This is a genomic window from Kitasatospora sp. NPDC043949, assembly GCF_056435365.1.
The window spans coordinates 8,580-50,864 of the sequence record NZ_JBWKEQ010000005.1 but is presented as its reverse complement, the minus strand read 5'-3'; the positions used below and the strand labels follow the sequence as shown (position 1 = coordinate 50,864).

The following is a 42,285-nucleotide window of genomic DNA, read 5'->3' as shown; positions in this document are numbered from 1 at the left end:
CTTTCCCCCTCCCCCCCCCCCCCCCCCCCCCCCCCCCACCCCCCCCACCCCCCCCCCCCCCCCCCCCCCCCCCCCCCCCCCGCGCCCGTTCGTCGAACGGCCCTGTCAGGCCAGGCTGGTGAGCACCGCCGGGTCGTACGGGACGGTCCGGGAGAGGTCGCCGCGCAGCGCCCTGGCGGCCCAGTCCGGATTGGCGAGCAGGGTGCGGCCGACGGCGACGAGGTCGAACTCGTCGCGCTTGAGGCGGGCCAGCAGTTCGTCGATGCCGGTCACGCCGACCCGGCTGGTGTAGCCCTGGGCGAACTCGCCCTCGCCGTACTGCTGGTCCAGGCCGACCGAGCCGACCGTCACGGCGGCCTTGCCGGTGAGCTTGCGCGCCCAGCCGGCCAGGTTGAGGTCGCTGCCGTCGAACTCGGGCTGCCAGTAGCGCCGGGTGGAGCCGTGGAACGCGTCGACCCCGGCGTCGGCCAGCGGGGTCAGCAGCTGCTCCAGCTCGGCCGGGCTCTGCGCGATGCGGGCCCCGTAGTTGCCGACCTTCCACTGGGAGAACCGGAAGAAGACCGGGAAGCCCGGGCTGACGACCGCGCGGACGGCCTGCACGATCTCGGCGCCGAAGCGGGCGCGGGAGGCCGGGTCGCCGCCGTAGCGGTCGGTGCGCCGGTTGGTGCCGCTCCACAGGAAGTCGTCGATCAGGTAGCCGTGCGCGCCGTGCAGTTCGACGCCGTCGAACCCGAGCCGCTCGGCGGTCGCCGCGGCCTCGGCGAAGGCGGCCACCGTGTCGTCGACGTCCCGCTGGGTCATGGCCCGCCCGGCCGGGGCGCCGTTCAGGCCGATCCCGGACGGGCCTTCGGCGGGTGGCTCCGTCCCGGTGCGCACGACCCCGGTGTGCCACAGCTGCGGGATGATCCGGCCGCCGGCCTCGTGCACCCGCCGCACCACGCGGGCCCAGCCGGCCAGCGCCTGTTCGCCGTGGAAGTGGGGCACGTGGTCGTACGCGCGGGCGGCGGCGCGGTCGACGTAGGTGCCCTCGGTGATGATCAGTCCGACCTGGTGGGCCGCCCGGCGGGCGTAGTACTCGGCGACCTCCTCGCCCGGCACGCCGCCGGGGGACTGCATCCTGGTCATCGGGGCCATCACGATGCGGTTGGGGACCGTCAGATCACCCACGACGAACGGCTCGTCCAAGCTGGACATGCTTTCTCCCGAGTTCTCGGCACTCATGGTGTGAACATTCCGTGTGCGCCTTCTCCGCCGCTCCGGCGAATCACCGCCGGGCCGTGCGGAAAATGGTGTGGTCGGCCGCACATAGGTAACACACGATTATCGGCCCTGTTGATCGCGGCGTCCAGCGGGTGCTCTTGTCCGTGCTGCATTGCCTCAGGCGATCCACGGCATCGACACAATCATGTTGACCGTGTCCGGGAGATCACGGATAGTGGTGCAGGTGGTTCCGCGTCGCCTTCTGGGTCGCAACTGGAGAATTGATTCCCTTGCCGACCAGTGCCGCGGAAAGGAATTTCCCAGGAACGAAAGGTGGCGGAACCCAGGGTGAGCGAGAGTCGCCTTACCGCGCAGATTTCCCACGACTTGGACGGCAAACGGGCCGTGGTCACCGGCGGCAGCCGGGGCATCGGCGCCGCGATCGTGCAGCACCTGCTCGACGCCGGCGCCACCGTCGTCACCTCCGCCCGCAACCCCACCGAACACACCCCGTCCGCGGCCAAGTTCATCCAGGCCGACCTCAGCTCGCCGGCCGGGGTGCGGGCGTTCGCCGACGCCGCGCTGGACTCCCTCGGCGGGGTGGACATCGTGGTCAACAACGCGGGCGGCTGCCGGGCCTTCCAGACCGCGCTGGAAATCGAGAAAGACTGGCAGTACACGGTCGACATCAATTTCCTGGCCGCCGTCCGGCTCAATGCCGCACTCGTGCCGGCCATGCGCGCGGCCGGCGGCGGGGTGATCGTGCACCTCTCCTCCATCGCGACCATTTCCTCCTACCCGATGATCCTGCACTACGCCGCCGCGAAATCCGCGCTGGAGGTGTACAGCAAGGGCCTCGCGGTCGAGTTGGCGCCGGACGGAATCCGGGTCGTCGCGATCTCCCCGGGAAACGTGATGACTCCCGGGGCGGATGAGGCGCGCGAGAAGATCGTCGACTATCTCGGCATGGAATCGGAGGGGGACTGGGCCGACGAGGTCCCGCTCGGGCGGATCGGCCAGACCGAGGACATCGCCGAGGCGGTCGGCTTCCTGGTCTCCCGGCGCGCCTCGTGGATCACCGGCAGCAACCTCGTCATCGACGGCGGCAAGAGCGCGTCCCTGTGACCGCCCGCCAGGACTGGAAGGACTGACACGATGACCGCGACAGAAGAAGGGCCGCGGGCCTATCCGTTCGGTCCGGCCGAGCAGCTCGACGTGGACCCGAAGCTGGCCGAGGCCTGCGGCGAGCAGCCGGTGCTGCGGGTGAGCCTGCCCTACGGCGGCGACGCCTGGCTGGTCACCCGCCACGCCGACGTCAGGACGGTGCTGGCCGACCCCCGGTTCAGCCGGGCCGCCGCCGCGGGCGAGGACGTGCCCCGCATCGTCTCGGCCGGCCTGCCCCGCACCTCGATGCTGAGCATGGACCCGCCGGAGCACAGCCGGCTGCGGCGCAGGGTCGCCAACCCCTTCACCGTGCGCCGGGTCGAGGCGATGCGCCCGCGCGCCCAGCAGATCGTCGACGGCCTGCTCGACACCATGATCGCCACGGGCTCGCCCGCCGACCTGACCCAGATGCTCACCTGGCCGCTGCCGATCACGATGATCTGCGAACTGCTCGGCGTGCCCGTCGAGGACCGCGACCGGTTCAACGCCTGGGTGGACGGCCTGCTGATGCTCTCCGACCCGGCCCGCTCCGCACGGGACCGCGGGCACCTCAACGAGTACCTCGCCGGCCTGGTCGCCGAGCGCCGCGTCGAGCCCACCAGCGACCTGCTCGGCGAACTGGTCGCCGTGGAGGACGAGGAGAACCGGCTCACCGAGGAGGAGTTGGTCAGCCTCGGGGTCAGCCTGCTGTCCGCCGGCCAGGAGGCCACCGCCAACCAGATCGGCAACTTCGTCTACACGCTGCTGACCAGGCCCGAGCTGTGGCACGAGCTCGTCGCCGATCCCGGCCTGATCCCCGACGCGGTCGAGGAACTCTCCCGGATCATCCCGATCAGCGCCACCGCCGGCTTCACCCGGATCGCCACCGAGGACGTCGAACTGGGCGGGCAGACCGTCCGGGCCGGCGACGCGGTGGTCACCGAGTTCTCCCTGGCCAACCGGGACCCGGAGGTGTTCGACCGCCCCGAGGAGATCGACTTCCGCCGGAAGAACATCCCGCACGTCACCTTCGGACACGGCATCCACCACTGCCTCGGCGCGGCCCTGGCCAGGATGGAACTGCGCGTCGTGCTGGACACCCTGGTGCGCCGCCTGCCCGGCCTGCACCTCGCCGTGCCGGCCGACCAGGTGACCTGGCGGACGGAACGGCTCATCCGCGGAGCGGACGCGCTGCCGGTCGCCTGGTGAGACGCCGCCGTCCGGAGCGACCGCCTGACGTCAGGGAGTCGGCGGTCGCTCCGGCCGGGCCCCAGCCCGCACTTCGACATCACCCGGACACTACGGGAGGACTCAGCATGGCCGAACCACCGGAGGCGATCACCGCGGCCGTGCGTGATCCGGGCAAGGGACTCGCCGAGGTCATGGCGGCCATCATGGAGGGCTACGCCGACCGGCCCGCCCTCGGCGAACGCGCGCGGGAGCCCGTGACCGGGCGCTTGCTGCCCGGCTTCGAGACCGTCAGCTACCGCGAACTGTGGGCCCGGGTACGCGCCGTCGCCACCGAGTGGCACCACCACCCGGACCACCCGCTGAGCGCCGGCGACCGGCTCTGCATCCTGGGCTTCACCAGCACCGACTACGCCACGCTCGATCTCGCCTGCCTCCACGCGGGCGTGGTGGTCGTGCCGTTGCAGTCCAGCGCGCCGCTGTCCCAGCTGGCGCCGATCGTCGCGGAGACCGAGCCGCGCGCCCTCGCGGCGAGCATCGAGCGGCTGGACACCGCCGTCGAAGCCGTCCTCGGGGCGCCCTCGATCCGGCGCGTGATCGTGTTCGACTACCGCCCCGACATCGCCGAGCAGCGCGACGCCTTCGAATCCGCCCGGCGGCGCCTGGCCGGGGCCGGCCGCCCGGTGGCCGTCGACCCGCTGGCCGCCGTGGTCGAGGCCGGAGCCGGACTGCCGCCCGCGCCCCTGTTCGTCGCAGACCCGGGTGACGACCCGTTGGCGCTGCTCATCTACACCTCCGGCAGCACCGGCACCCCGAAGGGGGCCGTCTACCCCCAGCGGCTGGTCCGCACCGCGTGGAACGGCTTCAGCTACGGCGCGGAGGACGCACCCCCGGTCAGCGTCCACTACATGCCGCAGAGTCACCTCGCCGGCCACTGGGCGCTGATGGGCTCGCTCTCCCGGGGCGGCGTCGGCCACTTCACCGCCAGGAGCGACCTGTCCACCCTGCTCGACGACATCGCGCTGGTCCGCCCCACCGAGCTGACCATGGTCCCGCGCATCTGCGACCTGCTCTTCCAGCGGTACCGCAGCGAACTGGACCGGCGCTCCGGCGAACCCGGCGACGTCGACACGGCGGTCAAGACCGACCTGCGGGAGAACGTCCTGGGCGGGCGCGTCACCAAGGCCTTCTGCGGCACCGCCCCGCTCTCCGCCGAGGTGGCGGCCTTCGTCGAGTCCTGCCTGGGCTTCCACCTGTACACCGGCTACGGCTCCACCGAGGCCGGCGGGGTGCTGCTCGACTCGGTGGTGCAGCGCCCGCCGGTCATCGACTACAAGCTGGTCGACGTCCCGGAACTCGGCTACTTCCGGACCGACTCGCCGCACCCGCGCGGGGAACTGCTGCTCAAGACCGCCACCGCCATCCCCGGCTACTACAAGCGGCCCGAACTCACCGCCGAGATCTTCGACGCGGACGGCTACTACCGGACCGGCGACATCATGGCCGAGATCGGGCCGGACCGGCTCGTCTACGTCGACCGCACCAAGGACGTCCTGAAGCTCTCCCAGGGCGAGTTCGTGGCCGTCTCCCGCCTGGAGACCGCCTTCGTCGCCAGCCCGCTGATCCGGCAGATCTTCGTGTACGGCAACAGCGAGCGCGCCTACCCGCTCGCCGTGGTCGTCCCCGCCCCGGACGCGCTGGCCAGGGCCGACGGGGACGCCGAGTCGCTCAAACCGCTGCTCATCGAGTCGCTCCAGCGGATCGCCAAGGAGGCCGAGCTCAACTCCTACGAGATCCCGCGCGACGTCCTGATCGAGACCGAACCCTTCAGCGCCGCGAACGGCCTGCTCGCCGACAGCCACAAACCGCTGCGCCCCCGGCTCCGGGAGCGCTACGGCGAGGCACTGGAACGGCTCTACGCCGAACTCGCCGACGGGCAGGAGCGCCGGCTGCGCGACCTGCGCCGGGCCGGGCCGGACCGGCCGGTGCTGGAGACGGTCGGCCGGGCCGCCCAGGCGCTGCTGGGCTGCGCGGGCGCCGAGCTGAGCGCCGACGCGCACTTCACCGACCTGGGCGGGGACTCGCTGTCCGCGCTGTCCTTCGCCGCCCTCATGACGGAGATCTTCCGGGTCGAGGTCCCGGTCGGGGTGGTGATCAGCCCGGCCAACGACCTTGCGCGGGTGGCGGGTTACATCGAGGAGCGGCGCCGCACCGGCGCCGCTCGGCCCACCGTCGCCTCCGTCCACGGCGAGCACGCCGTCGAGGCCCGCGCCGGCGACCTCACCCTGGACAGGTTCCTCGACGCGGCGACGCTCGCCGCCGCCCCGACGCTGCCTCGCCCCGACGGCGCCGTCCGCACCGTGCTGCTCACCGGGGCCACCGGCTTCCTCGGCCGCTTCCTGTGCCTGGAGTGGCTGGAACGGCTGGCGCCCGCGGGCGGCAGGCTGGTCTGCGTGGTCCGTGGCGCCGACGCGGCCGTCGCGGCGAAGCGGCTGGAGGCCGCCTTCGACAGCGGTGACGCCGAACTGCTCCGGCGGTACCGGGAGTTGGCCGACGGGACGTTGGAGGTGCTGACGGGCGACATCGGCGAGCAGCGGCTGGGCCTGGCCGAGGACACCTGGCAGCGGCTGGCCGACACCGTGGACCTGATCGTCCACCCGGCCGCCCTGGTCAACCACGTGCTGCCCTACGACCAGCTGTTCGGGCCCAACGTCGTCGGCACGGCCGAACTGATCCGGCTGGCGCTCACCACCCGGCTCAAGCCCGTCACCTACGTGTCCACCGTCGCCGTGGTGGCCGGCGCCGCGGCCCTCGACGAGGACGGGGACATCCGCGTCACCAGCCCGGTGCGCCACCTCGGCCGGGGCTCCGGCGGCGGCGCCGCGCACGGATCCGAGCACGAGTACGGGCACGACGACGCGTACGGGTACGACGGGTACGCGCACGGGTACGCGACCAGCAAATGGGCCGGCGAGGTGCTGCTCCGCGAGGCCCACGACCTGTGCGGACTGCCGGTCGTCACCCTGCGCTCGGACATGATCCTCGCGCACGGCAGGTACCGGGGGCAGCTGAACGTGCCCGACGTGTTCACCCGCCTGCTGCTCAGCCTGCTCGCCACCGGCATCGCTCCGGGCTCCTTCTACCGGGGCGGCGGGCGCGCCCACTACGACGGCCTGCCGGTCGACTTCACCGCCGAGGCCGTCACCGCGCTGGGCGCGCGGGCCACCGAGGGCTACCGGACCTTCAACGCGCTGAACCCGCACGACGACGGCGTCTGCCTGGACACCTTCGTCGACTGGCTCATCGAGGCCGGCCACCCGATCCGGCGGATCGACGACTACGACGACTGGCTCGCCCGGATCACCACCGCGCTGCGTGCCCTCCCGGAGAAGCAGCGCCAGCACTCGCTGCTGCCCCTGCTGCGCGCCTTCGCGCGGCCCGGGGAAGGCGTCCCCGGGTCGGCGATCCCCGCCGCCGGGTTCCGGTCCGCCGTGCGGGCCGCCAAGGTCGGCGCCGACCAGGACATCCCGCACCTGTCGGCGGCCCTCGTCCGCAAGTACGTCACCGACCTGCGCCACCTCGGCCTGCTTCCCCACTGACCGCAGCACCGCACCACCATCCCCGCATTCGACCCGACGGACACAGGAGTTCGGCATGGCACAGAGCATCGGCGAGACGGTCATCTCGGGTCTGCGGCTGCTGGAGGCGAACGACTTCGCCGGCTTCCGGGCGCTGTGCACCGAGAAGGCCACCGTGTGGCAGAACGACGGCAAGGACGAGCAGGCGATCGACGAGCGGCTCGTGCACTTCAAGGCCTTCGCCGCCGGTGTCGAGTCGCTGCGGTTCGAGGTCCTCCGCCAGTTCGAGAAGCCGGACGAGGTGCTCCAGCAGCACGTCATCCACCTGCTGTCGGCCGAGGGGGTCGTCCAGGAGGTCCCGACCGTCGTCTACTTCCGGTTCGAGGGCGGCCTGATCGACCGGATCGAGGAGTGCCTCTACACCGTGCCGAAGGCCGGCACGGCCTGACCGCCCGCCTTCCTGAACCCGAACCGTCAGGCGGGCGCTGCGGCGCGGGAGTCCCGGAGGCTGCGGCGGGCGGCGGCGGTGACGAGCAGGACCCAGAGCAGGCTGAGGGCGCCCAGGGCGTAGACGCCGCCGTGCAGGAAGGCGAGGTCCAGGTCGGTGCCGGCCGGCGGGGCCCAGCCGTCGGGGTCGACGAGGACGGTGGTGGTGGTGCCGGCGGAGGACGACCCGGAGCAGCCCGAGCCCTGGAACTCGGGGTGCGGCAGCGGCTTCCCGTCCGCGCGGCGGATCGCGCAGGACCAGCTGGTCCGGCCGCTGCGGTCCTTCGAGCTGTGGGCCTCGGTGACGACGACCTCGGTCCGCTCCCCGCGGTGCGCGAGCACCTCCGCCCGGATGGTGGTGGGTGGCAGGGCCAGCAGCAGGACCCCCAGCAGGACGCCGGGCCAGAGCACCCAGCCGGCGGCCCGGACCACCATCAGCCCGCCCAGCGAGGTGATGAGCACCAGCACGGCGAGGATCGTGAACAGGGCGGAGTAGTCCGGGTCCACGGCGAGCGCCATCAGGCCGACGAGCAGCAGCGGGGCGAGCACCGCGACCAGGCCCGCCGCCCGGCGGATGGTGCGGGGCGCGAGCGGGTTGTCCTTCCGGGGTCTCCGCTTGGCGGTCTTCGGCCGCTGGGCGGCGGCCGCCGCGCTCAGTGGTCTCTTCTGCTTCTTCCTGCCCTGTGCCATGTGGCCCCCGTTCGGTGCTGCGTCGGACTGCTCGCGACAGTCTGACCTGCGGTGCGGAGGTGCGGAAGACCGGGGCCGCAAGCCGTCACGGCCGGCCGGGTCGGGCCGGTCAGACCCGCCCGAGTCCGGCCTGCTCCAGGTCGAGGTCGCGCTGGAGGCGGCGCAGGGTGGTGTCGCTGATGAGGTGTTCCGCGTAGAGGCGGTGCAGCCGGGCGTTCTGCACGGTGATGACCTCGTGCCGGAGTTGACGGTAGGCGGCGTCGGCGGTGGTGCCGTCGGGGGTCTCGGGGGTGCGGTCGAGGCGGGCGGCGAGGCCGCGCCGGACCCGGTCGATCGCGGTGTCGGGCATGACCTCCAGCGCCGCGAGGTGGTCGACGTGGTCGAGGGCGGCGCGGTTGAGGGCGTCGCGGGCGTCGTCCTCCTCGCGGGCGGTGTGCTCGGGCTCCAGGGCGAGCCCGGAACGGTGGACCACGGCGGCGAGGGTCAGGCCCTGCACGACCAGGGTGAGGACGACCACCGCCGTGGTCAGCACCAGGACGAGCGGGCGCCCGGGTATCCGGTCGCCGTCCGCGGTGAGCAGCGGGATGGACAGGGCCGCCGCCAGCGGCATGACGCCCCGGGTGCCGGCCCAGGTGACGACCCCGGCGACCCGCCAGGACAGCCGGCCGCGGGCGGGCTTGACCCCGCGGGTCAGCGGCAGCGTCCACAGCACCCGGACGGCGATCAGCACGGCCGCCAGCGCGAGCGCCTGGAGCGGCCACCAGCCGGTTCCGGCCGGCAGGTCGCGGACCAGGGCGGGCAGTTGCAGGCCGACGATGCTGAACACGACGCTCTCCAGCAGGAACACCACCACCGCGGAGACGGCGTGCAGCTGGAGCCGGATGCGGGCGTCGGTGAGGCGGTGGCCGGAGCGGCCGAGCAGGACGCCGGCGACCACGACCGAGGTCACCCCGGAGGTGTGCGCGGACTCCGCGAGCACGTACGCCGCGTACGGGGTGACCAGGGCTATCACGGTCTCCAGGACGGGGTCGGCGGTGCGGCGCCGGATCAGCCACACCAGGCCGGCCACGGCGGCGCCGACCAGGCTGCCGCCCCCGCCGAGCAGCAGGAGCTCGCCGCCCGCCGCAGGCAGGTCCACCGTGCCGCCCACGGCCACGGCGACGCCGACGGCGACCTTGAACAGCACCAGCGAGGTGGCGTCGTTGAACAGGCTCTCGGCCTGCACCAGCACCTGGACGCGCCCCGGCAGCGCCAGCCGGCGGCCGAGCGCGGTGACGGCCACCGGGTCGGTGCTGGACAGGACGGCCCCCAGCATGAACGCCATCGCGGGCGGGAGCCCGGCGACGGCGACGGCGACGAAGCCCACGGCGGCGGCGGAGGCGAAGACCAGGCCGAAGGAGAGGATCGTCACCGGGCGCCACACCGTGCGCAGATCGCGCAACGACAGCTCCTCGGCGGAGGAGTAGAGCAGGGGTGGGAGCACCACCAGGGCGATGGCCTGCGGCGGTACGTGCAGCGCGGGCACACCCGGGACCATCGCGACCGCGAGGCCGACCAGGACCAGCAGGGAGGGCGCGGGCACCCGCAACCGCCGGGCGAAGGTGGCCACGCTCGTGGCCAGAACCACCAGAACCAGAACGATCCCCACGGCGTGCATCTGCGGAAACGACCCATCACGACGATCGGGGTCGCCGCCGCCCGAGCGCTGCGGTCGTCCCCCGAGCCGACCAGACTTCCCGGCACACCGTCAATCATCTTATCGGGTCGTTTGCGCGGGACGGCAGGGTGCCCGGCAGGTCGTGCCCCTCAGCGGCGCCCGAGCAGCCTCGCCAGGAAGCCGCCGCTCTTGCGCTTCGTCCGGTCGCAGGCGCAGCGGCCGGACTCGGGCACCCCGGCGAGTACCTGGTCGACGTGCATGCCGCACCCCGCGTAGCTTGCCTTGCCGCACGTCCGGCAGGTGGTTCGTCGACACATCGCGCTGCTCCTCACGTCGCACCCCCGGATGGGGTGTCTGTCCTGGCCTGTCCTGGCCCGTCCTCCAAATATACCCCACTGGGTATTTTGAAGAGTGTGAGGACAGGCCGGTGCCACGGACCTGCCGTGCCCGGCCGGACAGCCCCGGCCGGGCACGGCAGGCATTCCTGGTGGTGCGCCGTACGGTCAGACGGCCTGCAGATAGAACAGGTCCGGTCGGCTGTCCTGGACGATCTGGTAGCCCAGGCCGTCGCTGTGGTTCTGGGCGGCGACCCATTTGCCGGAGTTCAGGTTCTGGAGGGCGAAGCGGTTGCCGCCCGGAACCTTCGCCATCCAGAACGCCTGGTTCTCGGGGACGATGTCGCCGCAGCCGACCGTGATGATCCAGTTGCCGTCGTCCTTTCCCCAGCGGTCGACGACCATGCACCAGCCGCGCCAGCTGTCGCGGAAGTACACCAGCTCGCGGCCGTCGGAGGCGTGCTTGCGGCAGACCTGCCACTTCTGGTTCGACTCGTCACCCCAGAAGTACTGGATGACCGAGCCGTGGTTCCCGGGGGAGAGCGCGACGGTCAGCGGCCGGTCGGCCCCGGCGGTGTTGATGCGGTAGAGGCCGGGGTCGCAGGGGTAGTCGCTCTCCGGGTCCGCAGCGAGTGCGGTGGCCGACGCGGGGGCGGCCAGGGCGGCGGGGGAGGCGGTGAACAGCAGGGCGCCGACGGCGGCCGCCGTGCCGAGGACGTTCAGCGGGCGGCGGGCGCGGTAGCGCGGACGGTGCGGGTGGGGCATCGTGGACTCGCTTTCGCAGCAGGTGGGTCGGGCCGTTTCCGTGATCCTGGGCATCAGCAGACGAGTCGCGCCCGGGCGGCCGCGCGCAGGGTGCCGGCCGGCTCCGGGTAGGCACAGGAGACGGTCCCCTGCTCCGGGACGTCGAAGGTGGTGAAGGTGCCGGGGCCGTTCGGGCTGGTGTTGATCCAGTAGCCCGTGTTCCCGCTGCGGGCGCAGATGTAGCGGACCCACTCGCCGGTGACCTTCCGGGTGCCGCGGTAGAGGCCGTAGTAGCCGGGGCTGTTGAAGTTCACGGTGTCGGTGACGGTGGTGGTGCGGGTGGTCGCCTTGGTGCTGGCCACCGAGAATCCGACCTTGACGCTCACCTTGGCGAAGATCGCCTTGAATTCGGCGCTCACCTCGGTGCTGGTGTTGATCGTGGTGCTCACCGAGTCGACCTCGCTGAGGGTCTTGGTGTAACTGCCGGTGGTGCCGGGGGTGATGGCGACCGCGAGGAAGTCGGTGACGGTCGGTTCGACCCGGGCCGAGGCGATGTCCTCCCACAGGTAGTCGCGGGCGGGGTCGCAGGTGGCGGTCGGCGGTGTGGTGTCGGCGTGTGCGGGCGCGGCGCCGAGGCCGAGTCCGGTCACCGCGACCAGTGCGGCGACTCCTGAGGTGAAGGCGGTGCGCCTGGTGCGCGAGCTCATGAGGGTGCTCCTCCGCTGGACGATGAAGGCACTGCGATGCACGTCACGTCATGTGCATGACGTGAATCCCCCGTGGGGAAATCTTCACGTTCGCGGCGGGGCCCCGGCCATCCCAGATTCCTGGGGGCGTGCGGCGGGCGCGCGCCAGGGGCGCGGGGCCACGGGTCAGCAGCGCCCCCCGCCGAGCATGATCCGCGCGATCAGTTCCTGTCGGCTGCCCACCCCGGTCTTGGTGAACACCGACTTCAGGTGGTCCTGCACCGTGTACGGCGTCATCGCGAGCAGCCGGGCCACGTCCCGGGTGTCGCTGCCGCGCACCAGCAGCAGCGCCACCTCCTGTTCGCGGGCGGTCAGCCCGTACGCGGCCAGGTAGAGCGGCATCACCTCGGCCGGCGAGGCGGGCGTGGCCACCACCGTCACCTCGTCCGCCGCCGCGTCGCCGCGCAGCGCCGATCCGTGCAGCAGGTACCAGCGATCGTCCCGGGAGCGGACCCGTACCGGCGTCTGCGGCGCGGCCAGCCCGTGCGCCGCCCGGCGGGCGTGCTCGGCGGCCATCGCCACGGAGGTCGGGATGCTGAGCGAGGTGGGGGTGGGGTCGGCCAGCCGGTCGAGCAGGTCCTCGGCCGGGCCGGACATCGCCCGCAGCCGGTTGCGCCGGTCGAGCAGCAGGACCGCAGGCCCCGCGTCCTCCTGGTCCGGCGCGCCGGCCGGAACGTGGCACGCCCGCAGCGCGTTGCCCAGGTGGCGGGCGGCGGCGCCGGCGAGCTCGCGCTGGCGTCCCAGGTAGGGGCCGCGGTCCGGGGCCCGCATGAACGCCGCGCACCCCCACATCCCGCCCGTCGCGTCGAACACCGCCCGCAGTTCGTCCCCGAACCCGGCCGGTGCTATCTGCTCCCGGAACCGCACGCTCTCCTGCGGGCGCCCCTTGGTCGCCCGGCTCAGCGTCTCCGCCTGCGCCCCGCTGTGCCGGATCTTCGGGAAGGTCGCCAGGTCGTCCTCCCAGACCTCCAGCCTGACGGCGTGCTCGTACGCCGTCAGGCTGAGGTCCTCGCTCTGCACCGAGTTCACCAGCCCGGTCGCCGGATCCGCCGTGTGCCAGCACACCGCGTCGAACTCCAGGACCGGGCGCAGCAGTTCGTCCGCCCGCCGGAACACGTCCGGCGCCGTCAACCCCTCCCCGGCGAGCTCCCGCATCCCCTCGATCGCCGACCGCGCCGCCACCCCACGAGCCCCACGTAATCCCATGGCGGGAAGCTAACACGCTGTTCGTACCCCCACCCACGCGCCGATCGGCGGGGTCCGCCTCCTCCTCGCGGTGGGCCGACGGCCCCCGGCGTCATCCTGACGTCCCGTCATGCCGACCGGGGGCGGCGTGCGTCGGGGGCTCAGCCGGGCAGCGAGTCCATGAAGGAGCTGACCGAGAAGACGGCCTTGCCGGGGCCGGCCGGGCCGTAGCCGGGCGGGGAGGAGAGGCCGAACTCCTCGAGGGTGGCGCGGTAGGCCCGGAGCAGGCGGATGTGGTACTCCAGCGGGGCGCCCTGGGGGTTGGCCTTGCCGAGCGGAGTGGTGGGTTCGGGGCACCAGGTGGTGAAGCGGGGCACCACGCCGTGGGACATGAAGAAGCGCAGGCCCTCCCGGGTGGAGGCGATGGCCTCGTCGACGGTGGTGAAGCCGAAGGGCTGCGCCATCTCGACCCCGGCGACGAAGTTGGGGATCACGTTCTCCGGGCCGAACACCTCGGTGGAGTCGAGGATGCGCCGGTGCCACTCGTCGCGGCCGACGTAGCGCTCCTTGCCGGGGCAGTACAGCTCGAACAGGCGCTTGTCCCAGACCTCGAAGTTGGGGTGGTAGATCCGCACGCCGTAGTCGTGGAAGCGCTGGACGTCCTCGCGCGGCAGGGCCTGGGCGACGACCTTGCCGATCCAGCGCCCGGGGAAGCGCTCCTCGATGGCCTTGGCGTACTGGCCGTAGAAGTCGGCCTCGTCCCGGCCGCCGACCTGCGAGGTGATGGCGCCGCCGGTGAGGGTGTACGCCTGGGAGGCGCGGGCGGTGTCGTGGCGGTCGATGAGCTCCAGTGCCTCCAGCACCTCCTCGACCGGCTTGACCCCGGTGTAGGGGCGGCCGGCGGCCTTGTGCTGGCGCCAGTTGTGGTTGATGTCGCAGTACTGGCACTCCTCCTTGGCGCCGAAGTACTGGCAGACCCGGAAGACCGTCAGGTAGATCAGGTAGCCCCACTGGATGGTCGGGGCGACCTCCATCACCGACTTCCCGTTGGCCAGGGTGTGTCGGTAGTAGTCGGGCATCGGAGGCAGGCCCACGTCGGCGATCCGCGCGCCGTCGAGGTACAGGCCGAGCGTGCCGTCCTCCCCGGCGCCGACCCGGTACGGCGAGTCCGGGTTGACCCGCACCGACACCACGGTGCGGCGCAGCCCGTACGGGCCGCCGGTGAGCACGACCTCCTCCGGCGGGCGGTTGAGCGCGGCCGCGCCGAGTTCGGGCAGGGTGCGGTGGTCGAAGGAGAAGATGAAGTACGACTTCGGCTTGACCTCGCCGCTCCCGTCGGCGCCGGTGCTGCCGCTGAGGGCGGACTCGTCGAAGGCCATGCCGCCGCGCAGCAGGTCCTCCTTGATCACGGCCTCCCGGGGCACGTCGGGGAAACGCTCCATGAGGTCCTCGACCAGTGCGGTGCGGCTGCGGCCCTGGGTCTCCATGTGCTGGTACGTCCTTCCTGGCCCCGTTCCGTCACGGGGTCGTGGCCATTCTTCTCCCCCTTACGCCGGCGGGCGCGGCGGACCGATGCATGAGGAGGTGGCGTTTCAAACGCCATACGGGCCCACGTTCACCTGATCGGGTGTAGAAGATCGTTCGGAGCGTTTCCGAACCGGTCCCCGCGCCTACGGTTGTGAACCGAGCGAGACGGGGGGCGCGTTCGAAGACCGCCCGCGCCGTCGGCCAGGTGACGAAGCGTCATGTCTCGCGATCCTTCATCAGAGTCAGAGGAGGCTCCATGCCCCTGTGCACCAGAGCGGGGACACCCTTCGAGCGCACTGCCGCCGCGGCGGTGGGGTCGTGAGCTCCTCGGCGATGGAGCGGATCCTGCGCGGGCCGAGCGGCCTGGGCACCGCGGGCCTGAACCTGGCGCAGAGTCCCCCCGCCCCGAGCGCGCCCGCACCCAACACCTCCGTGCCCGGCGTCCCCACGTCCGACAGCCCCTCGCCGGGCGGTTCCAAGCCGGGTGGTTCCAAGCCGCAGCCCGGCGACGCCATCCCGGGCCTCTACCACCACCCGGTGGCCGAGCCCGACCCGGTGCGGGTGGAGGAGCTGAGCCTCAGGATCAAGGCCTGGGCGCTGGACGAGGTCGAGCTGTACCCGCCGGACTGGGAGAAGCAGTTCGACGGCTTCTCGACCGGCCGCTACATGGTGGCCTGCCACCCGGACGCGCCCGGCGTCGACCACCTGATGCTCGCCGCCCGCCTGATGGTCGCCGAGAACGCGGTCGACGACTACTACTGCGAGGAGCACGGCGGCTCGCCGGTCGGCCTCGGCGGGCGCCTGCTGCTGGCGCACACCGCGCTCGACCCGCTGCACACCACCCCGGAGTACCACCCGGAGTGGGAGGCCTCGCTGCACGAGGACGCGCCCCGCCGGGCGTACCGCTCCGCGATGGAGTACTTCACCCGGGCCTCCACGCCCTCCCAGGCGGACCGGTTCCGGCACGACATGGCCCGGCTGCACCTCGGGTACCTCGCCGAGGCGTCGTGGGCCGAGACCGAGCACGTCCCGCAGGTGTGGGAGTACCTGGCGATGCGCCAGTTCAACAACTTCCGCCCCTGCCCGACGATCACGGACACCGTCGGCGGCTACGAGCTGCCGGCCGAACTGCACGCGCTACCCGCCATGCAGCGCGTGATCGCTCTGGCCGGCAACGCGACCACCATCGTCAACGACCTGTACTCGTACACCAAGGAGCTGTCCATCCCCGGACTGCACCTGAACCTGCCCGTGGTGATCGCCGAACGCGAGGACTGCTCGCACCGGGACGGCTACCTCAAGGCGGTCGAGGTCCACAACGACCTGATGCACGCCTTCGAGGCCGAGGCGGCCGCGCTGGCCGCGGCCTGCCCCGTCCCGACCCTCGTACGGTTCCTGCGCGGTGTGTCCGCGTGGGTCGACGGCAACCACTTCTGGCACCAGACCAACTCCTTCCGCTACACCCTGCCCGACTTCTGGTAACCACCGTTTCCGGCAGCCGTCCCCCTTCCGTTGATCACCCGCTAGGAGCTGACGCATGTCCCTGACCGACGACATCACCACCCCCGCCGACAACGCCGCCATCCCCGGGCCGGCGACCCCCTACCAGGGCGACATCGCACGTTACTGGGACCACGAGGCACGGCCGGTCAACCTTCGCCTCGGCGACGTGGACGGCCTCTACCACCACCACTACGGCATCGGCGACGTCGACCAGGCCGCCATCGGCGACCCGGCCGACAGCGAGCGCGAGAAGAAGGTGATCACCGAGCTGCACCGCCTGGAGTCCGCGCAGGCCGAGCTGCTCCTCGACCACCTGGGCGCGGTTCCGGCCGACGCCACCCTGGTGGACGCCGGCTGCGGCCGCGGCGGCTCGATGGTGATGGCCCACCAGCGCTTCGGCTGCCGGGTCCAGGGCGTCACGCTCTCCGCCAAGCAGGCCGAGTTCGGCAACAACCGGGCCCACGAGCTGGGCATCGGCGACTTCGTCCGCTCGCAGGTCTGCAACATGCTCGACATGCCGTTCGAGACCGGCCAGGTGGCGGGCTCGTGGAACAACGAGTCCAGCATGTACGTCGACCTGCACGACCTGTTCGCCGAGCACTCCCGGATCCTCGCCGTCGGCGGCCGGTACGTGACCGTCACCGGCTGCTGGAACCCCGCCTACGGGCAGCCGTCCAAGTGGGTCTCGCAGATCAACGCGCACTTCGAGTGCAACATCCACTCCCGCCGGGAGTACCTGCGGGCCATGGTTGACAACCGGCTGGTGCCGCAGGCCGTCATCGACCTGACCCCCGCCACCCTGCCCTACTGGGAGCTGCGCGCCACCTCCTCGCTGGTCACCGGCATCGAGGAGGCGTTCATCAACTCCTACAAGGACGGCTCCTTCCAGTACGTCCTGATCGCGGCCGACCGGGTCTGACCGGGTCCGACAGGTCCGACGGTCCGAGTGTGACGGTGGCCTCCCCGCGGGTGCGGGGAGGCCACCGTCTTTTCGGCTACCGGCCGGTCACCGCCGGGTGAAGGTGAGGTGGGTGACGCCGCTCGGGCTGGTCACCGCCTCGGTGCGGAAGCGCTGTTCCAGGCCTTCGAGCCCGTCCCAGAGCCGCTCGCCGCGGCCGAGGACGATCGGCACCACCACCACGTGCAGGTGGTCGATCAGGTCCGCCTCCAGGAAGGCCCGGACGGTGCTCGGGCCGCCGCCGATCCGGACGTCCTTCCCGTCGGCCGCCGCCTTGGCTTGGCGCAGTGCCTCCTCGGGCGTGGCGTCGAGGAAGTGGAAGGTCGTCCCGCCCGCCATCTCCAGCGTGGGGCGCGGGTGGTGGGTGAGGACGAAGACCGGGGTGTGGAACACCGGGTCCGGCCCCCACCAGCCCTTCCACTCGTGGTCCTGCCACGGGCCGCGCTGCGGGCCGAACTTGTTGCGCCCCATGATCTCCGCACCGATGCCGTCGCTCCAGGTGCGGGCCATCGCGTCGTCGACGCCGGTGTCGCCGCCGGTGTCGCCCTCCCGGCCGTGCATCCGCCGGAAGGTCCGGGTCTGGAAGAACCAGCCGTGCAGCCGGTCGCCGGCGTGGCCGAACGGCGAGTCGAGGCTCTGCCCCTCGCCCGTTCCGTAGCCGTCGAGCGAGATCGAGAAGTTGTGGACGCGGACCAGGGACACGGGAGTTCCTCCGGTGCTCGGTGCTCAGGCGCGGACCGGGCCGCGCCTGCTGGACGGCCCACGCTAACCCGGGCGGGAGCGGTACAGCCGTCACGCTATTGTCGTGTCTTCTTCACCCGGAGCTCGCCCTGGTGGGCGATGCTTCGTCCGACCGTCCGGGAGGGGCGGCCGGAGGCACATCCGCACTTGGGGGGACAGTACCTGTGACCGTACGCCGCACCGCCGCCGCCATCCTGGCGGCCGGCCTGCTCGCCGCCGCCGCGGCCCTGATTCCGACGACCGCCGACGCGGCGCAGGACGCGGCCGCGAGCGGCCCGGCGGACCTGCCGTTCGGCTCGGCCACCACCGTCGGCCTGCACAACACCTACGACCCGGCCGCCTACCCGTACCTCGCCCAGGGGCTCGACACCGGCACCGGGATGATCGAGCTGGACATCTGGACGGACATCGTCACCAAGGAGTGGAAGGTCAGCCACTCCAACCCGCTCGGCAACTCCAACAACTGCACCGCCGCCAGCACCCCGGCGCAGCTCTACAGCGGCGGCGCCAACAAGAACCTGGAGAACTGCCTCGACGACGTCCGGGTCTGGCTCGGCGCCCACCCGGGCGCCGGCCCGCTGGTGGTCAAGCTGGAGCTCAAGGCGGGCTTCTCGGCCAACCTCGGCATGGGGCCGACGGAACTGGACGCGCTGATCGCCGCCCACCTGGGCCCGGCCGTGCTGCGCCCGGCCGACCTGCTCGCCAAGCCGGGCGGCGGCTCGTACGCCAGTGTCGACGAGGCGGTGCGGGCCGGCAACTGGCCGAGCCGCGCGGCGCTGGCCGGAAAGGTCCTGCTGTACGCGATCCCGGGGACGGTCGAGGAGAGCAACCCCTTCGACACCCTGCACACCGACGTCGAGTACGGCCGCCACCTGCGCGACCTCGCCGCCGCCGGCCGGATCGGCGACGCCCAGCTGTTCCCCGCCGTGCACGGCGCCAAGACCGGCGACCCGCGCGCCGCGTACACGGGCGCGGACGCCGGGATCCGGCCCTGGTTCGTGGTCTTCGACGGCGACGCCGCCAGCTACCTCAACGGCGTCGACACCGCGTGGTACGACCGCTCGCACTACCTGCTGGTCATGACGGACGCGCACAACGTGGCGCCCGCCATCAGCGCCACCGACCCGATGCCGGACCAGGCCCGCGCCCGCACCGAGCAGCTGGCCCGGGCGCACGCCAGCATCGTCTCCAGCGACTGGCGCAAGCTGCCGGCCGTCCAGTCCCTGGCCCTGCCCCGGGGCTGACGCCGAGACGCCGGACGCGCCACCGGGGCGGTGAACGCCCCGGTGGCGCAGGCGTGTCCGGCCTCGGCTCGGCTCGGCTTCGCGCAGGGCGGGCCCGGAGCGGCTGCTGTCCATGCCAAGTCCGCTGTGGGTACGTCGAGTTGACCCGAGATGAAGAGTTGGATCAGGGCTTTCGGCGGGCCGGGGCGGTCGCCATGCTGGTTGTCATGACCCGAACTCTACGCGCGTGGAAGTCCCGCGCCGCCGCCGTCACCGCCGTTGCCCTGATGACCCTCGCGCCCGTCGCGGTCGCCACCGAGGCACACGCCGCGGTGAGCGGCTCGGTGTGCCTGTCCGCCCTGCCGTCGCAGGCGCGCACCACGCTCAACCTGATCGCCTCCGGCGGGCCGTTCCCGTACAGCCAGGACGGCGTGGTGTTCCAGAACAAGGAGCGCGTGCTGCCGAGCCAGTCCTCCGGCTACTACCACGAGTACACCGTGGTGACGCCCGGCTCGCCGACCCGCGGCACCCGCCGGATCGTCACCGGCCAGCGCACCCGCGAGGACTACTACACCGGCGACCACTACGTGACCTTCCGCCTGATCAACTTCGGCTGCTGACCCGCTGTTCACGTTCTCGGGCTCCCGGGTCACCGCCGCAACCGGGGGCCCGGGAGTGCCGCGCCACCGCCGCGCCGCACCCCGGTGAGCGCCCTGCCCGAGGGCCGCGCGGCCGCGCGCGGTAGCGTCGCCGAACTGTCCGAGGAGCCCTGCGCGGGCTCCGTCTCCTGGGAGGTTTCCGTGCCGCAGATCCTGGTCGACCACTCCGCCGGCCTCGACCTCGACCAGGCGGGCTTCGCCGAGGAGGTCCACCGGCTGATCGCCGAGGTGATCGACACCACCGTGGCGGACTGCAAGACGCTGTTCCGCCCGGCCGGGCGCCATGTGGTCGGCGACGGGAGGGGCGGGCGCGCGGTGGTGCTGGTGGAGGTCAAGATCCTGGCCGGCCGCAGCACCGCGCAGCGTGCCGAGCTGACGGCCCGGGTGCTCGCCGCGCTGGAGGCCCGCCTCGACGTGCCCGCCGCGATCGGCGTGGAGGTCACCGAACTGGACCGCGAGACCTACCGCTTCGTCCGCCACCCCGGCCGGTAACACCACCCCGGCCGGTAGCGCCGGGCCGCCGGGGGCGGCGGACCTCGCCGCGTCCGATACCGCGCCACCTCGATCGGTGCCATGCTGAGGCCATGACAGATCGGACCGGAACCACCCCGCCGCGCGAGGAGCCGCAAGCCGGCCGGCGGCGACGGGAGTTGGCCGCCGCCACGGTGGGCTCGGTGGTCGAGTCCTTCGACTGGAACATCTACGCCGTCCTCGCCCCGTACTTCGCGGCGGACCTCTTCGGGCACGGCAAGGGCGGGGTCAGTGGCCTGCTCGGGGCGTACGCGACCTTCGCGGTCGGGTTCGTCGCCCGGCCGGTCGGCTCGTACCTGATCGGGCGGCTCAGCGACACCCGGGGGCGGCGCTTCGCCCTGACCCTCGGCATGTCCGTGATCGCCGCCGCCAGCCTCGGCATCGCCGTGCTGCCGGACCAGCGGACGATCGGCGCCTGGGCGGCGGTCCTGGCCGTCGCCGCGCGGGTGGTGCAGGGGCTGGCCTTCGGCGGGGAGGCGCCCAGCGTCGCCGCGTACGTGACCGAGACGGCCCCGCCCCGGCACCGCTTCGCGTTCAGCTCGGTCTCCTACGGCGGGATCATCGTCGGCTCGCTGCTCTCCTACGGGGTGCTCGCGCTGCTGCTGCACACCCTCGGCAAGTCCGGTGTGACCGACGGCGGTTGGCGCTGGGCCTTCGTGGTTGCGGCGCTGCTCGGGCTGGCCGCCGTCTGGGTGCGCCGGGCGGCCCCGGAGAGCGCGGAGTTCCGCCGAGCCCGGGCGGAGTCGACGGGCGCCCGCCCGCCGTTCCTGCGGGTGCTGCGCGAGCACCGCTGGGCCGTGCTCACCGTCTTCCTCAACACCCTGGGCGGGACGGTCGGTTACTACTTCGCCCTGGTCTACCTGCCGCAGTACGCCGCCGCCTACGGGGTGGTCGACCGGGAGGAGGCGACCTCCTTCATGACCGTGGTGCTCGCGGTGGTGCTGGCCACCATGCTGCTCAGCGGCGCCGCCGCCGACCGTTTCGGCCTGCTGCCGGTGGCCCGGACCGGGTTCGCGCTGCCGGTGCTGCTGGTCCCGGTGCTGCTGATCGGGCTGCGGCAGGGCTGGCTGCCGTTCCAGGTCGTCGCCGTGCTGCTGGGGATGCTGGTGGCGACGGTGCTCGGGACGCTCAACGTCTTCACCGGCCTGCTGTTCCCGACGGAGGTCCGCGCCCTCGGCCTGGGCGTGGTCAACGCGGCCACCATCGCCGTGTTCGGCGGCTCCTTCCCGCTGCTCGCCGAGTGGCTGCACGACCACCACCGCCTCGGCCTGATCCCCGGCTACGTCACCCTCTGCACGCTGGGCCCGGCGCTCGGCCTCGTCACCGCCCTGCGGGTGCCGTCCTTCGCCGCCGCCGTGGGGGCTCCGGCCATCAAGGCGCGCGGCGGGCGGGTGCCGTCCCGAAGTGGCTGACGTTCGATCATGTCCTGTGGTTGAGTGGGACGGGAACGAACGTGCGGAAGGGCAAGACATGGAGAACAGCGGTCCGGACGGCTGGCTGACCGGGGTCCGGTTCGAGGAGGCGCCGCAGGTGGACCTGCGCACCGACCGCGCGCACCCGGCCCGGGTCTACGACTACCTGCTCGGCGGCAAGACCAACTTCCCGGTGGACCGCGAGGTCGGCGACCGCATCCTCGGGGAGTGGCCCGGCTCGCGCACCGCCACCGTCGCGGCCCGCGCGGTGATGCACCGGATGGTCCGCCGGCTGGTCGAGGTGCACGGCGTCCGCCAGTTCCTGGACGTCGGCACCGGCATCCCCACCACGCCCAACCTGCACGAGGTCGTCCAGGCCGTCGACCCGTCCTGCCGGGTGGTGTACGTCGACAACGACCCGATCGTGCTCGCCCACTCGCGCGCGCTGCTCACCAGCACCCCCGAGGGCCGCACCGCCTACGTCGAGGGCGACCTGCGCGAGCCGGGGAGGTTCCTGGCCGATCCCGCGGTGGCCGCCACCCTGGACCTCGACCGGCCGATCGCGCTGACGCTGATCAACATCGTGCACTTCCTCTCCGACGAGGCCGCGTACCCGCCGGTCCGCAAGCTGGTCGACGCCCTGCCCTCCGGCAGCTTCCTCGCGCTGACCGCCGGCACCGCCGACTCGATTCCCGACCTGGTCGCGATCGGCTCCCGCCGCTACTCGGAGGCCGGCATCGAGAACCACCTGCGCCCCCGCGCGGGCGTCGAGCGCTTCTTCACCGGGCTGGAACTGGACGACCCGGGCGTGGTGCTGATCAACCGCTGGCACCCGGAGCTGGGCGAGGGCCCGGTGCTCGGCGACCACGAGGTGGCGGCCTACGCGGGGCTGGGCCGCAGGCCGTAACGGTTTCTCCGCTCTACGGCGCCAGGGCGAGTTCCGCCGCGCCCGCGTCCCGGCCGAGCACCACCGAGCGGATGTGCTCCAGGGCGCGGGCGTAGTCGGCGCGGCCGGGGTCGCGGCGGACGGCCTCGCGCAGGTTGAGCACCCGGTAGGGCGGCCCGAGGTCGGTGATCTGCGGGACGAACTCGGCCCGGCCCACCGTCCGGCGCAGCCTCGGCCCGGCGGGCGGGGTGACGGTGAAGCGGGTGAGGGAGCTCCAGTTGCCGCGCGGGTCCTCGGCGCCGTCGTAGGTGACCATGTGCCCGGCGAGCTGGTCGCCGAGGCCGTAGACCGTCCAGGTGTCGCCGATCTTCTCGTAGGCCTGCGGGATGTGGGCGCGGGTGCCGAGGATCAGGTCGATGTCGGGCTGTCCGGGAGCCGGTTCGACGGCCGGCTCGCGGGCGAGGGTGAGCTGCTGCTCGTCGCCCGCAGGTCACCCGGGAGGCGCGTCACCCCCTGTACGCGGACACCCCGGGTGTGGTGACATAGTCATGTCAATTTCGGGGCCGCGCTCGAAGTGCCAAGGCGCTCGGACCGCCAACGCGCTCGGAACGTCACCGCGCTAGGAGCGCCAACGCGCCGGCCCCGGCTCCGTGGACGATCGAAGGGGAAGCCCATGCTGCTCCGTGTACTGGCCACGACCGGAATCGCCGCAACCCTGTTCGCCTCGCCGACCCTCGGCTCCGGCGCGCTCCCGACGCCGCCGGATCGGATCGTCATCGACGTCGCGACCGTCAACGGCTCCGGCTGCCCGGCGGGGACGGCCGCCGTGGCCGTCTCCCCGGACAACACCGCCTTCACCGTGACCTACAGCAGCTACCTCGCCCAGGTGGGGGTCGGCTCGAAGCCGACCGACTTCCGGAAGAACTGTCAGCTCAACCTGCGGGTGCACGTCCCCCAGGGCTTCACCTACGCGATCGCCTCCGCCGACTACCGCGGCTTCGCCCACCTGGAGAAGGGCGCGACCGGCACCCAGCAGGCCGGCTACTACTTCCAGGGCGACCCCGTGACCGTCCAGCTGAGCCACCACTTCAGCGGCCCCAAGGACGACAACTGGCAGGCGACCGACACCGTCGACGTCGCCGCCCTGGTCTTCGCCCCCTGCGGCGAGGAGCGCAACTTCAACATCAACACCGAACTGCGGGTCGGCGCCGGCAGCTCGGACCCGAACAGCACCACCAGCTTCATGACCATGGACTCGACGGACGGCAGCATCAACACCGTCTACCACCTCGCCTGGAAGCAGTGCCCCTGATCCCCGGCGCTTGACCCCGGGCCCTGCGCCCGACACCCTGCGCCCGACACCCTGCGCCCGACACCCTGCGCCCGACTCCCTGCGCCCGGCCCCGGCGGAGCCCCCGACCCCCGCCGGGGCCGACGCATGCCCTCCGTCGTACCGGTGGTGACCGTCCGTCATATCGATCGTTTCCGCATGCACATGTCTGTACAGTGCTCCGGGTCGACACCCCCACTCGGCAGGCGGAGCTCCATGACGATCGCACGCAGGTCCATCCTCAAGGGCACATCCGCGGCCGGCGCCGCGCTGGTCGCGGGCGGTGCGGCCGCCCAGCCGGCCGCGGCGGCGGACCCGGAGGCAAGCCCGGACGCGGGCCGGGAGGCGGGGCCCGCCGCGAGCCCGCTGCTGCGGTCCACCCCGCACCGGACCGGGGCGCCCAGCGTGAGCGGGCTGCACCTGCAGTTCGGCACGGACCCGTCCGCCGACATGACGGTCTCCTGGATCACCCCGCAGTCCGTGCGCCGCCCGCAGGTCCGGCTCGGCTCGCCGGACGGCGGCCTCGGCCGTGTCGTCGAGGCGCAGACCCGCACCTACCGGGACGCCCTCGGCAAGGAGGAGGTGTACGTCCACCACGCCCGCCTCACCGGCCTGCGCCCCGCCACCACCTACCTCTACACCGCCGGCCACGACGGCGCGAGCCCCGAGCCGGGCTCCTTCACCACCGCCCCGCGCGGCCGGGCGCCCTTCACCTTCACCAGCTTCGGGGACCAGGCCACCCCCAACCTCCGCCGCCAGGTGGTCTTCCCCGACGGCATGCCGTCACCGCTCGGCAAGTACCCGGTGTTCACCAGCAGCCAGGTCGGCACCCCGCACTCCGCCGACATCGTCGCCGCCGTCGAACGCGTCGGCCCGCTGTTCAACCTGGTCAACGGCGACCTCTGCTACGCCTCCTACAGCGGCCGGCACGGCCAGAGCCGCACGCTGACCTGGGCCGACTGGTTCATCAACAACAGCCGCTCGGCCCGGCTGCGCCCCTGGATGCCCTGCGCCGGCAACGGCGAGAACGAGGCCGGCAACGGCCCGATCGGCGCCCTCGGCTACCAGACCTACTTCGAACTGCCCGACTCCGCGGCCGCCGACGACGCGGAGACCCGGGGCATGTGGTACGCCTTCACGGTCGGCTCGGTGCGCTTCATCAGCCTGGCCAACGACGACGTGGCCATCCAGGACAGCGGCGACCACTATCTGCGCGGCTACTCCGGCGGGGCCCAGCAGCGCTGGCTGGAGCGCGAGTTGCGCTCGGCGCGGAGCAGCCGGGCGATCGACTGGATCGTGGTCTGCATGCACCACCCGATGATCTCCAGCTCGCAGCACGGCGCCGGCAGCGACCTCGGTATCCGCGAGGCCTGGGGCCCGCTGTTCGACGCCTACGGGGTCGACCTGGTGGTCAGCGGCCACGAGCACTACTACGAGCGCTCCCACCCCGTCCGCGGGACCCTCCCCAACGACACCCGCACCCCGGTGCCGTCCGACACCGACCTCCACACGGTCGACACCGGCCGCGGCACCGTCCACATGGTCATCGGCGCCGGTGGCAACGCCGCCACCACCCAGGACGACCTGTTCGGGGAGCCCAAGGGCCGGGTGGTCGTCGCCCTGGAGGACGCGCCGCGCCCGCCGGCCCCGTACCGGCAGTCCGTGTGGCTGACCGAGGACGCCCCGTGGGCCGCCGTCCAGGACCGGCAGCACACCCACGGCTTCGCGGCCTTCGACGTCGACCCCGGCGACCGGCGCGGCGGTCTGACCAGGATGCGGGTGACGTACTACACCTTCGACGGCCCGCACGGGGACCTCACCCCGGTCGACACCTTCACCCTGCAGCGGCCCCGCAGCGACCGTCGTTAGGGACGGGCCGTCAGCGCCGGAACAGGCCGGTCAACGCCCGCCACCAGCCGCGGCGCTGCGCCGGGATCCGTACGGCGGCCGGTGCCTCCGCCTCCTCCACCGCCTCCTCCACCGCCGGCGACTCCGCCGGCGCGGGTTCGGGTGCGGCGACGGCCGCCGGCTCCGGGGCGTCGACCGGCTTGGAGTCGGGGTGCGGCTCGATCTCGCGCGGGGTGAACTCCACCGGCAGCTCCACCAGGTGCCGGGAGATCCAGGCGGAGGTCCAGGTCAGCTCCTCCTCCGGCACGGCGAGCCGAAGGTCCGGCAGGAGGGTCAGCAGGATGTCGATCCCGGCCTCGGCGACGGAGCGCCCGATGTCCTGGCCGGGGCACTCGTGCGGGCCGGCGCCGAAGGAGAGGTGGGAGCGGTTGCCGTACAGCGGGGTGGCCAGGTCGGGCCGGACGACCGGGTCGACGTTGCCGGCCGCGAGTCCGAGCAGCAGCAGGTCACCGGCCCTGATCTGCTGCCCGCCCAGCTCGGTGTCGACGGTCGCCCAGCGGCCGGCCACCAGCGACATCGGCGGGGAGTCCCACAGCACCTGGTCCAGCGCCTCGCCCAGGGTCATCTGACCGCCGGACAGGTGGGCGCGGAACCGGGGGTCGGTGAGCACCATCTTCAGGGTGTCCGCGATCAGGTTGACGGTGGTCTCGTTCGCGGCGAGCAGCACCACCCGCAGGTGCTCCATCACCTCGTCGTAGGTCAGCCCGGCCGGGTGCTCCATCAGCCAGGTGACCAGGTCACCGCCCGGGTCCTCGCGCTTGGCGGCCATCGTCCGGCGCAGGCTCGCCACCACGTACTCGTTGCTGGCGATGGCCGTCTCGGTGCCCTTCATGAGGTCCCGGGCGGCGTTCACCAGCTGTGGTCCGTACTCGTCGGGCATGCCGAGCAGCTGGGTCATGACGAGCATCGGCAGGTGCTCGGCGAACTGGGTGACCAGCTCGGCCCGGCCGGTCTGCCCGACCACCTGGACCAGCTCGGTGGTGAACCGCCGGACGTGGCGGCGCACGCCGCGCCGGTCGAAGCGGTTCAGGCCGTCCAGCACGGCGCCGCGCAGCCGCCGGTGCTCCTCGCCGTCCGCGAACACGCACAGCGGCTGCCAGGCGATCACCGGCATCAGCGGCGAGTCCATCGGGACGTCACCGTCGCGGAACGCCGACCAGAGGCGGGAGTCGCGGGAGAACAGGGACGGCGAGCGCATCGCGGTGATGTTCGCGCCGTGGCCGAGGATCAGCCAGGCCGGGAGGTCCCCGTGCAGCAGGACCGGGGCCACCTCGCCGTGTTCGGCGCGCAGCTTCTCGTACAGGCCCGCCGGGTCGGCCTCGGCCTCCGGCCCGTACAGGCGCCGGACGCCGCCGGGGCCGAACGGTTCGAGGGCGCGCCCGTGGGCCGGGCAGCCGGGCGGCGGGGTGGGGGCGGCGTCATCGGGGAACGGGGTGCTCACGGGCTCTCCGGGGTCGGGTGGGGTCGGCGGGGCGGACGGGGGGTTCGGCTGGCGGGGTGCGCGGGCGGCCCCGGGCGGGCGGTCGTCAGCGGGTGGGCGGGACCGCGAGCTCGTACAGGTACCGCATCAGGGTCATCAGGGTGTCCCGGCTGGACTCGCGGCTGCGCGCGTCGCAGGCCACGATCGGCACCTCGGGCGGCAGGTCGAGGGCGGCCCGCAGCTCGTCGACCGGGTGCGCCGGCGCCTCCGGGAAGTCGTTGACGGCCACCACGAAGGGCACGCCGCGGTCCTCCAGCCGCCCGATCACCTCGAAGCTGACCTCCAGCCGGCGGGTGTCCACCAGCACCACCGCGCCCAGGGCACCCTCGAACAGGCCGTTCCAGAGGAACCAGAACCGCTCCTGCCCGGGGGTGCCGAACACGTACAGCACGAGCTGGTCGCTGATGCTGATCCGGCCGAAGTCCATCGCCACCGTGGTGGAGGTCTTGCGTTCGACCCCGGTGGGATCGTCCACGCCGACCCCGGCCTGGGTCATGGTCTCCTCGGTGGTCAGCGGGCGGATCTCGCTGACCGAGCCGACCAGCGTCGTCTTGCCGACGCCGAAGCCGCCCACGATCACCACCTTGACCGCCATCGCGACGGAGTCCGGCAGCAGGTCCGAGGCGGCCGGCCCGACCACCGTGTCAGAGCCTTTGAAGTCCATGGATCACCGCCTCCAACAGGGCACGGTCGGGAAGTTCCGCCTTGGGGACGGCGGCGCGGGCCTCGATCCGCCCGTCGTCGAGCAGGTCCGCCAGCAGCACGGTGACGACGCTGGTGGGCAGTTCGAGGTAGGCGGAGACCTCCGCCACCGAGAGCGGCGAGCGGCACAGCCGCAGGATGGCCGCGTGCTCGGGCTGCATGGTGGGCGTCGGCTCCGCGCGGGAGACGATCAGGGTGACCAGGTCGAAGACGCCCGGTCCGGCCGGGCCGCTGCGGCCGCGGGTGATCACGTACAGGCGGGCGGGGTCGGGACCGTCCCACCCGTCCTGGTCGGCCGTCGTCATGTGCCCGCCTCGCTGTGCTCGTTCATGTGCCCACTCCGCGGTGCCGGGTCAGGCGGTCGCGGTCGCGGTCCCTGTCGCGGTCGGGACCGGGACGGCGCACCGGCCGCCGCTGCGTCCGACGCTCCGGCCGGTTCACGCGACCACCTCGGGGTTGCGCGGGGGAGTGGCCAGGTGCTCGCCGATCCGGGCGACCAGGTCGCGCATCTGCTGGCCCACCAGCCCGGCGTCGACCCCCTCGTCGGCGAGTACCGCGAGGTACGCGCGGGAGGCGGCCGCCATCAGGTAGAAGAAGCCGCCGTCCACCTCGATCACCACCAGCCGCATCGAGCCGTCGCCGTGCGGGAACTCCTGCCCCACCGCCGCGGCCAGGCTCTGCAGCCCGGCACAGGCGGCGGCGAGCCGGTCGGCGGTGTCCGGATCGGTGCCGTGCTGGGCGATCCGGAGGCCGTCGCCGGAGAGCACGACGATGTGGCGGATGTACGGCACGCTGTCTGCGAGGTCCTTGAGGATCCAGTCCATGTTGCTGCGGTGCGGAATCACTGCTCGCCTTTCCCTGCCGTCTCTTCATTGGTCTGACCGGCCGAACTCGCGGCCGGCCCATGGCCGTTGATCCCCTCGGTGAACGCCTCCAGCCAGAGGCCGGGCTGTACCGGCTCCTTGGCGTGACGCCCTCCCGTCCCCGGGGCGGGGCCCGCGGCGGGCCCCGAGGCCGGGTTGCCGTACTGTCCGGCGGTCCGGGCCGATCCGGGGTAGCCCGCCCGGGGGGTGGGCGGGCGCCGCCGCCGTTGCGGCAGGCCGTTCGCGGTGCGCTCGGTCACCACCACCTCGTCGTCCCCCGGGCCCGGCCCGCTCGGCGCCCACGGGCCAGGCGCCCCGAAGGACGGCCCGATGGACGGTCCGACGGACGGCCCCGTCACGCCGGTCGCCGCCGCCCGCGCCCCCCACGGGGCCGCCGACTTGGGCGGGTTCGCCGGGAGCGGCCGGGGGCCGGAGAACGCGCCGATCCCGTGCGCCCGCCCGGTCGGGGGCGCGGTGGTGACCAACTCCTGCGGCACCACCAGCACGACCCGGACGCCGCCGTAGGCGGAGCGGCGCAGCGAGATCTGGAAGCCGTACGCCTGGCACAGTCGGCCGACCACCGCGAAGCCCAGCCGGGGCGACTCGGTGAGGTCGTCCAGGTCCTTGGAGACCTGGGCCTCGCGCAGGCTGCGCTCGGCGCGGATCCGGGCCTCGTCGGTCAGGCCGAGGCCGCCGTCCTCGATCTCGATCGCTATGCCGCTCTGCACCTCGGCGGCGCTCAGGTGCACGTGGGTGTGCGGCGGCGAGTAGCGGGTGGCGTTGTCGAGCAGTTCGGAGACGGCGTGGATCAGCGGCTCGACGGCCGGTCCGATCACCGACACCTGGGCCACCGGGTGCAGGTCCACCCGCTGGTACTCCAGGATGCGCGACATGCCGCCGCGCAGCACGCTGTAGAGCGCCACCGGCCTGGTCCACTGACGGCCGGGGCGGGCGCCGGACAGGACGGCGATGCTGTCGGCGAGGCGGCCGGTCAGCGCGTTGCCGTGGTCCAGGCGCAGCAGGTCGTCGAAGACCGCCGGATCGTTGCCGTGCCGGTCCTCCATCTCGCGCAGGTCCTTGGCCTGCCGGTGGATGATCGCCTGCACCCGGCGGGCGATGTTGACGAAGGCCCGCTCGGCGGAGTCGCGCCGGTTCACCTCGTCGTCGACGGCGACGATGATCCCGCGCACCACCGACTCCAGCGCGCCCCGGAACTTCGGCGCGGCCAGCGGATCGCGCACCTGGTACGACCGGGCCAGGCTGTCCATCGACGCGCCGTACCGGGCCCGGGCCACCAGCCTCGGCAGCTCCTCCTTCGCGAGCCGCACGGCCTCGGCCTCCTGGCCGGCCAGCCGCCGCTGCAACTCGCCCACCTGCCGGGCGTGCTGCTCCCGCAACGCGGCCAGCGCACGCCCCCGGCGGGCCGACTCGGCGGCCACCACGGCCACCAGCACCGTGCCCGTCGCCCCGCACCAGAGCACCTCCGCACGGACCCCGGCGGACACCACCGCCGCGGCGGCCGCCACGGCCGCCGCCATCACGGCGGTGGGCAGCAGCCACCCGAGCAGGGGCGCGGACGGCCGTCTGGCGGGTGATGATCCAGCTCGAAGCATTCTCGGCATCCTCAAACGATCGGAACAGTACGGGGACGGGCGACGGCCGGCGCCGGAGGCATGGTGATGCAGCATAGCCAAGTTCAGGACAATCCTGACGGAAGTTCAAGAATCCAGCTGTACAGCCGACTTGTCCTGCCGTGCCGGACATTCCGGACATCTCGCACACCAGTCTCAGCCCCGGCCGGCCGCCGTCCCGCCACCAGGCTTCTCGCCCCGCCCCGCCCGCACCGCCAACCCGCCCCGGATTCGCTCATGCGAAGGGTTTCTTCGCCAATGCCGCACCCCGAAAGACGAGTTCGTGCTACAGCGGCGCCTCCTGCGCCGGCCCCGACCGGACCACCCCCCTCCCGGGGACCGCCACCACCGGGGCGCCCAAGGGAAATTCCGGCGGGAGACCGCATCCGTCTGCGCACCCGCCGTGGCGCCTCCTAAGGTCAGCGCATGAACGATCACGGCCGAACGGCGGACCCCCTGGGTCAGGCCCTGCGCCGACTCATGGGCGAAGCGAGCTGGAACAGCATGCTGGCGGAGGCCTTCGAGCGCCGGCATCCGATCGGCGCCACCCTGCTGCGCCAGGCGGAGCCCGGAACGCACGTGCTCGCCCTGCTGAGCGGGGTGGCGAAGGTGACCCGGCGGGAGCGCACCGGAGACGTCAGACTGCTGGCGTTCCGCGGCCCCGGTGAACTGCTCGGCGAGGTGGCCGTGCTGGACGACGGGGTCCGTTCGGCGAGCGTCCAGGCGATCTCGGACTGTACGGTCGCGGTCCTCGCCAAGGCCGCGTTCCTGCGGTTCGTCACGGACCGGGACCTGTTCCCGGTGATGGTCCGCTACGCCATCGGCAGGCTGCGGGAGTCGGACCTCGCCCGCAGCGGCGGCGACATCGTGGCCCGGCTGGCGGGCGCCCTGGCCACCCTGGCCGATGTCTCCGCGGACCCGGCGGGGCTGCCGGGGCGGCGCACGGAACTCGCCCTGACCCGCGACGAACTGGCCCAGCACCTCGGGGTGTCCCGGAACACCGTCACCGCGGGCCTGGCCGAACTCGGCTCCCACCAGGTCCACGCCGGACGGAAGTCCATCGTCATCGGCGACCTGTCCGCGCTCCGGCGGGTGGCCCACGGGGCGCGTGACTGACGCGGCGCCGGTCCGTTCGGAAGGTCCGCCGCACGACTGATGCCACGTCAGTTCGTGTGACGGGCGTCACCAGGTTTCCGCACTGAGCGAGCACACCGCACGGCGCGCGCTCGCGAAGCTTGGGGCACACGGTCCGCACCGGAACCACAAGGAGCACAGATGTCGCAGTCCGACCAGCCGATGCCCGAGGCCAGCGCCCTGCCCTACAGCCGGAGCCGCCAGCTGCCGCCGTACCGGGGCATCGTGGCCGTCGACGCCAAGGACTTCACCGGCTACCCGGCCATCGAGCACGGCATGATCAGCCAGGCCGTCCCGCAGGTCCTCCAGTGGTCCTTCGAGCGCGCCGGGCTCGCCGAGGTCTGGCACGGTCGCCGGTTCCCCGCCTCCACCGGCGACGGCTACGTCTTCGGCTTCGACCCGGCATGGATGCCGTTCCTGATCCACCCGTGGCTGCACACCCTCCAGGAGGTGCTCACCGAGTTCAACGTGAACTCGGTCGGGACGGTGCGGATCCGGCTGCGGGTCAGCCTCCACATCGGGCCGCTGCCCGACTCCGGCGGCGAGTTCGACGGCAACGGCACGCCCCGCAACGACACCCACCGCCTGCTCGACTCCCGCCCGGTGAAGGCCATGCTGGCCGCCTCCAACGAGAGCATCACCCAGGTCGCCGCCATCCTGTCCGACCGCTGCTACGACGACGCGGTGGCGGGCGGATTCACCGGCCGCCACCCCGACCACTTCATCGAGGTGCCGGCCACCGTCGAGGGCAAGCGGTTCGACCAGCGGGCCTGGCTGTACGTACCCGCGCCCTCGGGCAACCTCTACGACCGCCGCATCCTGGGCGACACCGTGGTCGGGGAGCGCGAGCGGGCGCAGGCCGCGGCGGCGGAGCCGGCGGCCGGGCAGGCGGACGGTGGTCGCGTGGGGAGCGGGCCGGTGAGCTACCGGGCCGACCGCGGAAACGTCAACGGCGGCGGCACGGTGCACGGCGGCCAGCACGTCAGCAACGTGGAAGGCGACCAGCAGGTCACCAAGGTGCGCGGCGACTACGCCGGGCGCGACTTCGTGCGTGGCGACTCCTTCGGGGGCGACTACGTGGCGGGCCACAAAGCCGGTACGGTCCACGGCAACCAGGGCGACACCTTCCACGGTGACAAGAAGGAGCGCCGCCGGTGAGCGCCGAGGACCGGGCCTCCGCCGACGGCGCGTCCGGCGGCGGCCCGTCCGGCGACCGCCCCGGCGACCCGACGCCCGACCGGGACGAGACCGCGTCCGGATATCCGGACCCGGACGACGCCGACGACTTGGCCGACCTCGACCGGGACTTCCCCGACCGGCGCTATGTCATCTACGCCCCGAACGGCAACATCAACACCGGCGCGGTGCACGGGGACCAGCGCGTCGAGAACGCCGGCGCGACGTCCGCCCCGGGGGGCCCGCACGTGGAGGCGCACGAAGGTCCGATCTCCGCACTGGAGATCCTGGACGCGCGGGCCGGCTTCGCCCGGCCCGAGTGGTTCCCGTCGGCACTGCGGCAGTTGGACACCGGCCTGCTGTTCCTGGCGGGCGAGCCCGGTACCGGGCGCCGCACCGCGGCCCTCAACCTGCTGTTCCAGCACAGCGGGCACAGCACGAAGCTGCGCGCGCTCGACAGCGACGAGGACCTGTCCACCTGGCGCCCCCGCGACGCCGAGGCCCGCGGGTACCTGGTGCACGGCCTGCTGCCCACCCTCCAGCTCGGCCCGGCGGTGGTCGCCAACCTCCGCCGCCTGCTGGCGGACGCGAACGCGCGCATGGTGGTCATGCTGCCGCACGACCCGGACCTGCTCCGCAGCCTCGCCCGCGACCTGGACCTCACCCCGGTGCGCTGCGTGCCCCCGCCGCCCGGCGCGGTCTTCGAGGCCCGTCTGGAGGCTGCCGTCCCCGACCCCGACCGGCGCCGACACCTGCTGGAGCGGCTGCGGCCGGGGCTGGACGACCTCCTGGCGTCGGAACTGGTCCCCGCCCAGGTCGCCGAACTGGTCGCCGAGGTGGCCAGGGCCGGCGACGAGGGCCCCGACCTCGCCGATCTCCGCAGGCGGCTCAGCTTCCTCGCCGAGAAGGAAGTCCCCGACCTGCTGAAGAAGTTGCGCGACGACCCGGACGGACTCGCCTTTCTGCTGGCGACCAGCGTCTTCGAAGGACTCGACCACCGGATCGTCCGGGACGAGGCCGACCGCCTGCTCAAGCTGGCCGACGGCCGTCTCGACGCCGTCCTGCCGACGGGCGGCGACGACGGCCAGACCGGTGGGGTGAGCCGGGAGGCCCCCCGCCCGAACCCGCGGTTCGTCTTCCGGCGGTCACTGGACGAACTCCTGGCGACCGTCCGCGCCGAGTGCGCGCCCGGCGAGATCCGGGCGACCTCCCGCTACACCTACACGGTGGAACCGGTGCGCTTCACCCGGCACCGCCAGGCCGAGACGGTGCTGCGGCACGTCTGGCGGCAGTACGGCGAGCTGTCCGGGCTGCTGACCGAGTGGATGGACGCCGTCCCGGGTACGGACCCCGAACTGGCCGCGCCCCTGGGCCGGGTGATGGGACTGGCCGCCGGCTGGGGCGGCGGCCGGCGCGCCCTGCGCGACATCGTCAAGCTGGCCCGGTCCGACCGTCAACGCAGCCGCCGCACCGCCGCGTTCGCGCTGGGCATCGCGGCGCTGGACCCGGTGCTGGCCGGAGAGGTCAAGTACCGCCTGAGGAACTGGAGCCACGAGGTCGGCTGGCAGGCGCGGTCCACGGTCGCCTACGCCTGCGGCGAGGAATTCGGGACGTCCCGCCCGGAGCTCGCGCTGTCGCTGCTGCGGGGGTGCTACCGGGGGCGGGAGGGAGACGAGAGGGCGGTCGCCACAGCCGTCGACGCGGCGTTGTGGGAGCTCTTCGCCTCAGGTAACCAGCCGGTCGTCCTGCGCGAATTGATGGACTGGACGGACCGCCCGGGGCGCGGGGCCGAACTCGCGCTCCGGACCTTCCCCCGACTGCTGTGGGACCGCGCCTGGTTCCAGGCCCAGTTGATCACCGTCGGCGAGTTCACCGACACCGTGATCACCTTCATCCGGCTCTCGCTCAACGACGACGACCTCTTCGGCGAGACGCGCAGCGCACTGCTCTCCTGGTGCGCTTCGGCGGTCTGGAACGAACCGCTGCGCGCCGCCGTGGAAACGCTGCTGACCGCGCTCGCCCAGGAGATGAGCCTCGGTGAAATGCGCCTGTTCGTCGAGATCGACGGCGACGACAACCCCGACCTGGCCGGACGGCACATCGCCCAGCACGCCCTGGACGCCTGGCGCCGGGGCGAACCGCAGCCGTACCGGCCCGCCCCTGCCGATGGAGGAGCCCGATGACCGCCGACAGTGATCCGCCCGTCTACGCCCGCGCGACCCAGGCGCCGTGGCGGGAGATCCTGCGCCACCGCTGGTCCGGGCGGCGCGACCGCGCGCTCGTCCTGCTGGACCGGGACGGGCTCTACCACCAGGTGGGCCACCGCCGCCGCGCCCGCGCCGACGAGGACCCGGACCTGGAGGGCCCGGTGGCCGTCCGGGCGGGCCTGCGCGGATTCGACGAGGCGTACCTGGTCGAGCTGGACGAGCGGTCCGGGACCCGGGCGGTCGGCCTGTCGACCCCGTACGGCACGAAGTCGGTGGACGTCCACGTCCTGTGGTGGGTGCACGACGCCGTGAACGTCGTGCGGGCGCGGACCGTGCGGGGCTGGCTGCCGGTCCGCAAGGATCTGGAACAGCGTCTGCGCCAGCTCAAGGAGCAGTTCGCCACCGCCGGGCACGGGCTGACCGAGGCCGAGCTGATGCACTACCTCGCGACGCCCCACCTCCTGCCGCACTGCGGCCTCGGCTACCGCGTCACGGACGTGTCCGCCCGGGAGCACGACGCCGAACTGCGGCTCGGGGAACCGGACGGGGCCGACGTGCCCTACAACTGGATGGACAAGAGCGAGGACGAGTACGCGTTCTGCCGCCGGGCCGTTCAGGAGGGCCCGGTGTCGCTCGCGGCACTCTGGCTGGCCAGACACCCGGACCAGGTCCGGGAGGTCCTGGACTGGGCGGTCGGCCATGCCGAACTGCTCCGGGGTGAGACCACCTGGCAGGACCAACTGGCTCTCATGCTCGGCAAGTTGAGCGAGCAGGAGAGGCAGGAGCTGTCCCGGATGCTGCGCGACCGCCTCATCGCGCTCGGACGGCGGGTGCCGGGCCCCGGGCCGCAGGGCGCCGGGCCGGAGTTCGTCAAGATCCGCTCGCAGGCCAACGGCTGGGCGGGCGGCGTGGCGAACGGGAGCCCGGTGTGACCGCCGCCGGCATACCCGGCGGCCGGGCGCCGACCGCACCGACCGCCGCCTCTACCGCCGCCTCGGACGCCGCCCCGAGCCCGTCGGCGGTGGCGGCGATCGAGCGCCTGGTGGCCGCCAACAGCATGGAGCTCACCCGGGCCGACGCCAAGGCCGCCGTGTTCCTGGCGTTCACCGGTGCGGTCCTCGGGGTGTTCATCCCGCTGGGCGGGGGCGGGAGCGGCGGCGGATCCGGGCCCCGGGACTGGGCGGTGCCGTTCCTGTGGTGGAGCGCGGTGGCGAGCGCGCTGCTGGCCGTCGCCTGCTTCGTGGCCGCCCTCGTTCCCCGGTACCGGAAGGGCGAGCGGCAGGCCCCGGCCAGCCCGGCCTACTTCGGGCACATCGCGCCGGGTGCCGGGGTGGACCGGCTGCGCCGTGTCTTCGAGCTCGGGGGCCGTGATCCGGTGGGGGCGCTGTTGTCCTCGCTGGCCGGGACCAGCGCGATCATCCGGGCGAAGTACCGCTGGATCGAGGCCGGTACCGCCGTGCTGCTCCTCGCGCTGCCCCAGTTCGCGCTGACCCTCCGGCCGGTCTGAGGCCGGTCTGAGGCGCGGTCTGAGGCGCGGTCCCGTCCACGGTCCGCCCCAGGGCTCCTGGGGCGGGCGGCCGTCAGGATTCGACGAGGGCTGCGCGGTAGGCGGTGATCACCAGGTGCACGCGGTCCCGGGCGGCGAGCTTGGCCAGCAGGTGGCCGACGTGCGTCTTGACCGTCCCGGTGCTGACGGACAGCTGCTCGGCGATCTCGGCGTTGGTCAACCCGCGACCGATCAGCGTCAGCACCTCCAACTCCCGCCCGGTGACGGCGCGCAGGACTCGATCCCGCTCGCCGCCGCCGGGCGCGGCGCTCGCCGGCTCGGCGGCGGCCACGATCCCGGCCAGACCCGCCCGCACCAGGGTCTGGTCGTCGGCCACCACGACCCGGATCGGCGGGCCGACGGGCGCCCCGGTCACGACGTCTCCCGTCATGAGGTCTCCCGCCCGCCCGGGTCGGCCAGCGGCAGCACGGCACGCACCCGGAACCCGCCGCCCGGCAGCGGCCCGACCTCCAACCGGCCCTCGTACAGCCCGACCCGCTCGGCCATCCCCGCCAGTCCGTGCCCGCCGACCCCGACCGGCCCGCCGCGCCCGGCGTCGCTCACCTCCAGCACCAGCGCCTCCTCCTCGAACTCCACGGCGACCCGCGCCTCGGCCGTGTGCGCGTGCTTCACCACGTTGGTCAGCGCCTCCTGGACGATCCGGAACGCGGACAGCTCGACCCCGTCGGACAGCTCCCGGACCACGCCGCCGACCCGCAGCTCCACCCGCACCCCGGCCTCGGCGCTGCTCGCCACCAGCCGGTCCAGATCGGCCAGCCGGGGCGCGGGCGCGAGCCCGGCCCCGTCGGCGCCGCGCAGGACGGTCAGCAGGCCGCGCATCTCGACCATCGCGTCCCGGCTCACCGCCTGGATCGCGGCCAGCGCCTGCTCGGCCTGCGCCGGATCCCGCCCGATCACGAAACGACCGTACCCGGCCTGGACGTTGACCACGCTCATGCTGTGCGCGATCACGTCGTGCAGCTCCCGGGCCAGCCGGATCCGCTCCTCGGCCAGCTCCGCCGTGGCCAGGTCGACCTGGTGTCGGCGCAACTCGGCGCCGTACGCCCGGTAGCGGGCCACCGCGCAGCCGAGCGCCCACGCGGTGACGACCCCCAGCGCGGACAGCACGAGGTTGTTCCACAGCTCCCGCGACCCGAACCGGCTCAGCCCGGCCCCGACCAGGCCGAACGCCAGGACGGTGAGACCCAGCCGCATCGGCCCGGCGGCCGCGACCAGGTAGACGACCATCGCCGCCGCGACCACCACCAGGAACCCGGCCAGGTTGGCGATCGTCAGCTGCCCGGCCACCGCGACCACCACTGCCCAGGCGGCGAACACCACCCCGGCCGCAGCCGTCGGCGCGAGCCGGCGCAGCCCGGCGGTCGCGCCCACCGCCACCACACACACCAGCACCGTCACCAGCTCCGCCGACGTCGGCTTCGGGTAGCCGCGGTGGTGCGGGTCGAACACCCGGTAGGCGTCCAGCACCCGGAACCAGGTGAGCACGGTCAGGGCCAGCGAGACCGTCAGGTCGACCGCGACCCAGTGGCCCGGGCGCAGCCTCCTGGTCACCGGCGGATGCGGAGCACAGGGCATTTCCCCAGGTTAGCGGCGGCCCCCGCGCCCGGCATCGCCCTGTGGGCCTACGACCACGGGCAGAGGCCGGCCCCCGCCGAACGTCGTGATTTCCGCCCACGGCGGGACGCCCCGCCCCGGGCCCGGGCGGGAGCGTGGAGCCCGCATCGGCCCCCTCGGCCGACCAGGAGACCCGGAAAGGCACCACGATGATCGAGGTACGCGACCTCACCAAGCGCTACGGCGGCGCCGTCGCCGTGGACGGGCTGACCTTCACGGTCCGGCCGGGACAGGTCACCGGCTTCCTCGGGCCGAACGGCTCGGGCAAGTCCACCACGCTGCGGATGATCCTCGGCCTGGACGCCCCGACCAGCGGGCGAGCGACCGTCAACGGCCGGCCGTACGCGGCCCTGCGCCACCCGCTGCGGGAAGTCGGGGCGTTGCTCGACGCCGGCGCCGTCCACCCTGCCCGCTCCGCCTACCACCACCTGCTCGGCATCGCCGTCACCAACGGCATCGGGCCGGCCCGGGTCCGCGAGGTGTTGGCCCGCACCGGCCTGGAACAGGCGGCCCGCCGCAAGGCCGGGCGGTTCTCCCTCGGAATGAAGCAGCGTCTCGGCATCGCCGCCGCCCTGCTCGGCGACCCGCCCGTCCTGCTGCTCGACGAACCGGTCAACGGGCTCGACCCGGAGGGCGTGCACTGGATCCGCACCCTGCTGCGCGGCCTGGCCGCCGAGGGCCGGACCGTCCTGCTCTCCTCGCACCTGATGAGCGAGACGGCCGCCACCGCCGACCACCTGGTGATCATCGGGCGCGGCCGGCTCCTCGCGGACCGCCCCACCGCCGACTTCCTCGCCGAGAACGCGCGCACCGACGTCCTGGTCCGCTGCGCCCGGCCGGCCGAACTGGCCCGACTGCTGCGCGCCGCCGGAGCCGCCCCGGTCACCGAGGAGTCCGGCGGGGCACTGGCCGTCGGCGGCCTGGAACCGGCGGCGATCGGCGAGCTGGCCGCCGTGCACGGCCTCGGCGTCCACGAACTCACCGTCCGGCAGGCCTCGTTGGAGCAGGCGTTCCTGGACGCCACCGGGGAGGCCGTCGACTACCGCGCCACCACCGGTACGTCCGGAAGGCGGACCGCATGACGGCCACCACCACTACGTCCGGAAAGAGGACCACATGACCGCCCCCACCACCCGAGGCGCGCTGGCCGGAGAGTGGGTCAAGCTGCGCAGCGTCCGCGCGACCCCGCTCACCGCCGTCGTCGCGCTCGCCGCTGCCCTGTTCATCGGCCTGATCGACTACGGCAGCGCCGCCGACAACTGGGACGTCTGGACGGCCGTCCAGCGCGAGCGCTTCGACCCCGTCCGCTACGGCTTCTCCGGCGGCTTCTACGTCGCCGTCCTGGCGATCGGCACGCTGGGCACCCTGGCCGCCTCCAGCGAGTACACCACCGGCCAGATCCGCAGCACCCTGGCCGCCGTGCCCCGGCGGGGCCAGGTGCTCGCGGCCAAGGCGCTGGTGGTCGGCGGGGCGTCGGCGCTGCTCGGGCAGTTGCTGGCGTTCCTGACCTTCCTGCTCGGCCGACGGGCCCTGGCCGGGAAGCACCTGGCGGTGTCGCTCGGCGACCCGGGCGTGGCGCGCGCGGTCGTCGGCTGCGGCGTGTTCCTGTCCGTCTTCGCCCTGCTCGGCCTGGCGCTCGGCTTCCTGGTGCGCCACACCGCGGGCGCCGTCGCCGTGCTGTTCGGCCTGTTCTTCCTCTCGCCGATGCTGCTGGCGCCGCTCGGTGACGGCGCCACCCGGTTCGGCCTGCAGAGCGTCTTCGAGGGCCTGGGCAGCACCGTCGCCTCCGTGGGCGGCACCGACCGGCTCGGCGCGGCCGGCTGCCTGGCCACCCTCGCCGGCTACCTCGCCGTCGCCCTCACCCTGGCCGCCCTCAGCCTGACCCGCCGGGACGCCTGACCCTCCCGCCGGGACGCCTGACCCGCCGGGAGGCCTGAGCACTGCGGGACGCCCGAGCGCTGTCGGTGGCGGCTGCGATGATCCGCCCATGGACATTGCCCGCGCCCTCGACGGACTCGACGCCCACCCCTGGGCGTCCGTCTCGCACGCCTACGGACCCGCCGAAGACCTGCCCGGCCTGCTGCGCGCGCTCGTCGCCGGCGGCGAGCAGGCCGACGAGGCGCTCGCCGAGCTCTACTCGTGCATCCTCCACCAGGGCTCGGTGTACACCGCCAGCGCGGACGCCGTCCCCTATCTGGCCCGGATCGCGGCGGCCGGCTGCGGGACGGTCGAAGTCCTGGGCCTGCTCGGCGGGTTGGCCGAGAGCGAGGGCGAGTGGGGCGGAGCGCGGGACGGGGAGCGGGAGGGCGGCGGGGAGGGCCCGCCCGCTCCCGTCCGGGCCGCCGTCGTCGGCCAGCTCCCGCTGCTGCTGCCGCTGCTGGCGGACGGGAGCGCCGCCGTCCGGCAGGCCACAGCCTGGGCCGTCGGCCAGACCAGGGCCGTCGAGCCCGCCCTGCCCGCGCTGCGCCGCCGCTGGGCGAGCGAGACCGACCCCGTCGTCCGCGGTGAACTGCTCACCGCCCTCGGCCGGTTGGACCGGTCCGCAGCCGCCGCCGAGGCCGGGCCGCTGCTGGGCGAGGACACGCCGGCGCCGCTGCGCCTGGCCGCCGTCCTCGCCGGGTTGGACGCGGGCGAGCCGTGGACCGGCGCCCACCACGCCGCCGTCCTCGCCCTGCTGCCCGCCGACCCGGTCGCCGCCGACCGGTACGACCTGGACCGCCGGGAGCCGTTGCGCGCGATCACCGAGGAACTGCTGCTGCGCGAGACGCCCGCCGACCGCGACGCCGCCTACGCCCTGCTCGACCGGGCCCTGCGCGACGAGCGCCCGGAGGTGCGGGCCGAGGCCGTCTGGGCGGCCGACCACGCCTGCCAGCTGTCCCGCAGCGCGCCCCGGCGGCTGCTCCCGGCGCTCGCCCGGCTCGTCGCCGTCCCCGACGTGGTGCACCTGCTCGGCAACCTCGGCCCGGCCGCCGCCGAGGCCGCCCCGGCGCTGGCCGCCCGGGCCGCGCAGGCCGAGGACGGGCCCGCCGACCAGGCCCTGGCCGCGCTCGTCCTGATCGCACCCCGGACGGCGGCCCCGCTGCTCGCCCGTGCGCTGGGCCGGCGCCCGCGCGCGCTGGAGGCCGCCGCCGGCCAACGGGCCCCTGCCGACGCGCCGTTCCCCTTCGACCCCGAGCTGCTCGCTGCCGTCCGCGTCCGGCTGACGGCCGAGCAGCTCGGCGGGAACGAGCACCACCAGCTGTTCCGCCTGGTGCGCCAGTGGGGTCGCGCGGCTGCCCCGGCTCTGCCCGAGCTGTGCGCGGCGCTGCCGCACCGCCCGGAGGCGGCGGACGTCGTCGCGGCCGTCGCGGTGGACGGCCCGGCGGCGGAGCGTGACCGCGCTGCCGCCGCGCTGCGGGAGGTGCCCGGTTCCGTCGCGGCGGCCCGGGCGCTGTACGACCTCACCGGTGATCCCGAGACGCTGCTCGGGGCACTCGCCGACCGGCTCGCGGCCGGCCCGTACGCGGTCGCCGAGGCCGCCCGGGCCGCCGCAGGCCTGGGCGCCGAGGCCCTCTCGCTGGCCCCCGCCCTGCGCGCCGCGCTCAGCGCCGGAGGCGTGCCCGACACTTCCCCGGTGCCCGACACCTCTCCGGTGCCCGACACTTCCCCGGTGCTGGAGGCCGACCTGGCGGTGGCCGACGCGCTGTGGCGGATCACCGGGGACGCGGCCGAGGTCGTCCCGATCCTGGACGGCGTCCTGCGGCGCGCCGATGACGGGGCGTGGTTCGACCGGACGGCCGTCCGCGCGGCCCGCGTCGCCGCCCTCCTCGGGCCGGTCGCCCGCCCGCTCACCGCCAGGCTCGACGGGCTGCTCGCCGACCGGGTGAAGGCCCCGGCCGCCGTGCTGGCCCTCCTCGCGGTGACCGACGGCGCCGCCCTCGACCGCGGCCGCCTGGCCGAGGCCGCCCTGTGTGCGGCCGAGACCGGGTCGGACCTCCGGGGCGCGGGCGAGGCCCTGGCGGCCCTGGGCACCACCGCCCTGGACGACGGTCAGCGCCGCCGCCTCGCGGACCTCGCCGGGCGCGACCGCCGGATCGTCGGGGGCTGCTTCGCGGGCGCCGGCATCCGTGACGACGAGGCCCTGCGCGCCCTGCTGGCCGCCGTGGCCGGAGGCTGAACGGCGAACGCGGGGGGGGGCCCCCCCCCCCGGGGGGGGGGGGGGACACGCACAGTTTGCTTTTTTCGGCAACAGGGGCTTTCCAGACCTGCCGTGGTTTGTGCCCCTCCTGGGGCTTGACACCC

Annotated in this window: 38 protein-coding genes; 21 read left to right on the top strand and 17 right to left on the bottom strand. The window is 73.5% G+C overall.

Annotated features, from left to right (window positions below; all coding sequences use genetic code 11):
* Nucleotides 1-105: 105 nt before the first annotated feature.
* A complete protein-coding gene (locus tag AC07AL_RS06615; RefSeq protein ID WP_478317070.1) occupies nucleotides 106-1,194 on the bottom strand; it encodes an NADH:flavin oxidoreductase in 1,089 nt (362 codons plus the stop codon).
* A gap of 393 nt (nucleotides 1,195-1,587) precedes the next feature.
* Between AC07AL_RS06615 and AC07AL_RS06610 the strand changes: the two genes are divergently transcribed.
* From AC07AL_RS06610 to AC07AL_RS06595, 4 genes are all read left to right on the top strand, one after another.
* Nucleotides 1,588-2,325 (top strand): SDR family oxidoreductase, encoded by a 738-nt coding sequence (locus AC07AL_RS06610; protein ID WP_400845095.1) that lies wholly within the window; start codon nucleotides 1,588-1,590, stop codon nucleotides 2,323-2,325.
* A gap of 30 nt (nucleotides 2,326-2,355) precedes the next feature.
* Nucleotides 2,356-3,552 (top strand): cytochrome P450, encoded by a 1,197-nt coding sequence (locus AC07AL_RS06605; RefSeq protein ID WP_363587136.1) that lies wholly within the window; start codon nucleotides 2,356-2,358, stop codon nucleotides 3,550-3,552.
* Nucleotides 3,553-3,659: 107 nt separating this feature from the next.
* Entirely contained in the window at nucleotides 3,660-7,130 is a 3,471-nt protein-coding gene (gene car, locus AC07AL_RS06600) for a carboxylic acid reductase (RefSeq protein WP_478317068.1), read from the top strand.
* Between the two features lie 55 nt (nucleotides 7,131-7,185).
* Nucleotides 7,186-7,557 carry a nuclear transport factor 2 family protein gene (locus AC07AL_RS06595; RefSeq protein WP_363587138.1) on the top strand — a complete coding sequence of 124 codons (372 nt, stop codon included), beginning with the start codon at nucleotides 7,186-7,188 and terminating at the stop codon, nucleotides 7,555-7,557.
* Between the two features lie 26 nt (nucleotides 7,558-7,583).
* Here the strand turns inward: AC07AL_RS06595 and AC07AL_RS06590 are convergent, their stop codons facing one another.
* From AC07AL_RS06590 to AC07AL_RS06560, 7 genes are all read right to left on the bottom strand, one after another.
* A complete protein-coding gene (locus AC07AL_RS06590; RefSeq protein WP_363626305.1) occupies nucleotides 7,584-8,285 on the bottom strand; it encodes a hypothetical protein in 702 nt (233 codons plus the stop codon).
* A 109-nt stretch (nucleotides 8,286-8,394) separates the two neighbouring features.
* A complete protein-coding gene (locus AC07AL_RS06585) occupies nucleotides 8,395-9,942 on the bottom strand; it encodes a Na+/H+ antiporter (protein WP_478317065.1) in 1,548 nt (515 codons plus the stop codon).
* Between the two features lie 149 nt (nucleotides 9,943-10,091).
* Nucleotides 10,092-10,259, bottom strand: coding sequence for a hypothetical protein (locus AC07AL_RS06580; protein WP_363587141.1), 168 nt, complete (start codon nucleotides 10,257-10,259; stop codon nucleotides 10,092-10,094).
* Nucleotides 10,260-10,445: 186 nt separating this feature from the next.
* Nucleotides 10,446-11,042, bottom strand: a complete 597-nt coding sequence (locus tag AC07AL_RS06575; protein WP_363622785.1) for an RICIN domain-containing protein — start codon at nucleotides 11,040-11,042, stop codon at nucleotides 10,446-10,448.
* Nucleotides 11,043-11,095: 53 nt separating this feature from the next.
* The gene (locus AC07AL_RS06570; protein WP_363587143.1) at nucleotides 11,096-11,728 is read right to left on the bottom strand and encodes a hypothetical protein; all 633 of its coding nucleotides are present in this window, start codon (nucleotides 11,726-11,728) and stop codon (nucleotides 11,096-11,098) included.
* A gap of 165 nt (nucleotides 11,729-11,893) precedes the next feature.
* The gene (locus AC07AL_RS06565; protein ID WP_363587144.1) at nucleotides 11,894-12,973 is read right to left on the bottom strand and encodes a helix-turn-helix transcriptional regulator; all 1,080 of its coding nucleotides are present in this window, start codon (nucleotides 12,971-12,973) and stop codon (nucleotides 11,894-11,896) included.
* 140 nt (nucleotides 12,974-13,113) lie between these two features.
* Nucleotides 13,114-14,439, bottom strand: a complete 1,326-nt coding sequence (locus tag AC07AL_RS06560; RefSeq protein WP_363622791.1) for a radical SAM protein — start codon at nucleotides 14,437-14,439, stop codon at nucleotides 13,114-13,116.
* 268 nt (nucleotides 14,440-14,707) lie between these two features.
* On the opposite strand from AC07AL_RS06560, the gene AC07AL_RS06555 reads away from it, so the two are divergent.
* Both AC07AL_RS06555 and AC07AL_RS06550 read left to right on the top strand, forming a co-directional pair.
* Nucleotides 14,708-15,961 carry a family 2 encapsulin nanocompartment cargo protein terpene cyclase gene (locus AC07AL_RS06555; protein ID WP_400988666.1) on the top strand — a complete coding sequence of 418 codons (1,254 nt, stop codon included), beginning with the start codon at nucleotides 14,708-14,710 and terminating at the stop codon, nucleotides 15,959-15,961.
* A 55-nt stretch (nucleotides 15,962-16,016) separates the two neighbouring features.
* A complete protein-coding gene (locus AC07AL_RS06550) occupies nucleotides 16,017-16,901 on the top strand; it encodes a geranyl diphosphate 2-C-methyltransferase (RefSeq protein WP_363632505.1) in 885 nt (294 codons plus the stop codon).
* 87 nt (nucleotides 16,902-16,988) lie between these two features.
* Here the strand turns inward: AC07AL_RS06550 and AC07AL_RS06545 are convergent, their stop codons facing one another.
* Nucleotides 16,989-17,642, bottom strand: a complete 654-nt coding sequence (locus AC07AL_RS06545; RefSeq protein WP_363632503.1) for a dihydrofolate reductase family protein — start codon at nucleotides 17,640-17,642, stop codon at nucleotides 16,989-16,991.
* Between the two features lie 203 nt (nucleotides 17,643-17,845).
* Here AC07AL_RS06545 and AC07AL_RS06540 point away from each other — a divergent pair, with 203 nt between their 5' ends.
* From AC07AL_RS06540 to AC07AL_RS06520, 5 genes are all read left to right on the top strand, one after another.
* Nucleotides 17,846-18,925 carry a phosphatidylinositol-specific phospholipase C domain-containing protein gene (locus AC07AL_RS06540; protein ID WP_478317060.1) on the top strand — a complete coding sequence of 360 codons (1,080 nt, stop codon included), beginning with the start codon at nucleotides 17,846-17,848 and terminating at the stop codon, nucleotides 18,923-18,925.
* A gap of 266 nt (nucleotides 18,926-19,191) precedes the next feature.
* Nucleotides 19,192-19,524, top strand: coding sequence for a ribonuclease domain-containing protein (locus AC07AL_RS06535; RefSeq protein WP_363587179.1), 333 nt, complete (start codon nucleotides 19,192-19,194; stop codon nucleotides 19,522-19,524).
* A gap of 84 nt (nucleotides 19,525-19,608) precedes the next feature.
* A complete protein-coding gene (locus AC07AL_RS06530) occupies nucleotides 19,609-20,055 on the top strand; it encodes a 5-carboxymethyl-2-hydroxymuconate Delta-isomerase (RefSeq protein ID WP_400808033.1) in 447 nt (148 codons plus the stop codon).
* Between the two features lie 92 nt (nucleotides 20,056-20,147).
* Nucleotides 20,148-21,506: an MFS transporter gene (locus tag AC07AL_RS06525; RefSeq protein WP_478317058.1), complete on the top strand. Its 1,359-nt coding sequence runs from the start codon at nucleotides 20,148-20,150 to the stop codon at nucleotides 21,504-21,506.
* Between the two features lie 58 nt (nucleotides 21,507-21,564).
* On the top strand, nucleotides 21,565-22,413 hold the full coding sequence (locus tag AC07AL_RS06520; RefSeq protein WP_478317056.1) for an SAM-dependent methyltransferase: 849 nt from the start codon (nucleotides 21,565-21,567) through the stop codon (nucleotides 22,411-22,413).
* Nucleotides 22,414-22,426: 13 nt separating this feature from the next.
* Here the strand turns inward: AC07AL_RS06520 and AC07AL_RS06515 are convergent, their stop codons facing one another.
* Entirely contained in the window at nucleotides 22,427-22,708 is a 282-nt protein-coding gene (locus AC07AL_RS06515) for a hypothetical protein (RefSeq protein WP_478317054.1), read from the bottom strand.
* 357 nt (nucleotides 22,709-23,065) lie between these two features.
* Here AC07AL_RS06515 and AC07AL_RS06510 point away from each other — a divergent pair, with 357 nt between their 5' ends.
* Together AC07AL_RS06510 and AC07AL_RS06505 are read left to right on the top strand one after the other, a co-directional pair.
* Nucleotides 23,066-23,704, top strand: coding sequence for a DUF4360 domain-containing protein (locus AC07AL_RS06510; protein ID WP_478317052.1), 639 nt, complete (start codon nucleotides 23,066-23,068; stop codon nucleotides 23,702-23,704).
* Between the two features lie 234 nt (nucleotides 23,705-23,938).
* Complete coding sequence (locus AC07AL_RS06505; protein WP_363587154.1) at nucleotides 23,939-25,591, top strand: purple acid phosphatase family protein; 1,653 nt, start codon at nucleotides 23,939-23,941, stop codon at nucleotides 25,589-25,591.
* Between the two features lie 10 nt (nucleotides 25,592-25,601).
* Here the strand turns inward: AC07AL_RS06505 and AC07AL_RS06500 are convergent, their stop codons facing one another.
* The 5 genes from AC07AL_RS06500 to AC07AL_RS06480 form a co-directional block, all read right to left on the bottom strand.
* Nucleotides 25,602-27,071, bottom strand: a complete 1,470-nt coding sequence (locus tag AC07AL_RS06500) for a cytochrome P450 family protein (protein ID WP_478317050.1) — start codon at nucleotides 27,069-27,071, stop codon at nucleotides 25,602-25,604.
* A gap of 85 nt (nucleotides 27,072-27,156) precedes the next feature.
* Nucleotides 27,157-27,774, bottom strand: coding sequence for a GTP-binding protein (locus AC07AL_RS06495; protein ID WP_478317049.1), 618 nt, complete (start codon nucleotides 27,772-27,774; stop codon nucleotides 27,157-27,159).
* Complete coding sequence (locus AC07AL_RS06490) at nucleotides 27,755-28,117, bottom strand: DUF742 domain-containing protein (RefSeq protein ID WP_063345928.1); 363 nt, start codon at nucleotides 28,115-28,117, stop codon at nucleotides 27,755-27,757. The genes AC07AL_RS06495 and AC07AL_RS06490 overlap by 20 nt, the downstream gene beginning before the upstream one ends.
* A 132-nt stretch (nucleotides 28,118-28,249) precedes the next feature.
* Nucleotides 28,250-28,636: a roadblock/LC7 domain-containing protein gene (locus tag AC07AL_RS06485; protein WP_208869028.1), complete on the bottom strand. Its 387-nt coding sequence runs from the start codon at nucleotides 28,634-28,636 to the stop codon at nucleotides 28,250-28,252.
* 17 nt (nucleotides 28,637-28,653) lie between these two features.
* Nucleotides 28,654-30,288: an ATP-binding protein gene (locus AC07AL_RS06480; protein ID WP_363587157.1), complete on the bottom strand. Its 1,635-nt coding sequence runs from the start codon at nucleotides 30,286-30,288 to the stop codon at nucleotides 28,654-28,656.
* A gap of 444 nt (nucleotides 30,289-30,732) precedes the next feature.
* Between AC07AL_RS06480 and AC07AL_RS06475 the strand changes: the two genes are divergently transcribed.
* The 5 genes from AC07AL_RS06475 to AC07AL_RS06455 all read left to right on the top strand — a co-directional run bounded on the left by AC07AL_RS06475 (nucleotide 30,733) and on the right by AC07AL_RS06455 (nucleotide 36,330).
* Nucleotides 30,733-31,422, top strand: coding sequence for a Crp/Fnr family transcriptional regulator (locus AC07AL_RS06475; protein ID WP_478317047.1), 690 nt, complete (start codon nucleotides 30,733-30,735; stop codon nucleotides 31,420-31,422).
* Nucleotides 31,423-31,581: 159 nt separating this feature from the next.
* On the top strand, nucleotides 31,582-32,598 hold the full coding sequence (locus AC07AL_RS06470) for a hypothetical protein (protein WP_478317045.1): 1,017 nt from the start codon (nucleotides 31,582-31,584) through the stop codon (nucleotides 32,596-32,598).
* On the top strand, nucleotides 32,595-34,799 hold the full coding sequence (locus AC07AL_RS06465) for a hypothetical protein (protein ID WP_478317044.1): 2,205 nt from the start codon (nucleotides 32,595-32,597) through the stop codon (nucleotides 34,797-34,799). Before AC07AL_RS06470 ends, AC07AL_RS06465 begins: the two co-directional genes overlap by 4 nt.
* Nucleotides 34,796-35,755 carry a hypothetical protein gene (locus AC07AL_RS06460; RefSeq protein WP_400808010.1) on the top strand — a complete coding sequence of 320 codons (960 nt, stop codon included), beginning with the start codon at nucleotides 34,796-34,798 and terminating at the stop codon, nucleotides 35,753-35,755. Before AC07AL_RS06465 ends, AC07AL_RS06460 begins: the two co-directional genes overlap by 4 nt.
* Nucleotides 35,752-36,330: a Pycsar system effector family protein gene (locus AC07AL_RS06455; RefSeq protein WP_363587162.1), complete on the top strand. Its 579-nt coding sequence runs from the start codon at nucleotides 35,752-35,754 to the stop codon at nucleotides 36,328-36,330. The genes AC07AL_RS06460 and AC07AL_RS06455 overlap by 4 nt, the downstream gene beginning before the upstream one ends.
* A 73-nt stretch (nucleotides 36,331-36,403) precedes the next feature.
* Here the strand turns inward: AC07AL_RS06455 and AC07AL_RS06450 are convergent, their stop codons facing one another.
* A complete protein-coding gene (locus AC07AL_RS06450) occupies nucleotides 36,404-36,760 on the bottom strand; it encodes a response regulator transcription factor (protein ID WP_363587163.1) in 357 nt (118 codons plus the stop codon).
* Nucleotides 36,757-37,941, bottom strand: coding sequence for a sensor histidine kinase (locus AC07AL_RS06445; RefSeq protein WP_363587164.1), 1,185 nt, complete (start codon nucleotides 37,939-37,941; stop codon nucleotides 36,757-36,759). Before AC07AL_RS06445 ends, AC07AL_RS06450 begins: the two co-directional genes overlap by 4 nt.
* A 212-nt stretch (nucleotides 37,942-38,153) precedes the next feature.
* On the opposite strand from AC07AL_RS06445, the gene AC07AL_RS06440 reads away from it, so the two are divergent.
* The 3 genes from AC07AL_RS06440 (at nucleotide 38,154) to AC07AL_RS06430 (ending at nucleotide 42,160) form a co-directional block, all read left to right on the top strand.
* On the top strand, nucleotides 38,154-39,086 hold the full coding sequence (locus tag AC07AL_RS06440) for an ABC transporter ATP-binding protein (RefSeq protein WP_478317042.1): 933 nt from the start codon (nucleotides 38,154-38,156) through the stop codon (nucleotides 39,084-39,086).
* A gap of 34 nt (nucleotides 39,087-39,120) precedes the next feature.
* Nucleotides 39,121-39,903 (top strand): hypothetical protein, encoded by a 783-nt coding sequence (locus AC07AL_RS06435; protein ID WP_363632482.1) that lies wholly within the window; start codon nucleotides 39,121-39,123, stop codon nucleotides 39,901-39,903.
* Between the two features lie 88 nt (nucleotides 39,904-39,991).
* Nucleotides 39,992-42,160: a HEAT repeat domain-containing protein gene (locus AC07AL_RS06430; RefSeq protein ID WP_478317040.1), complete on the top strand. Its 2,169-nt coding sequence runs from the start codon at nucleotides 39,992-39,994 to the stop codon at nucleotides 42,158-42,160.
* The last annotated feature ends 125 nt before the right edge of the window (nucleotides 42,161-42,285 follow it).

Bases quoted from the DNA above. Each gene is read 5' to 3' on its own strand.
- AC07AL_RS06515 (WP_478317054.1), bottom strand. From the start codon at position 22,708: ATGGTCACCTACGACGGCGCCGAGGACCCGCGCGGCAACTGGAGCTCC.
- AC07AL_RS06460 (WP_400808010.1), top strand. From the start codon at position 34,796: ATGACCGCCGACAGTGATCCGCCCGTCTACGCCCGCGCGACCCAGGCG.
- AC07AL_RS06435 (WP_363632482.1), top strand. From the start codon at position 39,121: ATGACCGCCCCCACCACCCGAGGCGCGCTGGCCGGAGAGTGGGTCAAG.
- AC07AL_RS06490 (WP_063345928.1), bottom strand. From the start codon at position 28,117: ATGACGACGGCCGACCAGGACGGGTGGGACGGTCCCGACCCCGCCCGC.
- AC07AL_RS06590 (WP_363626305.1), bottom strand. From the start codon at position 8,285: ATGGCACAGGGCAGGAAGAAGCAGAAGAGACCACTGAGCGCGGCGGCC.
- AC07AL_RS06520 (WP_478317056.1), top strand. From the start codon at position 21,565: ATGGAGAACAGCGGTCCGGACGGCTGGCTGACCGGGGTCCGGTTCGAG.
- AC07AL_RS06605 (WP_363587136.1), top strand. From the start codon at position 2,356: ATGACCGCGACAGAAGAAGGGCCGCGGGCCTATCCGTTCGGTCCGGCC.
- AC07AL_RS06450 (WP_363587163.1), bottom strand. From the start codon at position 36,760: ATGACGGGAGACGTCGTGACCGGGGCGCCCGTCGGCCCGCCGATCCGG.
- AC07AL_RS06535 (WP_363587179.1), top strand. From the start codon at position 19,192: ATGACCCTCGCGCCCGTCGCGGTCGCCACCGAGGCACACGCCGCGGTG.
- AC07AL_RS06580 (WP_363587141.1), bottom strand. From the start codon at position 10,259: ATGTGTCGACGAACCACCTGCCGGACGTGCGGCAAGGCAAGCTACGCG.
- AC07AL_RS06505 (WP_363587154.1), top strand. From the start codon at position 23,939: ATGACGATCGCACGCAGGTCCATCCTCAAGGGCACATCCGCGGCCGGC.
- AC07AL_RS06480 (WP_363587157.1), bottom strand. From the start codon at position 30,288: ATGCTTCGAGCTGGATCATCACCCGCCAGACGGCCGTCCGCGCCCCTG.
- AC07AL_RS06440 (WP_478317042.1), top strand. From the start codon at position 38,154: ATGATCGAGGTACGCGACCTCACCAAGCGCTACGGCGGCGCCGTCGCC.
- AC07AL_RS06475 (WP_478317047.1), top strand. From the start codon at position 30,733: ATGAACGATCACGGCCGAACGGCGGACCCCCTGGGTCAGGCCCTGCGC.
- AC07AL_RS06430 (WP_478317040.1), top strand. From the start codon at position 39,992: ATGGACATTGCCCGCGCCCTCGACGGACTCGACGCCCACCCCTGGGCG.
- AC07AL_RS06495 (WP_478317049.1), bottom strand. From the start codon at position 27,774: ATGGACTTCAAAGGCTCTGACACGGTGGTCGGGCCGGCCGCCTCGGAC.
- AC07AL_RS06470 (WP_478317045.1), top strand. From the start codon at position 31,582: ATGTCGCAGTCCGACCAGCCGATGCCCGAGGCCAGCGCCCTGCCCTAC.
- AC07AL_RS06575 (WP_363622785.1), bottom strand. From the start codon at position 11,042: ATGCCCCACCCGCACCGTCCGCGCTACCGCGCCCGCCGCCCGCTGAAC.
- AC07AL_RS06510 (WP_478317052.1), top strand. From the start codon at position 23,066: ATGCTGCTCCGTGTACTGGCCACGACCGGAATCGCCGCAACCCTGTTC.
- AC07AL_RS06485 (WP_208869028.1), bottom strand. From the start codon at position 28,636: ATGGACTGGATCCTCAAGGACCTCGCAGACAGCGTGCCGTACATCCGC.
- AC07AL_RS06615 (WP_478317070.1), bottom strand. From the start codon at position 1,194: ATGTCCAGCTTGGACGAGCCGTTCGTCGTGGGTGATCTGACGGTCCCC.
- AC07AL_RS06550 (WP_363632505.1), top strand. From the start codon at position 16,017: ATGTCCCTGACCGACGACATCACCACCCCCGCCGACAACGCCGCCATC.
- AC07AL_RS06570 (WP_363587143.1), bottom strand. From the start codon at position 11,728: ATGAGCTCGCGCACCAGGCGCACCGCCTTCACCTCAGGAGTCGCCGCA.
- AC07AL_RS06585 (WP_478317065.1), bottom strand. From the start codon at position 9,942: ATGCACGCCGTGGGGATCGTTCTGGTTCTGGTGGTTCTGGCCACGAGC.
- car (WP_478317068.1), top strand. From the start codon at position 3,660: ATGGCCGAACCACCGGAGGCGATCACCGCGGCCGTGCGTGATCCGGGC.
- AC07AL_RS06565 (WP_363587144.1), bottom strand. From the start codon at position 12,973: ATGGGATTACGTGGGGCTCGTGGGGTGGCGGCGCGGTCGGCGATCGAG.
- AC07AL_RS06525 (WP_478317058.1), top strand. From the start codon at position 20,148: ATGACAGATCGGACCGGAACCACCCCGCCGCGCGAGGAGCCGCAAGCC.
- AC07AL_RS06560 (WP_363622791.1), bottom strand. From the start codon at position 14,439: ATGGAGACCCAGGGCCGCAGCCGCACCGCACTGGTCGAGGACCTCATG.
- AC07AL_RS06595 (WP_363587138.1), top strand. From the start codon at position 7,186: ATGGCACAGAGCATCGGCGAGACGGTCATCTCGGGTCTGCGGCTGCTG.